47 protein-coding genes, 9 tRNA genes and 1 riboswitch (1 of these 57 running past the window's edge) are annotated in these 57671 nt (G+C 70.3%); of the genes, 26 read left to right on the top strand and 30 right to left on the bottom strand.

Annotated features, from left to right (window positions below; genetic code table 11):
• Positions 1–646: 646 nt before the first annotated feature.
• Entirely contained in the window at positions 647–2734 is a 2088-nt protein-coding gene (locus M2157_RS25135; RefSeq protein ID WP_280858597.1) for an asparagine synthase-related protein, read from the bottom strand.
• A 683-nt stretch (positions 2735–3417) separates the two neighbouring features.
• Here M2157_RS25135 and M2157_RS25130 point away from each other — a divergent pair.
• The 4 genes from M2157_RS25130 (at position 3418) to M2157_RS25115 (ending at position 8611) form a co-directional block, all read left to right on the top strand.
• The gene (locus M2157_RS25130; RefSeq protein WP_266517170.1) at positions 3418–4842 is read left to right on the top strand and encodes an MFS transporter; all 1425 of its coding nucleotides are present in this window, start codon (positions 3418–3420) and stop codon (positions 4840–4842) included.
• Between the two features lie 72 nt (positions 4843–4914).
• Entirely contained in the window at positions 4915–6135 is a 1221-nt protein-coding gene (gene lhgO, locus M2157_RS25125; RefSeq protein WP_280859062.1) for an L-2-hydroxyglutarate oxidase, read from the top strand.
• A gap of 185 nt (positions 6136–6320) precedes the next feature.
• Positions 6321–7199, top strand: coding sequence for a tRNA (guanosine(46)-N7)-methyltransferase TrmB (gene trmB / locus M2157_RS25120; protein WP_280858598.1), 879 nt, complete (start codon positions 6321–6323; stop codon positions 7197–7199).
• A gap of 50 nt (positions 7200–7249) precedes the next feature.
• On the top strand, positions 7250–8611 hold the full coding sequence (locus tag M2157_RS25115) for a PrsW family intramembrane metalloprotease (RefSeq protein WP_280866261.1): 1362 nt from the start codon (positions 7250–7252) through the stop codon (positions 8609–8611).
• 160 nt (positions 8612–8771) lie between these two features.
• Here the strand turns inward: M2157_RS25115 and M2157_RS25110 are convergent, their stop codons facing one another.
• The 4 genes from M2157_RS25110 to M2157_RS25095 form a co-directional block, all read right to left on the bottom strand.
• Complete coding sequence (locus tag M2157_RS25110; protein WP_280858600.1) at positions 8772–9725, bottom strand: aldo/keto reductase; 954 nt, start codon at positions 9723–9725, stop codon at positions 8772–8774.
• 64 nt (positions 9726–9789) lie between these two features.
• Complete coding sequence (locus tag M2157_RS25105; protein WP_280858601.1) at positions 9790–10824, bottom strand: M23 family metallopeptidase; 1035 nt, start codon at positions 10822–10824, stop codon at positions 9790–9792.
• An 11-nt stretch (positions 10825–10835) separates the two neighbouring features.
• Positions 10836–10993, bottom strand: a riboswitch (cyclic di-AMP (ydaO/yuaA leader).
• A gap of 224 nt (positions 10994–11217) precedes the next feature.
• Positions 11218–12303 (bottom strand): PP2C family protein-serine/threonine phosphatase, encoded by a 1086-nt coding sequence (locus M2157_RS25100; protein ID WP_280858602.1) that lies wholly within the window; start codon positions 12301–12303, stop codon positions 11218–11220.
• Positions 12304–12410: 107 nt separating this feature from the next.
• A tRNA-Met gene (locus M2157_RS25095) sits at positions 12411–12484 on the bottom strand.
• Positions 12485–12613: 129 nt separating this feature from the next.
• On the opposite strand from M2157_RS25095, the gene M2157_RS25090 reads away from it, so the two are divergent.
• The 3 genes from M2157_RS25090 to M2157_RS25080 all read left to right on the top strand — a co-directional run bounded on the left by M2157_RS25090 (position 12614) and on the right by M2157_RS25080 (position 14735).
• Positions 12614–12874, top strand: coding sequence for a hypothetical protein (locus M2157_RS25090; protein ID WP_280858603.1), 261 nt, complete (start codon positions 12614–12616; stop codon positions 12872–12874).
• A 71-nt stretch (positions 12875–12945) separates the two neighbouring features.
• Positions 12946–14097, top strand: coding sequence for a sensor histidine kinase (locus M2157_RS25085; RefSeq protein ID WP_280866260.1), 1152 nt, complete (start codon positions 12946–12948; stop codon positions 14095–14097).
• A complete protein-coding gene (locus M2157_RS25080; protein WP_280866259.1) occupies positions 14085–14735 on the top strand; it encodes a response regulator transcription factor in 651 nt (216 codons plus the stop codon). The genes M2157_RS25085 and M2157_RS25080 overlap by 13 nt, the downstream gene beginning before the upstream one ends.
• 3 nt (positions 14736–14738) lie before the next feature.
• On the opposite strand, the gene ribA is transcribed toward M2157_RS25080, so the two are convergent.
• Together ribA and M2157_RS25070 are read right to left on the bottom strand one after the other, a co-directional pair.
• Positions 14739–15374 (bottom strand): GTP cyclohydrolase II, encoded by a 636-nt coding sequence (ribA, locus tag M2157_RS25075; RefSeq protein WP_280866258.1) that lies wholly within the window; start codon positions 15372–15374, stop codon positions 14739–14741.
• A 124-nt stretch (positions 15375–15498) separates the two neighbouring features.
• The gene (locus tag M2157_RS25070) at positions 15499–16008 is read right to left on the bottom strand and encodes a MarR family transcriptional regulator (RefSeq protein WP_280858606.1); all 510 of its coding nucleotides are present in this window, start codon (positions 16006–16008) and stop codon (positions 15499–15501) included.
• A gap of 69 nt (positions 16009–16077) precedes the next feature.
• Between M2157_RS25070 and M2157_RS25065 the strand changes: the two genes are divergently transcribed.
• Together M2157_RS25065 and M2157_RS25060 are read left to right on the top strand one after the other, a co-directional pair.
• The gene (locus M2157_RS25065; RefSeq protein WP_280866257.1) at positions 16078–17205 is read left to right on the top strand and encodes a dihydrofolate reductase family protein; all 1128 of its coding nucleotides are present in this window, start codon (positions 16078–16080) and stop codon (positions 17203–17205) included.
• Positions 17206–17433: 228 nt separating this feature from the next.
• Positions 17434–17634, top strand: a complete 201-nt coding sequence (locus M2157_RS25060) for a hypothetical protein (RefSeq protein WP_280866256.1) — start codon at positions 17434–17436, stop codon at positions 17632–17634.
• Positions 17635–17984: 350 nt separating this feature from the next.
• Here M2157_RS25060 and M2157_RS25055 read toward each other — a convergent pair whose 3' ends face one another.
• The 12 genes from M2157_RS25055 to M2157_RS25000 all read right to left on the bottom strand — a co-directional run bounded on the left by M2157_RS25055 (position 17985) and on the right by M2157_RS25000 (position 31851).
• Entirely contained in the window at positions 17985–18188 is a 204-nt protein-coding gene (locus tag M2157_RS25055) for a cold-shock protein (RefSeq protein ID WP_057609368.1), read from the bottom strand.
• 216 nt (positions 18189–18404) lie between these two features.
• Positions 18405–18719 (bottom strand): SCO5918 family protein, encoded by a 315-nt coding sequence (locus M2157_RS25050; protein WP_280858609.1) that lies wholly within the window; start codon positions 18717–18719, stop codon positions 18405–18407.
• Between the two features lie 37 nt (positions 18720–18756).
• Positions 18757–19023 (bottom strand): CBS domain-containing protein, encoded by a 267-nt coding sequence (locus tag M2157_RS25045; RefSeq protein WP_280866255.1) that lies wholly within the window; start codon positions 19021–19023, stop codon positions 18757–18759.
• A gap of 76 nt (positions 19024–19099) precedes the next feature.
• On the bottom strand, positions 19100–20596 hold the full coding sequence (locus tag M2157_RS25040; protein ID WP_280866254.1) for a DEAD/DEAH box helicase: 1497 nt from the start codon (positions 20594–20596) through the stop codon (positions 19100–19102).
• Positions 20597–20813: 217 nt separating this feature from the next.
• Positions 20814–21017 (bottom strand): cold-shock protein, encoded by a 204-nt coding sequence (locus tag M2157_RS25035; RefSeq protein ID WP_023586116.1) that lies wholly within the window; start codon positions 21015–21017, stop codon positions 20814–20816.
• 297 nt (positions 21018–21314) lie between these two features.
• Positions 21315–21387, bottom strand: a tRNA-Lys gene (locus tag M2157_RS25030).
• A gap of 98 nt (positions 21388–21485) precedes the next feature.
• Positions 21486–23021 (bottom strand): amino acid permease, encoded by a 1536-nt coding sequence (locus tag M2157_RS25025; RefSeq protein ID WP_280858671.1) that lies wholly within the window; start codon positions 23019–23021, stop codon positions 21486–21488.
• Positions 23022–23069: 48 nt separating this feature from the next.
• Entirely contained in the window at positions 23070–26210 is a 3141-nt protein-coding gene (locus M2157_RS25020) for an FG-GAP-like repeat-containing protein (protein ID WP_280866253.1), read from the bottom strand.
• On the bottom strand, positions 26210–28324 hold the full coding sequence (locus M2157_RS25015; RefSeq protein ID WP_280866252.1) for a VCBS repeat-containing protein: 2115 nt from the start codon (positions 28322–28324) through the stop codon (positions 26210–26212). The genes M2157_RS25020 and M2157_RS25015 overlap by 1 nt, the downstream gene beginning before the upstream one ends.
• A gap of 183 nt (positions 28325–28507) precedes the next feature.
• Positions 28508–30658 carry a DEAD/DEAH box helicase gene (locus tag M2157_RS25010; protein WP_280866251.1) on the bottom strand — a complete coding sequence of 717 codons (2151 nt, stop codon included), beginning with the start codon at positions 30656–30658 and terminating at the stop codon, positions 28508–28510.
• Between the two features lie 239 nt (positions 30659–30897).
• Entirely contained in the window at positions 30898–31410 is a 513-nt protein-coding gene (locus M2157_RS25005) for a hypothetical protein (protein ID WP_280866250.1), read from the bottom strand.
• A gap of 90 nt (positions 31411–31500) precedes the next feature.
• Positions 31501–31851, bottom strand: coding sequence for a metallopeptidase family protein (locus M2157_RS25000; protein WP_280858677.1), 351 nt, complete (start codon positions 31849–31851; stop codon positions 31501–31503).
• Positions 31852–31936: 85 nt separating this feature from the next.
• Here M2157_RS25000 and M2157_RS24995 point away from each other — a divergent pair, with 85 nt between their 5' ends.
• From M2157_RS24995 to M2157_RS24965, 7 genes are all read left to right on the top strand, one after another.
• Entirely contained in the window at positions 31937–33520 is a 1584-nt protein-coding gene (locus M2157_RS24995; protein WP_280866249.1) for a metallophosphoesterase, read from the top strand.
• Between the two features lie 80 nt (positions 33521–33600).
• Positions 33601–33673: transfer RNA gene (locus M2157_RS24990), tRNA-Glu, on the top strand.
• Between the two features lie 38 nt (positions 33674–33711).
• A tRNA-Asp gene (locus M2157_RS24985) sits at positions 33712–33786 on the top strand.
• A gap of 24 nt (positions 33787–33810) precedes the next feature.
• Positions 33811–33884 (top strand) — tRNA-Phe (locus M2157_RS24980).
• 113 nt (positions 33885–33997) lie between these two features.
• On the top strand, positions 33998–37981 hold the full coding sequence (gene hrpA, locus M2157_RS24975) for an ATP-dependent RNA helicase HrpA (protein WP_280866248.1): 3984 nt from the start codon (positions 33998–34000) through the stop codon (positions 37979–37981).
• A gap of 94 nt (positions 37982–38075) precedes the next feature.
• A tRNA-Asp gene (locus tag M2157_RS24970) sits at positions 38076–38150 on the top strand.
• Positions 38151–38737: 587 nt separating this feature from the next.
• On the top strand, positions 38738–38935 hold the full coding sequence (locus M2157_RS24965) for a DUF6274 family protein (RefSeq protein WP_280858680.1): 198 nt from the start codon (positions 38738–38740) through the stop codon (positions 38933–38935).
• A gap of 440 nt (positions 38936–39375) precedes the next feature.
• Here M2157_RS24965 and bldC read toward each other — a convergent pair whose 3' ends face one another.
• Together bldC and M2157_RS24955 are read right to left on the bottom strand one after the other, a co-directional pair.
• Positions 39376–39582, bottom strand: coding sequence for a developmental transcriptional regulator BldC (gene bldC / locus M2157_RS24960; protein ID WP_003949541.1), 207 nt, complete (start codon positions 39580–39582; stop codon positions 39376–39378).
• Positions 39583–40095: 513 nt separating this feature from the next.
• On the bottom strand, positions 40096–40938 hold the full coding sequence (locus tag M2157_RS24955) for a hypothetical protein (RefSeq protein WP_280858681.1): 843 nt from the start codon (positions 40936–40938) through the stop codon (positions 40096–40098).
• Positions 40939–41160: 222 nt separating this feature from the next.
• Here M2157_RS24955 and M2157_RS24950 point away from each other — a divergent pair, with 222 nt between their 5' ends.
• Together M2157_RS24950 and M2157_RS24945 are read left to right on the top strand one after the other, a co-directional pair.
• Positions 41161–42261 (top strand): Glu/Leu/Phe/Val dehydrogenase dimerization domain-containing protein, encoded by a 1101-nt coding sequence (locus M2157_RS24950; RefSeq protein ID WP_280866247.1) that lies wholly within the window; start codon positions 41161–41163, stop codon positions 42259–42261.
• A gap of 281 nt (positions 42262–42542) precedes the next feature.
• Positions 42543–42791 carry a DUF3073 domain-containing protein gene (locus M2157_RS24945; RefSeq protein ID WP_053849467.1) on the top strand — a complete coding sequence of 83 codons (249 nt, stop codon included), beginning with the start codon at positions 42543–42545 and terminating at the stop codon, positions 42789–42791.
• 73 nt (positions 42792–42864) lie between these two features.
• Here the strand turns inward: M2157_RS24945 and purM are convergent, their stop codons facing one another.
• The 7 genes from purM to purS all read right to left on the bottom strand — a co-directional run bounded on the left by purM (position 42865) and on the right by purS (position 50543).
• Complete coding sequence (gene purM / locus M2157_RS24940) at positions 42865–43929, bottom strand: phosphoribosylformylglycinamidine cyclo-ligase (protein ID WP_280858683.1); 1065 nt, start codon at positions 43927–43929, stop codon at positions 42865–42867.
• Positions 43930–43974: 45 nt separating this feature from the next.
• On the bottom strand, positions 43975–45501 hold the full coding sequence (purF, locus tag M2157_RS24935) for an amidophosphoribosyltransferase (protein ID WP_280858684.1): 1527 nt from the start codon (positions 45499–45501) through the stop codon (positions 43975–43977).
• A 57-nt stretch (positions 45502–45558) separates the two neighbouring features.
• Entirely contained in the window at positions 45559–46353 is a 795-nt protein-coding gene (locus tag M2157_RS24930; protein ID WP_280866246.1) for an META domain-containing protein, read from the bottom strand.
• 91 nt (positions 46354–46444) lie between these two features.
• Positions 46445–47242: a maleylpyruvate isomerase family mycothiol-dependent enzyme gene (locus tag M2157_RS24925; RefSeq protein WP_280858686.1), complete on the bottom strand. Its 798-nt coding sequence runs from the start codon at positions 47240–47242 to the stop codon at positions 46445–46447.
• 105 nt (positions 47243–47347) lie between these two features.
• Entirely contained in the window at positions 47348–49606 is a 2259-nt protein-coding gene (purL, locus tag M2157_RS24920; RefSeq protein WP_280858687.1) for a phosphoribosylformylglycinamidine synthase subunit PurL, read from the bottom strand.
• Positions 49603–50283, bottom strand: a complete 681-nt coding sequence (gene purQ / locus M2157_RS24915) for a phosphoribosylformylglycinamidine synthase subunit PurQ (protein ID WP_057609335.1) — start codon at positions 50281–50283, stop codon at positions 49603–49605. Before purQ ends, purL begins: the two co-directional genes overlap by 4 nt.
• The gene (purS, locus tag M2157_RS24910) at positions 50280–50543 is read right to left on the bottom strand and encodes a phosphoribosylformylglycinamidine synthase subunit PurS (protein ID WP_007383088.1); all 264 of its coding nucleotides are present in this window, start codon (positions 50541–50543) and stop codon (positions 50280–50282) included. The genes purQ and purS overlap by 4 nt, the downstream gene beginning before the upstream one ends.
• Before the next feature lie 269 nt (positions 50544–50812).
• Between purS and M2157_RS24905 the strand changes: the two genes are divergently transcribed.
• The 8 genes from M2157_RS24905 to M2157_RS24870 all read left to right on the top strand — a co-directional run bounded on the left by M2157_RS24905 (position 50813) and on the right by M2157_RS24870 (position 55571).
• On the top strand, positions 50813–51130 hold the full coding sequence (locus M2157_RS24905; RefSeq protein WP_020124273.1) for an Lsr2 family protein: 318 nt from the start codon (positions 50813–50815) through the stop codon (positions 51128–51130).
• Between the two features lie 124 nt (positions 51131–51254).
• A tRNA-Gly gene (locus M2157_RS24900) sits at positions 51255–51326 on the top strand.
• A gap of 80 nt (positions 51327–51406) precedes the next feature.
• A tRNA-Gly gene (locus M2157_RS24895) sits at positions 51407–51482 on the top strand.
• 127 nt (positions 51483–51609) lie between these two features.
• Positions 51610–52548: an ABC transporter ATP-binding protein gene (locus tag M2157_RS24890; RefSeq protein ID WP_280858688.1), complete on the top strand. Its 939-nt coding sequence runs from the start codon at positions 51610–51612 to the stop codon at positions 52546–52548.
• Positions 52545–53318, top strand: coding sequence for an ABC transporter permease (locus M2157_RS24885; RefSeq protein WP_280866245.1), 774 nt, complete (start codon positions 52545–52547; stop codon positions 53316–53318). The genes M2157_RS24890 and M2157_RS24885 overlap by 4 nt, the downstream gene beginning before the upstream one ends.
• A 14-nt stretch (positions 53319–53332) precedes the next feature.
• A complete protein-coding gene (locus M2157_RS24880; protein ID WP_280858689.1) occupies positions 53333–54547 on the top strand; it encodes a histidine kinase in 1215 nt (404 codons plus the stop codon).
• A 320-nt stretch (positions 54548–54867) separates the two neighbouring features.
• Complete coding sequence (locus M2157_RS24875) at positions 54868–55476, top strand: response regulator transcription factor (protein WP_280866244.1); 609 nt, start codon at positions 54868–54870, stop codon at positions 55474–55476.
• A gap of 22 nt (positions 55477–55498) precedes the next feature.
• A tRNA-Gly gene (locus M2157_RS24870) sits at positions 55499–55571 on the top strand.
• 51 nt (positions 55572–55622) lie between these two features.
• On the opposite strand, the gene M2157_RS24865 is transcribed toward M2157_RS24870, so the two are convergent.
• Both M2157_RS24865 and M2157_RS24860 read right to left on the bottom strand, forming a co-directional pair.
• Positions 55623–56522, bottom strand: coding sequence for a phosphoribosylaminoimidazolesuccinocarboxamide synthase (locus M2157_RS24865; protein ID WP_280866243.1), 900 nt, complete (start codon positions 56520–56522; stop codon positions 55623–55625).
• Between the two features lie 105 nt (positions 56523–56627).
• Positions 56628–57671: the 3' portion of a N,N-dimethylformamidase beta subunit family domain-containing protein gene (locus M2157_RS24860; RefSeq protein ID WP_280866242.1), read on the bottom strand. The gene runs 465 nt beyond the window's last position; 1044 of the gene's 1509 nt are visible here — the last part of the coding sequence; its start codon lies beyond the right edge, outside the window; its stop codon occupies positions 56628–56630.

The raw sequence follows: 57671 nt of genomic DNA, 5'->3' as shown, positions 1-57671 counted from the left end.
GCCTTTCCGCCGGGTGGCGCCTGAGGATGTGCCGGGTCGGTTGTCGGGCGAGTGCGGCCCGGTGGGGGCTGGTCGCGCAGTTCCCGCGGGCAGCTGGGCTTGGGCGGGGCTCCTATGAGAGTGCCTCACCATGTCGTCGGGCGGCTGCGGGTGCGTCGTGGCTGGTCGCGCAGTTCCCCGCGCCCCTGGGGAGTTGCAGTCACCCGCGCCACGACGGACCGTTCGCCGCACCGCGCGCCACGACGGACCGTTCGTCGCACCGCGCACCCCGACGGACCGATCACCGCACCGCGCACCCCGACGGACCGATCACCGCACCGCGCACCCCGACGGACCGATCACCGCACCGCGCACCCCGACGGACCGTTCGCCGCGTACGGCGCGCAGGGGACGGGGTGGGGGGTGTCCGCCCGCAGCGGCCGGCGTCCGTCACCGAGCCCTGCTCAAGGGACCGAGCCGCCGGACCGAGGACGGACACCCCCCACCCCGGCCCCGACCCACCCACCGAACCCCACGCGCTACACCCGCCCCCACCGAAGCCGAAACGGGCCGCCGCAGGCACCCAGGGGCGCGGGGAACTGCGCAAAACGCCCGCCCCCACCGAACCCGCACCCGAAACCGAACCCGCACCCGCACCCGCACCCGCTCAACCGCCGGAGGCCCCCGCTCCCAACGCCCCCCGCTGCGGCCGAATCCCCGCCGGTACCGCACGCGCGCGTGCCGGCGTTCCGGTCCAGCAGGTGCCTCGGCGGGCCAGCAGGCGGCCCAGCCACAGTTCCAGTGAGACCAGGTCCGCCAGGCCGTCCAGCGGCAGGGGTTCACCCTCCGCCGCCGCCCGGAGCGCCTTGCGGACCACCCGGGCCTCCACCAGGCCCGCCTGTGCCAGCAACGGTGTGCCGAACAGGGACATCAAGGAGTCCGCCGCCACCCGCAGCCCCGTACGGGTCGCCGCGGCCGAGGACGCGTGGGACGGGGCACCCCAGCCGGGCGGGAGGTCGGAGACACCGGCGCCCTCCAGGACCGTACGGAGGATTTCCGCACGGGCCCCCGGCCGGACCCGCAGCGCCTCGGGAAGGGCACGGCAGGCACGCACCACCTGGTTGTCCAGGAACGGCGCGTGCAGCCGCTGGGAGCGGATCTCCACGGCCTGCTCCAGGACGCGAAGGTCCGACGCGTGACGAGCGAGTGCCGCACGCGCGCGGAAATCGCCGGGATGCTGCCCGGGGCCCACCCCGGACCGATGCGTGGCCCCCTGCAGGCGAACCGATACTTCAGCCAGCGCCTCCCCCGTCAGCCACCGCGCCGCAGGCCCCGGTCTGGCCCAGGTGAGCGCGGCGAGCGACGCCCCCACCGCACCCCCGGGCTCGTCGAAACGCTGGTGCATGAGCCGGTCGGCCAACATCTCCAGACCGACCCGGTACGGCGTACGGGCCAGCCGCCGCGCGGCGCCGTACACACGCGCGGGGACGAACACGGAACCGTCCGCCTTGGCCAGGGCGGCCACCGGCCTGACCAGATGGCGCCGCTTGCGGTCCATCAGCAGGTCCGCGAGGCGCGCCGGATGGGCGTCCAGCACCTGCCGGGCCCCGTAGCCCGTGAAGTGGTCGGCGCTGCCCGCGGCCAGCCGCGCACGGTGCCGCGCGGCCGTCACCAGACACGGCCCGGGTTCGTCCGTCAGCGGCCCGTCCAGTTCGGCGTAGGGAAGCGTTTCCTCGCCGCCGGTCACCACCACATGGTGCAGCCGGGGATTCGCCGCGAGCGTCCCCGCCCGTTCCAGCTCGGCCTCCCGACCGCCCACGGCGAGGTCGTTGAAGGTGACCGCGAGCAGCCGCTCGCCGGCCCCGGTGCCGTGCCCCAGGACCGTCCCCGGCATCCCGGGCAGCCCGGCGGCCAGCAGGGCGAGCGTCCCCGACGCGGGCCCCCCGGACAGGTCGGCCCCGATCCCGGGCACCGGCATCCCGCGCGCGGCACGGCGTTCGGCGGGCCCCATGCCGGGCACGGGACCGGGGTCGATGTCGGGCACGTGCCGGGGCGCGGAGAGCCGGGCGCGCACCGCCTCGACAAGAGCGTCCCGGACACCGTCGACCGCGCTGTCCGGGTCGGCGGAGGGCGCGGCGACCGCGAGGGAGGCGACCGGCTCGTAGCCGGCGATCTCGCGCGCGCCGTTGCGCAGGATCAGCGCGTGACCCGGCGGGATGCGCCGAACACCCTCATAGGGCGTGGAGTCGTGGAGCGCGCCCGGTACGTCGGGGGCGGCGAGCAGCGCGGCGAGGTGCCCGAAGTCGAGGTTGGCCTCGATGAGGTCGGCCAGCGGCAGGGCCGCGGTCGCGTAGGCCGTACCACCGGCCCACGGCGTGTAGAACACCGGCCGCGCGCCCGCCAGATCGCCGCCCACGGTGATCCGGCGGCCCACCTGGACCACCGCCGTGTACGCCCCCGACCAGGCCGTCAGATGCCGAAGTGCCCCTCCGCGCGCGGCGAGCAGTCCGACCCGCAGCTGTTCGTCGGAGGCCCCGCAGGTACCCAGGACCGCGATCCGGGTCTGCGCGTCGACCGTGACCACGCGCACCTCGTCGGGGCGCCAGTCACCGACCGCCCACAGCGGGTCGGGGTCACCCCACAGCAGGTGGGAACCCACCGGGTGCACGGTCTCGCCGTCGCCTCCGGTCGCCCCCGCCGTCCCGATTCCGGAGACGCCCGCGGCGGTGCTGCTCCATCCCACCAACCACCGCATCGACGCCTCCACAGGCTGTGGACAACCAGTGCACCGTACGAACCGGTCACCATGCTGCCATGAAGGAAGCGTGCCGGAGGGCCGGTGGAGTCGCTTGAGATGCGGGGAACGCGCCCCTGTGAACACCCGCGTACGCCTGCGAACACCCACGCGAGGCAAGGGGCGTGCGACGCGAATGCGCCCCCGATACGCTCCCCCAAAACGCCTAACGCGCCCTCAACTGCCATGGTAGGAGGGCTGTTCGCCCGCGAAGACGAGGGTCGGTTTTCGGCCAAATCGGCGTCATGGGGACACGCTCGCGCACGCTCCGTACACAGTCCGCGCGCCGCACAACAGGCGCGCAGCCCGGGAGACGCCACTTCGCCCCCCGGGCCCGTCCGCCGCCCGCGGGGATGGAGGCGGCGGTGTCCCCCAGCCCACTGGATCCAGTACAGCGGGCCGACCCACGCATCATCCATGGAAGCGCTCCCCCGTTGGCTGGAGAAGAGCGCACGGACAGGCGCACGGCCACACAGCGGGAGCACGACACAACTGCGCGTATCGGACCCGTACTTCAGTACGGACCACAATCCCGCCATCCGGAACAATGCCTCTTAACGCTTGGGATGCGGCGAACTACGCTGGGTTTACGAATGCCGCGTGGTTATGCCAGCGCGGCAGCCGTCTGTGTCGAGGGGTGGCGCATGTCCAGGGAGCAACGCGGGCCGAACGAAAAACTCGGCACCGTTCTCGCCCTCGCGGGAATCAGCAACGCAGGACTCGCGCGTCGCGTCAACGATCTTGGCGCTCAACGCGGGTTGACTCTTCGCTACGACAAGACGTCGGTGGCGCGCTGGGTGTCGAAGGGAATGGTGCCGCAAGGTGCGGCGCCGCACCTCATCGCCGCCGCCATCGGCCAGAAGCTCGGCCGCCCGGTGCCGCTCCACGAGATCGGCCTGGCGGACGCGGATCCCGCGCCGGAGGTGGGCCTCGCCTTCCCCAGGGACGTCGGACAGGCCGTCAGGTCGGCCACGGAGCTCTACCGTCTCGACCTCGCCGGCCGCCGATCGGGCGCGGGCGGCATCTGGCAGTCCCTCGCCGGTTCGTTCGCAGTGAGCGCATACGCAACGCCCGCCTCACGGTGGCTGATAACCCCGGCCGACAGCTCGGTAGCGCGCGAGGTGAACCACTCCGAGGGCTCCGGCGCACCGCTCAAAGTCGGCCACAGCGATGTGCAGAAGCTGCGGGAGGCCGCCGAGGACGCCAGGCGCTGGGACTCCAAGTACGGAGGCGGCGACTGGCGTTCGTCCATGGTGCCGGAGTGTTTAAGGGTGGAGGCGGCACCGCTGCTGCTCGGCTCGTACTCCGACGAGGTGGGCCGGGCACTGTTCGGGGCTTCCGCCGAACTCACCCGTCTCGCGGGCTGGATGGCCTTCGACACGGGCCAGCAGGAGGCGGCGCAGCGGTACTACATCCAGGCACTGCGGCTGGCCCGGGCCGCGGCGGACGTACCGCTCGGCGGGTATGTGCTGGCGTCGATGTCGTTGCAGGCGACCTACCGAGGCTTCGGCGACGAGGGCGTCGATCTCGCGCAGGCCGCGCTGGAGCGCAACCGGGGGCTGGCGACGGCCCGCACCATGAGTTTCTTCCGGCTCGTCGAGGCGCGGGCACACGCGCGTGCGGGTGACGCCGCCGCGGCCGGAGCGGCGCTCAAGGCTGCCGAGGGGTGGCTGGAGCGGTCCCGGGACGGGGACAACGACCCGTCGTGGCTCGGCTTCTACTCGTACGACCGGTTCGCCGCCGACGCGGCCGAGTGCTACCGGGATCTGAAGGCACCGCGTCAGGTGCGACGGTTCACGGAGCAGGCGCTGTCGAAGCCGACGGAGGAGTTCGTACGGTCGCACGGGCTGCGCCTCGTCGTCTCGGCGGTCGCCGAGCTCGAGTCGGGCAATCTCGACGCGGCGTGCGAGCAGGGCGTGCGGGCGGTGGAGGTCGCGGGGCGGATCTCCTCGGCGCGTACCACCGAGTACGTGAAGGATCTGCTCCATCGGCTGGAGCCGTACGGTGATGAGCCGCGGGTGGTGGAGCTCCGGGAGCGGGCCCGGCCGCTGCTGATGGCTCCGGCCTGAGCCCCGGAGGCCGTCACCGCCCCCGCGTTTGAAGTGACTGTCAGTGGTGCAGTGCACTATCGGGTGTGGGAGGTGGTGCAGGTGTCGACGGGGATCGCTTACGACTGTGACGTGCTCGTGGTCGGTGGGGGCATTGTCGGGTTGTCCACGGCGTATGCGATCACACGCAGCGCGCCCGGTACCCGGGTCGTGGTGCTGGAGAAGGAGGCGGGGCCCGCTCGGCATCAGACCGGGCGCAACAGCGGGGTGATCCACAGCGGGATCTACTACCGGCCCGGGTCGCTCAAGGCGCGGTACGCGGCGCGGGGCGCCGCCGAGATGGTCAAGTTCTGCGCGGAGTACGGCATCGCTCACGCCGTCACCGGCAAGCTGATCGTCGCCACCGAGCGCAGCGAGCTGCCCCGGCTGCACGGCCTGGTGCAGCGCGGACGGGAGAACGGCATTCCGGTGCGCGAGCTGGGGGCCGCCCAGATCGCCGAGTACGAGCCCGAGGTCGAGGGGCTCGCCGCCATACACGTCGGGACGACCGGGGTGTGCGACTTCGTCGGGGTCGCGCGGCAGCTGGCCGAGGCGTCGGGCGCGGAGATCCGGTACGGCGCCGAGGTGCGGCGGATCGACCGGCGGCCGGAGCTCGGGGTCGCCGTGCTGACGGGCGCCGGCGACGTCGTACGGGCGCGGGTGCTGGTGAACTGCGCCGGGCTGCACTGCGACGAGGTGGCCCGGCTGACCGGGGACGAGCCGGGGATGCGGATCGTGCCGTTCCGGGGTGAGTACTACTCGCTGGCGCGGCCCGAGCTGGTGCGGGGACTGGTGTATCCGGTGCCGGATCCGGCGTTTCCGTTCCTCGGGGTGCATCTCACGCGCGGGATCGACGGGGGCGTGCACATCGGGCCCAACGCGGTCCCGGCGCTGGCCCGGGAAGGGTACGACTGGGGGACCGTACGGCCTTCGGAGCTGGCGGCGACGCTGGCCTGGCCGGGGTCGTGGCAGATAGCCCGGCGGCACTGGCGGTACGGCACGGGGGAGCTGCGGCGCTCGGTGTCCCGGAGGGCCTTCACCACGGCTGTGCGCAGGCTGCTGCCTGCCGTCACGGCGGATGATCTGGTGCCTTCGGCGGCCGGGGTGCGGGCCCAGGCGGTGCTGCGGGACGGCACGCTGGTGGACGACTTCCTGATCCGCGAGGGGGCTCGGGCGGTACACGTGCTGAACGCGCCCTCGCCCGCGGCGACGGCTTCCCTGCCGATCGGGCGGGAGGTGGCCCGCCGGGCGCTGGAGGCGCTGCGCTCGGTGTGACGGTGCGGGTGCCGCCACCCGTCCGTGACGCCCCGAACGCAGACACCCGGACGGGATGGGCCCGGACGCGACGACTCAGACGCCCCGCCCCGGACGCGACAGCCCAGAAGCCCCACCCGGACGTAACGGCCGGAGCATCCCTGCGCGGCGTTCGTCCCCGAGGTCACCGTAAAATCGACCCCACTGTGTCTGACTCCCTCAACGCCCCCGAAGCCCCCCGGTCCCGGCCCGCCGCCGGCGAGTCCGCTCCGCACGCCCCCGGTGCCCCCGTTCGGCACACCCGGGCCAAAGGGGAGCCGCGGTTTCCCGACGGGCCCAGTGCCGATCCCGCGGGATCGCACTTCGAGCGGCGGATCCGGAGTTTTCAGCCGCGCCGCAGTCGGGTGACGGCGGGGCAGGCGGACGCGTTGCAGCGGCTGTGGCCCACATGGGGCCTCGACATCGACGGGCAGCGCACGATCGACCTCGCCGAGATGTTCGGCAACGACCACCCGGTCGTGCTGGAGATCGGCTTCGGGATGGGTGAGGCCACCGCGCAGATGGCCGCCGCGGAGCCGGGGATCAACATCCTCGCCGTCGATGTGCACACCCCTGGGCAGGGGAACCTGCTCAACCTCGCCGAGCAGCAGAAACTGTCCAACGTCCGGGTCGGCAACGGCGACGCCATCATCCTGCTGCGCGAGATGCTCACCGAGGACTCGCTCGACGGGCTGCGCGTCTACTTCCCCGACCCCTGGCCCAAGAAGCGGCACCACAAGCGGCGGCTGATCCAGCCGGAGTTCCTGGACCTGGCCGCGACGCGGCTGCGGCCGGGGGCGCTGGTGCACTGCGCGACCGACTGGGAACCGTACGCCGAGCAGATGCTCGACGTGCTCACGGCGCATCCCGATTTCGAGAACACACAGGCCGACGGCGGTTTTGCGTCGCGTCCCGACTTCCGGCCGCTGACTCGTTTCGAGGGGCAGGGACTGGACAAAGGACATGTCGTGAACGACCTGCTGTTCCGCCGCGTACAGCACGGCGACCGACCCGACCGATCCGACCAGTCCCCCACCGGCGTCTGATCACCCGCCCCGCCTGCGGACGGCGCCTCCGTCTCGTTAAGGTCGATGCTGTGGCCACCTGTCCCCCGTATCCGACGCACCCCGGTGACCCCACCGGTGGCGCCGCGCTGCGGCATGCGCACTGGTGGCAGCGGAAGTGGGTGCGCTACGGCGCCCTGATCACCCTCCTCGCGCTGTCCGGGCTCGTCATCCTCGCCCTGGTCCGTCAACAGACCGGCACCGAGGGGTTCCTGGTCGGGCTGGGCCTCGCCGTCCTGCCCGTACCGCTGCTCATGGCCGCGTTCCGCTGGCTCGACCGGGTCGAACCGGGCCCCTGGCGCAATCTGCTGTTCGCTTTCGCCTGGGGCGCCTGCGCGGCGGCGCTGATAGCGATCATCGCCAACAGCTTCGCGACGAAATGGATAGCGACGGCGACCGCAGACCCGACCAGCGCCGACACCCTCGGCGCGACCGTGATAGCGCCGGTCGTCGAGGAGTCGGCCAAGGCCGCCGCCGTTCTGCTGGTCTTCCTGTTCCGCAGACGGGACTTCACCGGGATCGTCGACGGGGTGGTGATAGCGGGGGTCACCGCCACCGGCTTCGCCTTCACCGAGAACATCCTCTACCTCGGCACCGCCTTCGGCACCGACCAGCTCAACGGCCACGGCGGCATCGCCTCCGTCACCGCCGCGACCTTCTTCGTGCGCGTCGTGATGTCACCGTTCGCGCACCCCCTGTTCACCGTCCTCACCGGCATCGGCTTCGGCATCTCCGCGCTCTCGGCGGAACGCCAGCACGTACGGCGGGTGCTCGTCCCGCTGTCCGGTCTGCTGCTCGCGATGGGCATGCACGCGATGTGGAACGGCTCCTCGACGCTCGGGGAGTACGGGTTCTTCGCGGTGTACGCGATGTTCATGGTGCCGGCGTTCGCGCTGCTGACCTGGCTGGTCATCTGGACGCGGCAGCGGGAGCTCAAGACCGTGCGCGAGGAACTGCCCGCGTACGCCGTCGCAGGGTGGCTGGCGCCGACCGAGCCGTATGTACTGGGCTCGATGCGGGCGCGGCGGCTGGCGCGGGAGTACGCGCGGCGGCAGTTCGGCGGGCGGGCCGCGGCACGGGCGGTCTCGCAGTACGAGGCGTACGCGACGTCCTTGGCGTTCCTACGGCGCCGGGGGCGGCTCGGGCGGGCGAACGCCGACTTCGTCGTACGGGAGCGGGAGTTGCTGCACGAGCTGTGGCGGCGGCGGGACGTGGCGCGGCCCGCGCTGGACCATGCGGCCCGGATGACGGCGCCGCCGGTACCGGTGGCCGCGCCGCCCTGGCCGGTGTACGGGGTGTACGGCTATCCGCCGCACCCGGTCCAGTCGGCCCAACCGGCCCAACCGGCCCAACCGGCGGTGCCGTACCCCGCGTACAACCCGTACCGGACGTAGCTCGACCACCACAGCAAGAACCGTGGGCGCCCTGCTCGGCGCGGCCGCCCTGGCGGCGTCCGGTGCGCTGCCCGCCACGGCCACTCCGCCGCGCGGACCGCGACGCCGGCTGCTCAGAGCCCGGCAAGCCCGGCACCGCCGGTCGGCACCCGCGCCCGAGTCAGGCCGAGGCCTCCGTCAGGCGAGCCGTCTCCTCCTCCGTCAGCACCAGCTCCGCCACCCCCAGCAGCGCCGGCAGCTGTGCCACCGTACGCGCGGAAGCGATCGGGGCCGCGACCGTCGGCCGGGACGCGAGCCAGGCCAGGGCGACCGTGGCGACCGGGACGGTGTGGGCCTCGGCGATGTCGTCCAGGGCCGCGAGCACCTTCTGCCCGCGTTCGGTGTCCAGGTGCTTGCCGGCGCCCGCCGCGGCCCGCGGGCTGTCGACGGTCGCGCCGGGACGGTACTTGCCGGTGAGGAACCCGGAGGCGAGGGCGTAGTACGGGACGGCGGCGAGGCCCTCGCGCGCGGCCACCGCCTGCAGCTCACCCTCGTAGGTGTCACGGGAGACGAGGTTGTACTGGGGCTGCAGGGCGACATAGCGCGCCAGGCCCTCGCGGTCCGAGAAAGCCAGGGACTCCGCGAGGCGCGCGGCGGAGATGTTGGAGGCTCCGATCGCCCGCACCTTGCCCGCCTTCACCAGCTCGTCCAGCGCGCCGATGATCTCCTCGACCGGCACCTCGGTCTTGTCGAAGTGGGTGTAGTAGAGGTCGATGTGGTCGGTGCCCAGGCGCCGCAGCGAGGCGTCGGCGGCGGCCTTGATGTTGGTGGCGGTCAGGCCGGGGAAGTCGGGGTGCTGGCTGACCTTCGTGGCGATGACGACGTCGTCGCGGTTGCCCCGCGCCGCCACCCACTTGCCGATCACGGTCTCGGACTCACCGCCGGAGTTGCCGTCGACCCAGGCCGAGTAGGAGTCGGCCGTGTCGAGGAAGTTGCCGCCCGCGGCGGCGTACGCGTCGAGGACGGCGAAGGACTGGGACTCGTCGGCCGTCCAGCCGAACACGTTGCCGCCGAGGGAGAGCGGGAAGACCTCGAGGTCGGAGGAGCCGAGCTTGCGAAGCGGAGAGACAGTCATGTCCTACGTCAACGCACGCACCGGACGCCCGCCTTCCGGCCCGCCCGCAAAATCACCGTAAACCTCAGGGGTTGAGACCCTTGCCGCGCAGCCACGCCATCGGGTCGATCCCGTCGGCCGAGCCGCCCGGGTGGACCTCGAGGTGCAGGTGCGCACCCGTCACGTTGCCCGTGGCGCCCACGCGGCCGATGACGTCACCGGTGCTGACCTTCTGTCCGACGCTGACGCTGATCGAGGACTGGTGGCAGAACCACAGCTCGGTGCCGTCGTCGAGGGTCAGGATCGTGCGGTAGCCGTAGGAACCGGCCCAGCCGGCCTCGGTGATGGTGCCGCTGTGGATGGCCTTGATGAGCGTGCCCGTGGGGGCGGCGAAGTCGAGGCCCGTGTGGTAGCCGGAGGACCACAGCGAACCGGCCTGACCGAAGGTCGAGGTGATGGTGTACGACGAGGTCGGCAGCGTGAACTGCTTGGCGAGCTCGGCCAGGCGCTCGGCCTCGGCCTTCTTCGCGGCCTCCTCCTCCGCCTGCTTCTTCGCGGCGGCGGCCTTCTCCTGAGCGTCCTTCTCCGCCTGGGCGGCGGCCGCGTCGGCCTCCTTCTCGGCGGCGGCCGCGACGGCCTGGGCGGCCTTGGTGTCGATCTGGTCCTGCTGCCGCTCGGCCTGGGCCAGGATGCGCGAGCGCAGCGCCTCACCGGCGTCCGAGGTGCCCTTGGCGGTGTCGGCGGTGGTGGCGCCGACGCTGCTGAAGGCGCTCGTGTCGTCCGCGGGGGAGTCGGAGTCGTCCGAGATGAGCGAACCCACGGAGGGCAGGTCGGGCATGGAGATGGAGACCGGCGGCTTGCCGGTGTTGGCGCTGGCCATCCCGCCCGCGCTGACGGCGGCTATGACACCGACGCCCAGAACGGTGGAGCTGCGGGCGAATCCTCCGCCACGCTGCTTGGCGACGCGATGCCGGCCACGTACGGCGGGGAGGGTCTCCTCGGTGGGGTTCCACTCCCCCAGCGGGGCCTCGTCGTCGGCGCGGTAGCCGCCGTACACAAGTGTGTCGGTACTGCGCTGACCGGGTTCGAACGGGGCCTCAGGGGCAGGCGGGTTCGCCACGTGGGCGCACTCCTTTCCTTCCTTCTCGCCTACCGGGTTAGCTGACGGGTTCGGAGCAGGAAGGTCTCCTACGCGCGTATACCCGCCGTGCTGCCACGGCGGTGTACGCGCGATTCACCCCAAGTTGGTGGTTCCCCGGTTTCCTAGCGGAATTCGGCGCGTGAGCACGGAGCCGTCTCTTGTGACGGCTGGGACGACCGCGCTGCGTTATCGAACGTTAATAGACCCGGGGGCCCGATTCCAAGCTGTTCCGCTTGATCATTAACGAAATCCCGCTGGACTTACGGCCCATGAACGGTGAAAAACGGGCGAGTTGACCTCGCCTCAGGCAACTCACAGGTTTTGACTGCGCGTCAGTGGTTATGCGGAGGGCGCTCACCCGCTCACCCCACGTCACAAAGGCCGTCGTACGGCGAGCAGCGCCAGGTCGTCGGCGAGGAAGCCACCGGAATGCCGGCGCGCCTCGCCCACGAGGGCGGCGAGCAGTGCGCCGGGTTCCCGGAAGGCGCGGCCGGCCAGCCGCGCCTCGGGGTCGTAGAACCGCCCCTGCCGGTCCCGCGCCTCGGACAGTCCGTCCGTATACAGCAGCAGTGTGGCCCCGCCGGGGAAGCCGTACTCCTCGCCCCGGTCGGGCCAGGTGCCGAGGTCGCCCATGCCGAGCGGCAGCGCGGGGTCCTGGGCGGGCAGCGCGCGCACCGTGCCGTCCGCGTGCAGCAACAGGGGCGGGGGGTGCCCGCGGTTGACGATCCGCACGACCCCGTCGCCGTGCGGGAGTTCGGCGAGGACGGCCGTGATGAACCCCTCGAAGACCTCGACGCTGTCCCGCCGCGTCCCCTCCCGAGTCAGCGCCCGCTCCAGCCGCTGGGCGACGGCCTCCAGCGTGGTCTCCTGCTCGACGGCCTCCCGGAACGCCCCGATGACGATCGCGACGGCCGCCACCGCCCCCATCCCCTTGCCGCGCACGTCCCCGACGATCATCCGTACGCCGTGCGGGCTGTCCTGCACGGCGTACAGGTCGCCGCCGATGAAGGCGTCCGCCTGGGCCGCCTCGTAGCGCACCGCGATGTCGAACCCTCCGATCCGCCCGGCGGGCCCGGGCAGCACCGCCCGCTGGGCGGCCTCGGCGATCTCGCGCTGGGAGGCGAGCCGTTCGCTGCTGCGGCGGACGAGGAGATTGATGAGAACCGCGAGGACGGAGACCGTCATCACGGTGACAGTCTCGGTGACGGCGTCGACTTCGAGGACGATGCCGAGCCGCAGGTGGACCGCGAGGACGACGAGGACGGTCGCGACGCCGGTGAGGACGGTGCCGCGCCGGGAGTAGAGCGGGGCCGCGACCAGAGGCGCGGCGGTGAAGAGGGGCGCGGCGGAGAACTGGGACGGGGTGAGGTAGTCGTAGCACGCCCCGGCGACGAGCAGCAGCGCCGGGAGCAGGCGGACGAAGGTGCGCGCGTACGAGATCGGCCCCTCCTGCTCCACGCCTCCAGGTTTCCCCGAGCGGGAGCGGGGGGCGAGCCGGGTGGCCCGACCGGGGGAAACACTCAGGGCCGGAGTCCAGTAACTGGACTCCGGCCCTGAGCCGTGAGTAGCGGGGACAGGATTTGAACCTGCGACCTCTGGGTTATGAGCCCAGCGAGCTACCGAGCTGCTCCACCCCGCGTCGTTGTGTAACCAGCATACGTCATCCGCGGGGTGGTTCGCGCCAGGGTTGTTTCGGAGGCCGGGAGTGACGGTCGGTCCGGCGAGGACGGCGTACCGTGGCGCCCCTCACGGAGACGAGGAGGGGCTCATGGCGGCAGCCGACGAGCGACCGGTGGAGATCGACAAGCGGGACATCCCGCTCTCCGGCGGCCGGACCCTGCGGGTGACGGAGTTCGGCAATGGCAGCATCCGGCTGGCGGTGCGGGCGGGTTCTCCCTATGTGGTGACGAGCCTGGAGCAGATCGACGACGGAGCCGTACTGAAGCTCTCTCCCGGCCGCGAGGGATCGAACGCCCACCGGAACTGGGTCCGCGACCACGGCGACGGTGAGGACGGCCGACCGGAGTGAGCCTCGCCCGGGTCCCGATGGTGTAGCGGGCTACACCGTGCGCCCGGGCCCGATCATCTAGCGTGAGCCGCATGTGGAAGTCGGTGCAGCGTGCGGCGATGGCGACCGTGCACCTCGTGGTGGCCGCGGCGATGTGTTTCGGCGTGTACATCTTCATCACCGTGCTGCTGATCGCCGCCATCGGTACGGTCGCCGTGGTCGGCTGCTGGCTGCTCCCCGAGGCCGTGCTGCTGATACGTCGGATCGCGAGCGCCAAGCGCAACCTGACCGCCCTGTGGACGGGCCGGGAGATCCCCGAGGCGTACCCGCCGATGACCGGCACGCTCCGCGAGCGGCTGAGGATTTCCGTGCAGGATCCCGGCACGCTCAGGGACCTCCGCTGGATGGTCTCCTATTACCTCTACGGCGCCCTCCTCGCCCTCGCCCTCCCACTGTGGCCCCTCGGCCTGGTCGTCGACGGTGTGTGGGCCGGCGTCCTGCGCCGCAGCCCGGTCGTCCTGCCGCTGATCGTGAAGCTCGCGGACACCGAGGCCCGTTGGTCGACCGTGCTGCTCATGCCCTCCCCGAAGGCCAGGCTGGCCCGGCGGGTCGAGGAGCTGAAGGAGACCCGGGCCGACGCCATCGCCGCACACGAGGCCGAACTGCGCCGCATCGAGCGGGACCTGCACGACGGCGCCCAGGCCAACCTCGTGGCGCTCTCGATGCGGATCGGACTCGCCAAGCGGGCCTACGACCGTGACCCCGACGCCGCCCGCAGACTGCTGGACGACGCCCAGGACCAGGCCGAACAGGCACTGACGGAGCTGCGGCAGGTGGTGCGCGGCATCCACCCGCCGATCCTCACCGACCGGGGTCTCGTCGGCGCGGTCCGGGCGCTGGCGTCGAGCAGCGGGCTCGCGGTCGGCGTCGAGGACGGCGGTCTGGACGCGGGCACCCGGGCGCCCGCGGCGGTGGAGGCCGCGGCCTACTTCGTGGTCGCCGAGTCCCTCACCAATGTGGCCAAGTACAGCGGGGCGGACCGTGCCGAGGTCCGGCTATCCCGTACCCGGCGCGGCCTGACCGTGCGGGTGCGGGACGAGGGCCGGGGCGGCGCCGACGAGTCCGCGGGTTCAGGGCTGCTCGGGATGCGGCGCAGGGTCGCCGCGCTCGACGGGACCTTCGAAGTGACCAGCCCCGCCGGGGGCCCGACCGTGATCGATGTGGAGCTGCCGTGCGTGTGGTGATCGCCGAGGACAACGCCCTCCTGAGAGAGGGGCTCGTCCTCCTGCTGACGTCCTCCGGGCACGAGGTGGTGGCCGTCGTGGGCACCGGTCCGGACATCCTGCCCGCCGTGCTGGAGCACCGTCCGGACGTGGCGGTGCTCGACGTACGCATGCCGCCCGGCTTCCGCGACGAGGGGCTGCGGGCCGCCCTCGAGGCGCGCGAGCGGATCCCCGGGCTCCCTGTGCTGGTGCTCTCGCAGTACGTCGAGGAGTCGTACGCCGCCGAACTGCTCGGCGGTGGCAGCAGCGGGGTCGGCTACCTCCTGAAGGACCGGGTCGGCCGGGTCGACGAGTTCCTCGACGCGCTGGAGCGGGTCGCGGCCGGCGGCACCGCGCTCGACCCCGAGGTCGTCACCGAACTCCTCACCCGCCGCCGCGACACCCCCCTCGACTCCCTCACCCCGCGCGAGCGCGAGGTGCTGAAGCTGATGGCCGAGGGCCACGACAACACCACCATCGCGAAGACCCTCGTCGTCACCGAGCGCGCGGTCAGCAAGCACATCGGCAACGTCTTCCTCAAGCTGGGCCTGCCGCCGAGCGACAGCGGCCACCGGAGGGTGCTGGCGGTACTGGCCTATCTGGCGCACACGCCCAGGTGACGCTCATCCGACGCCGAGCTCGGTCAACTCCCCCAGCGGCAGCGTGTGCTGGGTCTGCAGGACCTTCGCGCGCAGGTACCGGACGTTGTGGGCGGTGGTGAAGACACCGGTGGGAACACGGTCGCGGACGTCGATGCCGAGGTCGCGCAACTGCCTCGCCTTGTCGGGGTTGTTGGAGAGCAGGTCGAGCTCTCCGATCCCCAGGGCCCGGAGCATCTGCGCGGCCGCCGTGTAGTCGCGGGCGTCCTCGGGCAGGCCCAGCGCGGTGTTCGCGGCGTAGGTGTCGAGGCCCTGGTCCTGAAGGGCGTACGCGTCGAGCTTGTTGTAGAGGCCGATGCCGCGGCCCTCCTGGCGGAGGTAGAGCAGGACGCCGCCGCGCTCGGCGATGCGCTCGACCGCCTCGCGCAGCTGCGGGCCGCAGTCGCAGCGGGCGGAGCCGAAGACGTCGCCGGTGAGGCACTCGGAGTGCAGGCGCACCAGGGGGGCGGGTCCCGGGTCGCCGAGGACGACGGCGAGGTGTTCCTGGCCGTCGGTCAGGCCGTGGAAGGTGACGAGCTCGGCGTCTACGCGGTAGCCGTCCCCGAAGCGCAGCGGGACACGGACGCGGGAGCGCTGGGTGGCGGCGGGCAGGTCGGGCATGCGGGTACTCCGGTTCGTAGGCATACCTGCTTCAGATTTGAAGCAGTTCTACTGATCCGAGACCCTACCCCATGCTTTAAATTTGAAGCAATGGATTTATGGCGCTCGTCACGCGGGCCGTTCCCTACGAGCAGGACGGGGACGAGCGCCGGCGCCAGGGGACCCCCTCGGAGCCGCCGCCTTCACCCAGGAGCCCTTCGGTGACGCTCGTGAAGATCTCCTCCAGCTGCCCCACCTGCTCGGGGGTGAGCCGGTCGAAGAGCGCGGCACGGACCGTCTCCACATGCCCGGGCGCCGCCCGCTCCAGCACCGTCATACCCTCGTCCGTGAGGACCGCGACACTGCCGCGCTTGTCCCACTGGCAGCTCTCGCGCCGCACCAGCCCGTCCTTCTCCAGCCGGGCGACGGCGTACGTCAGCCGGGGCCGGGTGATCTTCAGCCCCTCGGCGAGCTCGGTCATCCGCAGCCGTCGCTCCGGTACCTCGGAGAGGGTGGCCAGAATGGAGTAGTACACGTGCGGCATGCCGGCCTCCTGTTGGAGCTGCCGGTCGATGGTGTCCTCCAGGAGGAACGCTGCCGCGATGTACGCGCGCCAGGCGCGTTGCTCGTCGGGGCTGAGCCAGCGGGTCGTCATGTCCCCAGTGTAGGTTTGCTTCAAACTTTAACCAAGCCCCGCCATCCGTATGCGAGAGGGACAGCCCCGATGCCCCACCCCTACGTCCTCCTCTCCGCCGCGGTATCCCTCGACGGATACCTCGACGACACCGGCCCCGACCGCCTCCTGCTGTCCAGCCCGACCGACTTCGACCGCGTCGACGAGGTCCGCGCCTCCGTGGACGCCATCCTCATCGGCGCGGGCACGATCCGCGCCGACAACCCCCGCCTGCTGGTGAACTCCGAGGCGCGCCGCGCGGCCCGGGTCGCCGCCGGGAAGCCGCCGTACCCCCTGAAGGTCACGGTCAGCGGCTCGGGAGACCTGGACCCGTCCGCGAACTTCTGGCACACGGGCGGCGAGAAGCTCGTCTGTACGACGGACAAGGGCGCGGAGCGGGCCGGCGCCCTCGGTCTCGCGGCCGACGTGGTCTCGCTCGGTCCCGAACTGGACTGGCACCGCCTGCTGGAACACCTGCACGAGGAGCGTGGCGTGGACCGCCTGATGGTGGAGGGCGGCGGCCGGGTCCACACCCAGCTCCTCCAGCAGGGCCTGGCGGACGAACTGCAGCTGGTCCTCGCCCCCCTCTTCGTGGGCACGCCGGACGCCCCCCGCCTCTTCGGCCCGGGCACCTACCAGGCGGGCCGCCTCCGTCTCGTGGAGTCCCGCCGGATCGAGGACGTGGTCCTCATGCGCTACGAACCCACCGCCCCCGGTACGGGCCTGGACCCGTCCCCCGCGGACCGCCACTGGCTCTCCCTGGCCTGCGAGCTGGCGGAGCTGTGCCCGTCCTCACGGACGGCGTTCAGCGTGGGCGCGGTCGTGGTGGCCGCCGACGGCACGGAGCTGGCCCGCGGCCACTCCAGGGAGGCCGGCGATCCGGTGGTCCACGCCGAGGAGGCGGCCCTGGCGAAGATCGGTCCGGCCGACCCCCGCCTGGCCACGGCCACGGTGTACACGAGCCTGGAACCCTGCACCCGGCGGGCTTCCCGGCCCTTCCCCTGCGCCCGGCTGATCCTGGACGCGGGGGTACGCCGGGTGGTGACGGCGTGGCGGGAGCCGGACACGTTCGTGGCGGGTGCCGACGGGACGGGGTTGCTCACGGGGGCGGGCGTGGACGTGGTGGTGCTGGACGAGTACGAGGGCCGCGCGAAGGCACCCAACCGCCACCTGCTGTGAACCCGCACCCCGCCGGCCTCAGCCGCCATGCAGAGCCGGAGTGCTTGACGGTTGCCGCCTTCCAGGTCTTGCCGCCGTCGGCGGACGACCAGACCCGCACGGACTTGGCGGTCACCGCGCTGAACTTCAGGTCCGGGTCCTGGGATCCGCGCCAAGTGCGGGATGGCGTAGAGGGATCCCTGGTAGTTCCAGCCGCCCGAACTGAAGGCGGGGGGCGGGTTGCTGACGGTGGCTGCGCACACCTGCGAGCTGATCCGCGGCGGACCGGTCATGTCGGCGGGCGTGTCGAGGGACACCTTGACGGCCTTGCCCTTGCGCGCGTCGAGCGTCACCGAGGTGCTGCCCGACACCTGGACGACCTGCGCGCCGATGGTGTCGGTGCCCAGCCCGTCCGTGGCCTGCTCCCAGATGTCGGTCATCGCGAGGTAGCGCCCCGCCGGCAGGCTGATCCGCTTGCCCTAGGTGACGCGGTACGTCTGTCCGGACGGCACGGCGACGACGGTGACCGTCGTCGAGACCTTGGCGCCGTGCCGCCCCAGCGTGGTGACGGCCAGTGAGCCCGACGCCGCCTGTGCGGAAACGGCGGAAGCGACCAGCGGTACCAGCGCGGCCGGCCACCCCGACGAAAGCGAGCGATCTCCGTCGCACCATCCTCAACTCCCCCTCCGGACCCCAAAGCGGGGAGATACGTCTGATCAAGCTGTGGCCAAGAAACGGCACGCGAAAAACGTCGGGGCCGCGCGGCGTGCGCCGCGCGGCCCCGAACGTCACGGGAAAGGTCAGGCAGGGGTGATGTTCTCCGCCTGCGGGCCCTTCTGACCCTGGACGACGTCGAACGTCACGGTCTGGCCCTCCTGGAGCTCACGGAAGCCCGAGGAGTTGATCGCGGAGTAGTGCGCGAAGACGTCCGGACCGCCGCCGTCCTGGGCGATGAAGCCGAAGCCCTTCTCCGCGTTGAACCACTTCACAGTTCCCGAAGCCATAGTCATGCCTTCCAGTCGATGAACGCCCTCCCCCTGTGGGGAAGACGGAGGTGATCGCCCTGGTCCCTGCGGCACAGCACAGCAAAGCGCCCACACCAAAGGCGTGGGCAAGGGGAACTCCGAACCACGACAGCTGGCACAGACGCTACCGGTCCGCACCCGCCGCCACCATAGAAAACTGCCGCGTCGTATGAAGGGTCGCGCCCCTCCCGTCCGTCAGACGGACAAGGGGGTGGCGGTGCCGAGCAGTGCGGAAGCCCGCTGCAACGGGCTTTCGATGCTCGCCGGTGCGGCCTCGGGAAGGGTGCGGCAGGTGAACCCGAGCTGGGACATGGCCCGCAGGACTTCGCCGGCACTGAAATCGCGGCGGTCCTGACGGGTGATGACCTGGCCGACCTGCTTGAGCGGATAGTGACGTCGTCCGATGATCACGGACTCGCCGGTGACGGGTTCGGGTTTGACACCCTTCATCGATTCCAGCACGCCGCTCTTGGTCAGGTCGAACGGGAAGCGGGCGATGACACAGCGCATGATGCCTCACAGGGAGAAGGGGAGACGGGGAAGCGGTTCAGCTGAAGAGGGCGAGGAGACCGTTGCCGTCGGTGACGTCACGCAGGCGGATTCGGTCCGTGTAGCCGAGGCTGTCGCGAACGGCGGTGAGCCGGGCCCGGGTGACGAGGCCGACGCGCTGGCCGTCCTCGTCACAGACGACCAGACGGCCGGTACGGGCGGCCGCCATCACGGACAGCGCCACCTCGACGGTCATGTCCCCCCAGACCCGTGGCCCGGCCACGTCCCTGGTGCCGGCCGTGCCGTGCCCGGGTTGGGCGCTCACGGGACGGGTCTGCGTCTGAGCCAGCGTCAAAGGGTGCCTCCTGCGAAGTGGGACCGGCTTCCTGATCACGAAGGTGCTATGCCGCCGCACCGACGGCGGACTGCCGTCCGGACGCGCGGCGGGCCGCCGAGGCGGGACGGCGTCGACCGCGTGAGGTGGCGCCGCGCTTCTTGGGGCGTTCGGCCACCGGTGCGGTGATGACGACCGGGACGCCGGACGGGGCCTGGGCGCCGGTGATGCGGTGCAGGGCCTCGTCACCGACGCGGACCTGGGTGGTCAGCGGGACGATGCCGGCGGCCACCATGAGGCGGGTCATGTCGCGGCGCTGGTTCGGGGTGACCAGGGTGACGACGCTGCCGGACTCACCGGCGCGGGCCGTACGGCCGCCGCGGTGCAGGTAGTCCTTGTGGTCGGTCGGCGGATCGACGTTGACGACCAGGTCGAGGTTGTCGACGTGGATGCCCCGCGCCGCGACGTTGGTCGCCACCAGCACGTTGACGTGCCCGGACTTGAACTGCGTCAGCGTGCGGGTGCGCTGCGGCTGCGACTTGCCGCCGTGCAGGGCGGCGGCCCGTACCCCGCTGTTCAGGAGGTGCTCGGTGAGGCGGTCCACGGCGTGCTTGGTGTCGAGGAACATGATCACGCGGCCGTCGCGGGCGGCGATCTCGGTGGTGGCCGTGTGCTTGTCGGCGCCGTGAACATGCAGCACGTGGTGCTCCATCGTCGTGACCGCGCCCGCCGAGGGATCGACGGAGTGCACGACGGGGTCGCTGAGGTAACGGCGCACGAGCAGGTCGACGTTGCGGTCGAGGGTGGCGGAGAAGAGCATGCGCTGGCCCTCGGGGCGTACCTGGTCGAGCAGCGCGGTGACCTGGGGCATGAAGCCCATGTCGGCCATCTGGTCGGCCTCGTCCAGGACGGTGATGGTGACCTGGTTCAGCCGGCAGTCGCCGCGGTCGATGAGGTCCTTGAGGCGTCCCGGGGTGGCCACGACGACCTCGGCGCCCCCGCGCAGCGCGCTCGCCTGCCGGCTGATCGACATCCCGCCCACGACCGTGGCGAGCCGCAGCTTCACGGAGCGGGCGTACGGGGTGAGTGCGTCGGTGACCTGCTGGGCCAGCTCACGCGTCGGTACGAGGATCAGCCCCAGCGGCTGCCTGGCCTCGGCGCGCCGACCGGCCGTCCGGGCCAGCAGCGCCAGCCCGAAGGCGAGCGTCTTGCCGGAGCCGGTGCGTCCCCGGCCGAGGACGTCCCGGCCGGCCAGGGAGTTGGGCAGGGTCGCCGCCTGGATCGGGAACGGTACGGTCACGCCCTCCGAGCCGAGCGCGGCCAGCAGTTCCCCGGGCATGTCGAGATCGGCGAAGCCCTCCACGGCGGGAAGCGCGGGGGTGACGGACTTGGGAAGGGCGAACTCCCCCTGTACCGCGGCGGGTCGGCGGCCCTGACCACCGGAACGGCTCGGCCCACCGGACCGGCGCGGGGCCGGCGAACCGAACCGGCCGCCACCCCTTCCGGAGTCGGCACTGCCGTTACGGGTGCGGGAGAAGCGGTCGTTCGTGCGTGTGCGGTTCATGCGGAACCTTCCTCGATGCGGCACATATCAAGGAATTCCCGCAGCGATGAGCAGCACGGTGAATTGCAAGAAAAGGCCGGTGGAATGCGACTGCCAATCTGGCCGACGGTAAATTCGTACAGGCGCGGGAAAACACTGCGGGAGACGCCGAAAAATGCGAGCAGCTGGGGCCCGCACCCCGAAGGATGCGGGCCCCAGCTGCAAGTGCGCGTGAGCGTCAGGCGGGAACGATGTTCTCGGCGGTCGGGCCCTTCTGGCCCTGTGCGATGTCGAAGGTCACCTTCTGGCCTTCGAGCAGCTCCCGGAAGCCTTGGGCGGCGATGTTCGAGTAGTGGGCGAACACGTCAGCGCCGCCACCGTCCTGCTCGATGAAGCCGAAGCCCTTTTCCGCGTTGAACCATTTCACAGTACCGGCAGCCATTTTTATCTCCTTTGGGGAATCGCGGTGATCAACCCGTCGGAAAAATGAACCTACCGGCAACCACACCTGCAACTGAGATCGACAGTAGCACGCCGCAGCGGTCTGTGTGCGGTAAGAAGTCGCGCTCTGCTTTTTACGTCAGAGAACCTGTCCGCGCGTTCGGTTGAAATCTCACCTCGCGGGCACAGCTATTGAATAATTCGGAGCGCCCCGCGAACGCCGCAGCGCCCGACCCGACCGAAGCCGAACCGAGCGCTGCACAGCGGGCTGGAGGGGGGCACCCCCGCCCACCACCGGTAGGCCCTGTGGGACTCGAACCCACAACCAATGGATTAAAAGTCCACTGCTCTGCCAATTGAGCTAAGGGCCCAGGCGATGTTGCCTCCCCGAGCATAGCGGGACGTGGCCGTGTCTCCGATCGGGTATCGGGGACACGGCCACGTCGGGGTGGCGAAACGGGGTGGAAGGTCAGGGATCGACCGGTTCGGGGGCGTTCACGCGGGCCGCCTCGCGGGCCCTGGTGCGCGCGTGGTCGGGATTCAGGAACCAGTGCCGGGCCGAGGCCACCCACCAGGTCCAGGCGAAGCCGAGGACGGCCAGGACGGCGACCGGGGCGTAGTTGAAGGTCTCCCAGGTGACCGGGGAGACCTGCGGAAGCATGAACAGCACCGTGATGACGGCGACCCACGCCACCGAGACCACGCCGATCGCACGCGACCAGCGGCCCAGGTGCCACGGTCCGCGGTCGAAGGCGTCACCCCTGCGCAGCCGCAGCAACGTCGGGATGACGTAGGCGATGTAGAGGCCGATGACGGCGATGGACGTCACCGCCGCGTACGCGGTCACATTGATCAGGTACGGCAGGCCCAGCAGCAGCGCTCCGCCCGCCGCCAGCCACACCGCCGCCACCGGGGTCCGGGTGCGGGGGCTCACCGTGTGCCACACGTGCGAGAACGGCAGCGCGCCGTCGCGCGAGAAGGCGTAGATCATGCGGCTGTTGGCGGTCACCGAGGCCATCCCGCAGAACAACTGGGCGCCGATGACGACCAGCAGCAGGAGTTTGCCGGCGGTGGCGCCGAGCGCGTCGAGGAGGATCTGGGCCGGCGGAGCGCCCGTCGGTGACGACAGCGCCCCGTCGTACGACTGGATCGCGAACGTGAAGCCCAGCAACAGGACGAAGCCGGCTATCCACGACGTCCAGATCGACTGGACGATGCCCTTCGGGCCGGCCGTCGACGCGTCGTGGGTCTCCTCGGTCATGTGGGCCGAGGCGTCGTAGCCGGTGAAGGTGTACTGGGCCATCAGGAGGCCGAGCAGGACCACGTAGAAGCTGCTGCCCCAGCCCGTGTTGTTCACGAACTCGCCGAAGACGAAGGACGCCGACTGGTGGTGGTCCGGGGCGAAGGTGAGCGCTCCGACGATCACGGCCACGCCGACCACGTGCCACCACACGCTCACGCTGTTCAGCAGGGCCACGATCCGTACGCCGAAGGTGTTCAGCAGGCCGTGCAGGATCAGGATCGCGGCGAACAGCAGCACGGTCCGGCCGGGCGTCACCTCGAAGTCGAACTGCAGGTTCAGATAGGCCCCGAGGAAGGACGCGGCGCCGAAGTCGATGCCCGCCGTCACCGCCACCTGGCCGAGCACGTTGAACCAGCCCGTGAACCACGCCCAGGCGGCCGCGGTCCGGGGCGGCGCCAGGCGGTGGGCCCAGAAGTACAGGCCCGCGGACGTCGGGTACGCCGAACAGATCTCGGCCATCGACAGGCCGACGAACAGTGTCATCAGGCCTACGGCGACCCAGCCCCAGGTGATCACGGCCGGACCGCCCGTGTTCATGCCGAAGAGGTAGAGGGTCAGGCAGCCCGACAGGACCGAGATGATCGTGAAGGAGACCGCGTAGTTGGAGAACGCCGACATGCGGCGGGCCAGGACCTGCGTGTAGCCGAGCTGGGCAAGCCGCTCTTCGTCGGACAGCCCACTCGCTATGTCGTCATCTGTCATGCCCCCAGCGATTCCCACACCGGGGGCGTGACACACGTCACAACTTGGCTAGAAGACGCCCTTGTAACCGCCCCAGCCGCCCGCGATCTTCGTACGACCGCCGAACGACCCCTTGCCGTCACCGTTGTTGCGGTAGAGGTTGCCGCCGCTGTCCCGGGAGACCAGGTCGGCCTTCCCGTCCCCGGTGATGTCCCCGACCCCGACCACGGCGTTGTACGACCCGCCCCAGTTCGCGAACACCCTGGTCCGCGCCGAGAACGTGCCATTGCCCTTGCCGTAGTACCGGTACAGCGTGTTGGCCTTGTCCTGCGCCAACAGGTCACCGATACCGTCGCCGTTGAGGTCCCCGGCGCCCACGACCTTCTTGTACGTCTTCCAGTTGTCGTAGAGCTTCACGCGCGCGGAGAGCTTGCCGGTGCTGGTGCCCTTGTACAGGTACACCGCCCCGGTGGAGGAGTTCCGCGCGATCAGGTCCGGACGGCCGTCCTTGGTGACGTCACCAGCCGAGGTCAGCACGTCGTACTGGTTCCAGCCGCTGGTCCCCAGCGAGGTGTACGACATCGACGGCTTCACCGCGGCGCCGCAGCCGGGCTTGTACAGGCGCAGGGCGCCACTGCTCAGCCGCACGAGGACGTCGTTGCAGCGGTCGCCGCTCAGGTCACCGAAGGGGACCGCCTTGATGGTGGTGGGCCAGCCGCTCGCGCTCACCTTCCCCGAGAACGTGCCCTTGCCCGTGCCCTTCTGGAAGGCCAGGGCGCCGGAGGAGTCAAGGGTGAGCAGGTCACCCACGCCGTCGTCGCCGACGTGGTCGTGGCGCACGGCCGCGCCGCCCGTAAGGGCCGTCCTGCCGGTCGCGGTCAGGGGTGTGCCCTGGCCGTCGGCGGGCTGGACGGTGAGCGTCCAGGTGTACGTCCCGTTGGGGGCGTACACGCCCGTGCTGGTTCTGCCGTCCCACGCGGCGGTGACGGAGCTGCGGGACTCGCCTCCGCCGAGGGTGCGGACCACCGTGCCGTCCGCCGCCCTCAGCGTCAGCTTCCACGAGGCGGCGGGCTTGGACAGCTGCCAGGACGCCTTCCAGGTGTCCGCCGCCTTGAACGCGGTCGGCGTGACGGCCTGGGTCGCGGTCAGGGGTGAGGCGGGCACGCCGCTCGGCACGACGTGGACGAGGTTTTCCTTGTCCACGTAGGCGATGCCGCCGCCGAAGCGGTCCACGGCCCAGGTGCGGCGGCGGGTCTCGCTGCCGTCGGTCGACATCGGGATGCCGAGGTCACGCGTGACGGCGGTACCGCCGCTCTGGAACTCGGTCAGGCGCAGGTTCGAGCCGGTGTAGCGCTGGTTGACGAAGTAGCCGTCGCCGAGCAGGCCGCCCCGGCCGGCGGGCAGCGCGATCTTCTCGCCGGTGTCCACATTGATGACGCCGTGCTGCCGGAACTGCTCACAGGTCCAGTAGAGCCATGGCCCGGCGCTCTGCAGTTCGACCGGCACACAGGGCGCGCCCGTGTCGAGGGTTCCGGCGTCCTTGCCGGTGGGGAGGTCCTTGCGGGCGACCGTACCGGCCGTGGCCGTGGCCGCGTACAGCGTGCCGCCCCACACGGTCGCGCCGGTCTCCGGCCGCTGGTCCACGACCGAGCCGGTGTCGAGGTCGACGACGATCGTCGTCCCGTCCGGTACCGGGTACCCGGGGACCGTCGGCCGGCCGCTCTGGTAGACGGCGTACCGGCCGGTGGCCTCGGTGAGCCGCCCGTCAAAGTTCCCCGTCAGGGCACGGTCCGCCCGGTCGGGTCCGCGGCGGCCGACGATCTCGACCTGGGCGGGGCTCGACTGGTAGTTGCGGACCTGGTAGACCGTGCGTCCGTCACCGCTGTTGAGGAGCTGGGTGCAGGCCATCTGCCCGCAGACCGTGTAGTCGTACGACCGTCCGCTCTCCCGTCCGACGTACACCGGGTCGGACGCGGACGTGGGCGCCTGGGCGGGGCTGAGGGTGCGGTTGTAGAACCCGGCCCCTTGCGGCCCCTCCTTCTCCACGGTGGACAGGGTGCCCGCGCTCAGCGCGATCGCGTCCACGCCCGCCGCGACCGGGGCCAGCCGCTGCACTTTCTCCAGCCGCGGCAGGCCGTCCCCGCCGACGGTGACCTTCTGCACGTACCAGTCCGCCGACGAGGTCCCGCCGATCACCGCGACACCGCCGCCCGCGATCTGTACGGCCTCCTTGTCGGCCTTCTCCAGCAGGGTCCGGCGCTGCCCGTCGAACGAGAGCGCGACCAGGCTCCGCCTGAGTGCCGCGTCGGTGCCGTCGGCCTGGGTGAAGGCCAGCAACTGCCCGTCGAGCAGCCCGATCTTCGAGATGTCCAGGTCGGATGGGACCGGGAAGGTCCGCTCGGGAGCGTCCAGGTCGGTGCGGGAACGCAGGTGCGCCACGCGGTCGGAGTCGATCCAGAGCACGTCGTCCCCGGCGAGTGCCACATACGGGGACCAGCCGGTGTTCGCCGCGAGCGTGCGCAGCCGACCGGTCTCCAGGTCGATCAGACCGAGCCGGTCGTAGCGGCCGTTCTCCGCGTCGGCGGCCGAGGTGGCGAAGCGTACGACGGCCTCCCGGGCGTCGCCCGCGACCAGCCGCACCTGTTTGAGGTCCGTGCCCTCGGGCCAGCCGGTGACGGTGAGCTTGGCGTCGACGACCGGGTTGTCGGCGGGCAGCAGGTACCAGCTGTCCACCGTCTGGAGGTCGTTGTCCGTGTAGTCCTGGACCACGACGGTGGAGCCGAGCAGGCCCCGGAAGAGGTCGCCCGAGCCATAGGGCACGGTGAACCGGTGCGTGGTGCCGTCCGCCATGTTCTGGATGTCGATGGAGCCCAGGTCGTGGTGGGCCACGTAGTCCGACTCGGCGCCGAACTCTGCGAAACCGGCGTCCTCGTTGTTTCCGTAGCCGAGCAGGGTCGTGGTCTGGCCGGTGTCCAGCCGCGTCCACTGGAACTCCTGCCCGAAGCTCGGGTCGGCGTCCTCGGGCGAGTGCACGAACCCGGTCGCGCCGAAGGAGCCCAGCGAGTCCTCGCGGGGCACGGCACGCCAGTTGGGCGTGATGTCGAGCTGTCCCGGGGTGTCCGCGACGGCCGGTGCGGCGAGGGCCGGGACGAGGCCGATGCCCAGCGCCAGGATGCCGGCCGTGGCCGCCGTTCTGATCAGATGCCGCATCAGAAGATCCCCTTGTAGGCCTGCCAGCCGGTGGCGATCTTCGTGCGCGCCCCGAAGGACCCCTTGCCGTTGCCGTTGTTGCGGTACAGGTTGCCGGCGGTGTCCCGGGAGACCAGGTCGTTCTTGCCGTCGCCGGTGATGTCCCCGACGCCGACGACCACGTTGTACGAGGTCCCCCAGTTGGAGAAGACCTTCACCCGCTCCTTGACCTGGCCGGTGCCGGTGCCGTCATAACGCCACAGCGTCCCGGCCTTGTCCTGCACCAGGACGTCACCGAAACCGTCGCCGTTCAGGTCACCGGCGCCGACGATCTTCCTGTACGTCGCCCAGCTGCGGATCTTCACACCCGGCTTGAGCTTGCTCGCCCCGTCGTTGGCGAAGAGATAGACGTCCCCGGTCGAGGCCTTGCGGGCCAGCAGGTCGGTACGGCCGTCACCGGTCAGATCGCCGGGGGCGGTGAGGACGTTGTAGGCGTTCCAGCCGGTGCCGAGAGAGGTGTGGCTGCTCGACGGGCCGTACGACCCCCCGCACTTGCCCGCGTAGCGGCGCAGCTCGCCGTTCGGCATCCGGACCAGCATCTCGGCGCAGCGGTCCTTGCCCATGTCGCCGAAGGGGACGGCGACGGTGCCGGCGGGCCAGCCGGACGCGCTGTCCTTGAAGTCGAAGGTGCCCTTGCCCTTGGTGTACTGGAGCGTCAGGGCACCCGAGGAGTTGAGGGTGACGAGCTCGCCGTAGCTGTAGCCGCCCTGGTCGTGATGGCCCTGGCGGCCGCCGGTGAGCCCGAACTTGCCGGTCGTCGTGTACGTGCCCCCGCCGTCGGCCGCGGTGGCGGTCAGCGTCCAGGTCTTCGGGCCGTTGTACGCGTACGCGCCCGACTCCGTCTTTCCGTCCCAGGCCAGGTCGATCGCCGTACCGCTGCCCCTGAGGGTGCGGTCGGTGCGGCCCTGGGCGTCCTTCACCGTGAAGTTCCAGTCGGCGGGCTTGTTCAGCTGCCAGACGCTGTTCCAGGTCATGTTGCCGCTGTAGCGGCCGGCGGCGTCGAAGTCGCTGTCGTCCAGGTCCGCCTCGATCTTCGCGAGCGGCTGCGCGGGCACCCCGCTCGGCACTACCCGGATCGAGCGGTCCGTACCGACGTAGGCGACGCCCCCGCCGAACTTGTCCACGGTCCAGGTCAGCCGCCGCTGGTCGGCGGTGTTCCCGGCCGGCAGGTCGGCGATCCCGCGCGCGGCGGCGGCCGTACCGGAGTGGAAGTCGGTGAGCATGAGCTTCCCGGCGCTCCGGTCGTGCTGGACCAGGTAGCCGTCACCGACGAGGGCGGGGCCGGAGGGCACGGTGATGTTCTTCTTCGCCGTACGGTCGTACACGCCCGCGGCACCCGTGGGACCGCAGTTCCAGTAGATCCAGCGGCCGATGACCTGGAGCTCCTTGACCGTGCAGGGGGCTCCGGTGGAGACGGTCGTGACGGTCTTCTTCGACTCCAGGTCGTACTGGGTGACGACGCCATTGCCCGAGCCCGGCGTCCACAGCGCCGAGCCCCAGACGGAGGCGGCGGTGACGGGGCGGGTCAGACGGACGTCCTCGTCGCGGTACCGGTTGACGGCGTCGACGTACTGCTTGCCGGTGGAAGCCGCGTTGTAGACGAAGTAGCGGCCGGTGGCGTCCACGAACCGGCCGCCGGTGACGGCCGGTTCCGTCCCGTGGTAGTTGTTCGGCGTCATCCAGACCTGGGCGCGCTCCTTCCCGTACTCGTCGACCTGGAAGTAGCCGACGCTCTGGTTACCGGTGGAGCGCAGTGGCACGCAGTCGCCCGCGTCGCACGGCACCCGCTGGAGGTGGGTGCCGTCGGCGAAGTCGCCGGCGTATCCGCGGGTGGCCTCTTCCAGCACGGTGGAGCCGTCGGGTGAGAGCTGCCGGCCGACCACGTACTGCAGGCCGCTCGGCCGGTACTCGACGCTCGCCAGATAGCCGGCGGCGTAGTCGATGCCCCACACGCCGTCCGTGGCGATCGGCGTCGGGGCGGTGTCCGCGGCCGCCGGGCCCGCGGACGTCAGGGTGCCGGCGCTCAGAGCGGCCAGCGAGGCAAGAGTGAGTGCGATCCGGGCACGCCGGGTCAAGGGTCCCTCCCCAGGGAAGTCAGAAAAGGCGCGGCGGCAGGCCTTGTCTTCCCCCTCGGCCACACTCCGCCACGCAATCCAACGGATGTTAACAACTGCCCCACAGAGTTCGGTAGTCGAATACAGATACGAAAAGGGCCCGCACGACCGAAGTCGTACGGGCCCTGCTCAGCTCACGCTGTGTCAGCCGTTGCGCTTCCAACGCGGCTTGTCGTCACGGCGGCCGAAGGAACCGGTGCCGGTGCCGGTGCCGCGGTGGTCGTCACGACGGCCGGAGGGGCGGTCGTGGCCGCCGGAGCGGAACCCGCCGCCGGTGGGGCGGTCGCCCTGACGGTCACGGTTGAAGGGACGGTCGCTGCCCCGGTGGGTGGACGGACGCTCGTCGCGGCGGTCGCGGTTGAAGCCACCGCCGGTGGGGCGGTCGTCACGGCGGAAGCCGCCCGAGGGACGCTCGTCACGACGGTCACGGTTGAAGCCGCCGCTGGGGCGGTCGTCACGGCGGTCGCGGTTGAAGCCACCCGAGGGGCGGTCGTCACGACGGAAGCCGCCCGAGGGACGCTCGTCACGACGGTCACGGTTGAAACCACCGCCGGTGGGGCGGTCGTCACGGCGGTCGCGGTTGAAGCCGCCACCCGAGGGACGGTCGTCACGGCGCTCGAAGGAACGGCCACCACGGTCGTCACGGCGGAACCCGCCCCGCTCGCCGTCCCGGCGGTCGCGGTTGAAGCCGCCACGGTCGTCACGACGCTCGAAGGAACGGCCACCACGGTCGTCCCGACGGTCGTCACGACGCTCGTAGTTGCCCCGCTCGTCACGGCGCTGACGCGGCTGCTCGTACGCGGGACGCTCGGCGGGCTGCTCGGCGACCACGGCCTCAGCCGCCTCCGCGGCCTCGGCCACCACGGCCTGCGCCTCGGCGACCGCCGTCTCCGGGTCCTCACCGCGCTCGCGGGCGGCCCGGGCGACCAGGCGGTCGGCCTCCTCGCGCAGCTCGGTCGCGCGCCGCTGCGCCCGCTCGAGCTCCTTGGTGAGCTGGGTGACCTCGCGCTCGGCCTGCTGAGCCGCGTTGGCCGCGGACTCGGACTGGACCTCGGTCATCGAACGGGCGCCGGTGATCTCGGCGACCTCGGGCTCGAAGGCAGTACCGGAGTTGATGATGTGACGCCCGGCGTCGACGCCCGCGTCCTCCATCAGCCGGAAGATCTGCCGGCGCTGATGCGGCAGGGACAGGGAGACGACCGTGCCGGTGCGGCCCGCGCGAGCGGTACGGCCGGCGCGGTGCAGGTAGTCCTTGTGGTCACCGGCGGGGTCGACGTTCAGGACGAGGTCGATGCCGTCGACGTGGATGCCACGGGCGGCGACGTCGGTCGCGACGAGCGCGTTGACGTAGCCCTTCTTGAAGTCCTCCAGCACACGGGTGCGCGCGCCCTGCGTCATACCGCCGTGCAGCGCGTCGGCCTTCACACCGGAGTCGCACAGCTGCTCGGCGATGCGGTCGGCGCCCAGCTGGGTGCGGACGAAGATGATGGTGCGGCCCTTGCGGGAGGCGATGGCCGCGGTGACCGGCGCCTTGTCCTTGGGCTTCACGATCAGGATGTGGTGCGACATGGTCGTGACGTTGCCCTGGGCGCTGTCGACCTCGTGCGTGACCGGGTTGCTCAGGTAGCGCTTGACCAGCGTGGAGATCTCGTTCTCCATCGTGGCCGAGAACAGCATCCGCTGGCCGCCGGCCGGGACCTGGTCGAGCAGCTCGGTGACCTCGGGCAGGAAGCCCAGGTCGGACATCTGGTCGGCCTCGTCGATGACGGCGACTTCGATGTCCTGCAGGGAGCAGGCGCCGCGGTTGATGAGGTCACGCAGCCGGCCCGGAGTGGCGACGAGCACGTCGACACCGCGCTCCAGGGCGTAGATCTGGTTGCTCATGGACGTACCGCCGCAGACGACCTTCATCTTCAGGCCGAGGACGTCGCCATAGGGCTGCAGCGCGTCCGCGACCTGCATCGCGAGCTCACGGGTCGGGGTGAGGATGACGGCGCGCGGCTTGTGCTTCTCGGTGCGGCCGCCGGAGAGGCGGGCCAGGGTCGGCAGACCGAAGGAGAGGGTCTTGCCGGAGCCGGTGCGGCCACGGCCGAGGATGTCCTTGCCGGCCAGGGCGTCCGGGATGGTCGCGGCCTGGATCGGGAAGGGGGTGGTCACGCCGTTCTGGGCGAGCTTGCGCACGACGCCCTCGGGGAGACCGAGGCTCGCGAAGGTGACTTCGGCGGTGGCCTCGGTGACGCCCTCGGTGCCCTCGTTCTCGGGCACGACGACGTGATCAGTACTGGAAATGGACATGCGTATGCGAAACCTTCCGGAGTCTCGTCGGCACGCGCCCGTCAACTCCGTGATTCGCAATACGACCGCCTCTATGCGGTCAGCCACGGCAAGGGAGAGAACGCGCCACACGGCGCTCTTCTGCTTTGGCGCCGGGCAAATGATCAAACGATCTATAACCATACGCACCCATCGCCCCCGAAGGCAAACCGATCCCCTCGTATGTATCCGAGGTCACTCGGGGCCTTTCACGGGGTCCGTCACGCAGGCGACCCCGCGGTGGGCGCCGGCTCCCGCTGGCTCAGCTGCGGGCCCGTCTCCGGCTGCGCCGACGACGACGGTTCGGCGGGCGGCGGCGACGGTGTGGGCGACGCGGGCGGCTCGCTGGACGCCGGCGGCTCCGGATCGGGCGTACGGGTGGGTGCCGGGTCGCTCCTCGGCGCCGACGGCACCGGCCGGGCCGACTTCCCCGGCTTCGCCCCCGCGGAGGCCGACGCACTCGCCGAGGCCGACGCCGACGGGGACGCCGACTCCTCGCCGCCCTTCCCCTTGTGCTTGCCGCGCTTGCCGTCCGGGCCCGCCCCGCCCAGTCCCACGGAACCGCCCGAGCCCGCGGATCCCCCGTCCGGCGCCTCACCGCCCCGCTCACCGGCGGAGTGCGACGGCTTCGCGCTGCCGTCTCCGCCGTCCCCGCCCACGCTCATGCAGCCCGCGGCGGCGGCGACGGCCATGACCGTGGCGGCCAGACGGACGGGTACGTACAAGGGGCGCACGAGCAGCCACCTCCGAGGGCGGTCGTCAAAAAGTCAACCTGCCCAACTCCCGCCGCCCACAAGAGGACACGCGCCCCGTTCGAAACGGACTCAGCCGTATCCGAGTGCGTGCAGCCGCGCGTCGTCGATCCCGAAGTGATGGGCGATCTCGTGCACGACCGTCACCTCGGTCTCCGCGACGACGTCCTCCCGGGAATCACACATCCGCAGCGTCGGCCCCCGGTAGATCGTGATGCGGTCCGGCAGCACCCCGGCGTACCACTCGCCCCGGTCGGTCAGTGGAGTGCCCTCGTACAGCCCGAGCAGCTCGGGATCGTCCGTCGGCGGTTCGTCCTCGACGAACACCGCGACGTTGTCCATCAGCCGCGTCAACTCCGGCGGAATCCGGTCCAGGGCCTCGGCGACCAGTTCCTCGAACTCCTCGCGCGTCATCTCCAGCACAAGCCCATTCTCCGGTACGACCCATCCGTACGAGTGTCATGAGTACGCCCGCATATCCACGAGCGGACTTGGGCATACGGGACCAATGGCCCGCGTCCCCGCCGCAGTCCTGACCGCCCGGAGCATCCTGAACGTCCTACGCAAGCCCCCGCGAGCCCTCGCCCGCCAGTACGGCAGGCGCCGGTCCCACCCGTCCGTCGAACTCGTCCACCAGCCGCACCCCTGGACCCGCGCACTCGGCCTGGTCGCCGTCGTCCTTCTGGGCGCATGGCTCGGTCTGCTGATCGTGGGCAATGTCCGGGTCCCGGTCGGCCCCATGAACACGACGATGACCCTGCGCCCGTCCCTCTCCGGCGGCACGAAGATCAACGTGTCCCCGCTCGGCGCGCTCCAGCTGGACAGCCACCAGGCGCCGGTCCGCCTCGACGTCAACGTCGACCAGCTCGACCCGGAACGCTCCCAGGCCCTCGTCGACCACCCCGAGCGCCTCTCCGGCCTCCAGGACGAGGTCGCCACCGACGTCGAGCACGGCACCCTCGACCTGGCCGTCCGCTCCGTCGTCGCCGTGGTGTCGGGCGCCACGGCCCTCGGCCTCGCGGTCTACCGCCGCCCGCGCCGGGCCCTCGCGGCCGGCGGCCTCGCCCTGAGCCTCCTGGCGGCCTGCGGTGGCACGGCGTACGCCACCTGGAACCCGGAATCCGTCCTGGAGCCGAAGTTCTCGGGACTGCTCTCCTCCGCCCCGTCGCTGGTCGGCAACGCGCGCAGCATCGTCACCGAATTCGACGTCTACCAGAAGGAGTTGGCCCGCCTGGTGACGAACGTCACGAAGCTCTACGACGTCACGTCCACCCTCCCGGCCTACCAGCCGGACCCCACCACCATCCGGGTCCTGCACGTCTCCGACATCCATCTGAACCCCGCGAGCTGGAAGATCATCGCCTCGCTGGTGGAGCAGTACAAGGTCAACGTGATCGTCGACTCCGGCGACACCATGGACCACGGCACGGCGGCGGAGAACGGCTTCCTGGACCCGATCCCCGACCTCGGCGCGCCGTACGTCTGGGTCCGCGGCAACCACGACTCCCTCACCACCCAGCGCTACATGGAGGGCCTGAAGCGGGTCCACGTCCTGGACAACGGCAAGGCGGAGACGATCGCCGGACTGCGGTTCGCGGGCATGGGCGACCCCCAGTTCACCCCCGACCGCTCCACGAACCCGGGTGCCGACGAGTCCCAGGAGGCGGCGGGCGACCGCCTGGCCGCGGCCCTGCGCGAGCAGCGGGCCGCCGGCACCCCGGTCGACCTCGCGATCGCCCACGAGCCCTCGGCCGCCCGCGAGGTCGACGGCGAGGTCCCGATGATCCTCTCGGGCCACCTCCACCACCAGGAGATGGAGGTCATGAAGAAGGGCACCCGGCTGCGGGTGGAGGGCTCCACCGGCGGCAGCGGGCTACGGGCCGTCGAGGGCAAGTATCCCGACCCCATCGAGGCCTCGATCCTCTACATGGACCGCGACACCCGCCGTCTGCAGGCCTGGGACGAGATCAAACTCGGCGGCCTGGGCCTCACGACGGCGGAGGTCAGCCGCCACCTCCCGGAGGACAACCAGCCGGGAGCGACCCCCTCGCCCACGGGTTCGCCCACCACCTCACCCACGGGCAGCCCCTAAACCGTTTTGGCGATACCTCCCGGCATCCCATATGCTTCTCACGTCCCCGACGCGCTGCGAAGCGCCCAGGCGGGCCGATAGCCCTCATCGTCTAGCGGCCTAGGACGCCGCCCTTTCAAGGCGGTAGCACGGGTTCGAATCCCGTTGGGGGCACGCATCACCGTGTGCGACACTGTTCGTGCACAACGCTTGGTCCTGTGGAGCAGTTTGGAGTGCTCGCCACCCTGTCAAGGTGGAGGCCGCGGGTTCAAATCCCGTCAGGACCGCTGAGGTTTCCTCGGAAACCTCGCGGCTGGGTAGCTCAGTTGGTACGAGCGACCGCCTGAAAAGCGGTAGGTCGCCGGTTCGACCCCGGCCCCAGCCACAGCACAGACCCCGATCCCCGGATCGGGGTCTTGTTGTATGTGTCGTGACAGGCCGGCCGCGGGACAAAACCGTTCGCCAGTAATTTCCCGGGGATGAGATCCTGGATCGCGTATGTCTACGCACCCTGCCCCCGCCCCCGGTCCCCCCGCCTTCGGGGATCTCGCCGCCCGCCTGACCGAGCTGTCCCTGCGCGACGCGCACCGGCTCGGGCGCAGGCTCGAAGGCGCGCGCAGGATCCGCAAGCCGGAGGCGCGGGCCGCCGTGCTGTCCGAGATCGAGGCGGAGGTCGGCAAGGGCGAGGAGCGCGTGAGTGCGCGCCGTGCGCGCGTGCCCGCCGTGTCGTATCCCGAGCAGCTCCCGGTCAGCCAGAAGAAGGACGACATCGCGGCCGCCATCCGTGATCACCAGGTCGTGATCGTCGCCGGTGAGACGGGCTCCGGCAAGACGACCCAGATCCCGAAGATCTGCCTGGAGCTCGGCCGGGGCGTGAAGGGCATGATCGGGCACACCCAGCCCCGTCGTATCGCCGCCCGCACGGTCGCCGAGCGGGTCGCCGAGGAGCTGGACACCCCGCTCGGCGAGGCCGTCGGCTGGAAGGTGCGGTTCACCGACCAGGTGAACCAGGACGCGACCTTCGTGAAGCTGATGACGGACGGCATCCTGCTCGCCGAGATCCAGACCGACCGCGAGCTGCGCGCCTACGACACGATCATCATCGACGAGGCCCACGAGCGGTCCCTCAACATCGACTTCCTCCTCGGGTATCTGGCCCAGCTGCTGCCGAAGCGCCCCGACCTCAAGGTCGTCATCACCTCGGCGACCATCGACCCCGAGCGGTTCTCCCGGCACTTCGGTGACGCCCCGATCGTCGAGGTCAGCGGCCGGACGTATCCGGTGGAGGTGCGGTACCGCCCGCTCCTGGAAGAGGACTCGGACGACTCCGACCGCGACCAGATCACCGCGATCTGCGACGCTGTCGAGGAACTCCAGGGCGAGGGCAAGGGCGACATCCTCGTCTTCCTCTCCGGCGAGCGGGAGATCCGCGACACCGCGGACGCGCTGGTGAAGAAGAACTACCCCCGCGCCGGAGGCGCTAATGGGCAGGGCACCGAGGTCCTGCCCCTGTACGCCCGCCTCTCGCACGCCGAGCAGCACCGCGTCTTCCAGCAGCACACCGGGCGCAGGATCGTTCTGGCGACGAACGTCGCCGAGACCTCCCTCACCGTCCCGGGCATCAAGTACGTGATCGACCCCGGCTTCGCCCGGATCAGCCGCTACAGCCACCGCACCAAGGTCCAGCGGCTGCCCATCGAGCCGGTCTCGCAGGCCAGCGCCAACCAGCGCAAGGGCCGCTGCGGCCGTACGTCGGACGGCGTCTGCATCCGGCTGTACAGCGAAGAGGACTTCAACGGCAGGCCGGAGTTCACGGACGCCGAGATCCTGCGGACGAACCTCGCCTCCGTCATCCTCCAGATGACCGCGGCCGGCCTCGGCGACATCGAGAAGTTCCCGTTCATCGACCCGCCGGACCACCGCAATATCCGCGACGGCGTCCAACTCCTCCAGGAACTGGGCGCGTTGGACCCGGCGCAGAAGGACGTGCGCAAGCGGCTGACCGACACCGGCCGCAAGCTCGCCCAGCTGCCCGTCGATCCCCGCCTGGCCCGTATGGTCCTGGAGGCCGACAAGAACGGCTGTGTCCGCGAGGTCATGGTCATAGCCGCCGCGCTCTCCATCCAGGACCCGCGCGAACGCCCGGCCGACAAGCAGACCCAGGCCGACCAGCAGCACGCCCGCTTCAAGGACGAGACCAGCGACTTCCTCGCCTACCTCAACCTGTGGCGCTATGTCCGCGAGCAGCAGAAGGAGCGCGGCTCGTCGTCCTTCCGCCGGATGTGCAAGCAGGAGTACCTGAACTTCCTGCGCATCCGCGAGTGGCAGGACATCTACTCCCAACTGCGCACGGTCGCCAAGCAGATGGGCATCCATCTCAACGAGGACGACGCGCCCGACCAGAGCGTCCACGTCTCCCTCCTCGCCGGTCTGCTCTCGCACATCGGCATGAAGGACGTGAAGGACGGCAACAAGAACGAGTATCTCGGTGCCCGGAGCGCCAAGTTCGCGATCTTCCCGGGCTCGGCGCTCTTCAAGAAGCAGCCGCGGTTCGTCATGTCGGCGGAGCTGGTGGAGACCTCACGTCTCTGGGCGCGCGTCAACGCGAAGATCGAGCCGGAGTGGGTCGAGCCGCTCGCCGAGCACCTGCTGAAGCGGACGTACTCCGAACCGCACTGGGAGAAGGACCAGGCCGCGGTGATGGCGTACGAGAAGGTCACGCTGTACGGCGTGCCGATCGTCGCCCAGCGGAAGGTGAACTACGGCCGTATCGACCCGGAGTCGAGCCGTGAGCTCTTCATCCGCAACGCCCTGGTCGAGGGCGACTGGCGCACCCACCACAAGTTCTTCGCCGACAACCGCAAACTCCTCAGTGAGGTCGAGGAGTTGGAGCACCGGGCGCGGCGCCGGGACATCGTGGTCGACGACGACACGCTGTTCGACTTCTACGACCAGCGGGTGCCCGAACACGTGGTGTCCGGGGCGCACTTCGACTCGTGGTGGAAGCGCAAGCGCCACGAGCAGGAGGACTACCTCGACTTCGAGCGCGCGATGCTCATCCGGGAGTCGGCGGAGGCGGTCACGAAGGCCGACTACCCCGACTCGTGGCGGCAGGGGCCCTTGAAGTTCCGGGTGACGTACCAGTTCGAGCCGGGCGCGGACGCGGACGGTGTCACGGTCCACATCCCGCTCCAGGTCCTGAACCAGGTGACGGACGAGGGCTTCGACTGGCAGATCCCGGGTCTGCGGGAGGAGCTGGTGACGGAGCTGATCCGTTCCCTGCCCAAGCCGATCCGCCGCAACTACGTGCCGGCGCCGAACTTCGCGCGGCGGTTCCTGGATACGGCCGTCCCCCTCCAGGAGCCTTTGACGGTCACGATGGCCCGCGAGCTGAAGCGCATGGTCGGCGTGCCCTTCGACGCGGAGGACTTCGACTGGACGCGGGTCCCGGAGCATCTGCGGATCACCTTCCGGATCGTCGACGAGCGGCGCCGGAATCTGGCCGAGGACAAGGACCTGGAGGCGTTGCGGCTGAAGCTCAGGCCGAAGGCGCGCCAGGCCCTGTCCCAGGCGGCGGCCGCGACCGCGTCCCGCGAGGGCGGCGAGTCCTTGGAGCGCAAGGGCCTGACGGACTGGACGATCGGCACGCTCACGCGCGTCTTCGAGACCCGTCGCGCGGGCCAGCCGGTGAAGGCGTACCCGGCGCTGGTGGACGACGGCGACACCGTCTCGGTCCGGCTCTTCGACACGGAGGCGGAGCAGGCCGAGGCGATGTGGAAGGGCACGCGGCGGCTGATCGTGCGCAACATCCCGGTGAGTCCGGCGAAGTTCGCGTCCGAGAAGCTGACGAACCCCCAGAAGCTCGCCCTGTCGTCGAATCCGCACGGCTCGATCCAGGCGCTGTTCGACGACTGCGCCACCGCTGCGGCGGACAAGCTGATCGGGGACTTCGGGGGCCCGGCGTGGGACGAGGAGTCGTACCGGAAGCTGTACGACAAGGTGCGCGCCGAGATCGTCGACACCACGGTCCGTACGGTCGGGCAGGTGCAGCAGGTGCTCGCCGCCTGGCAGGCCTGTGAGCGGCGCCTGAAGGGCGTACGGAGCCCGGCGCTGCTGGCGAACCTGGCGGACGTGCGGGCGCAGCTGGACGCGTTGGTGAAGCCGGGGTTCGTGACGGCGACGGGATTGCGCCGGCTGCCCGACCTGATGCGTTACCTGGTCGCGGCGGACCGCCGTCTCCAGCAGATGCCGACGAACGTCCAGCGGGACACGACCCGTATGGAGAAGGTCCACGAGATGCAGGACGAGTACGCCTGGCTCCTGGAGCAGCTTCCGCAGGGCAGGCCCGTGCCTCAGCAGGTTCTGGACGTCCGCTGGATGATCGAGGAGCTGCGGGTCAGCTATTTCGCCCACGCGCTCGGCACGGCGTACCCGATCTCCGACAAGCGGATCGTGAAGACGATCGACACGCTCGCGCCGTGACGGCCCCCGCACACAGGGTGAGTTCGACCAGGACGTCCCTGCTCCTGTACAGTCCTTCTCGCAGCGCAACGCAGCAGTAAGCGCCGCGAAACCTGGTCCTGTGGAGCAGTTTGGAGTGCTCGCCACCCTGTCAAGGTGGAGGCCGCGGGTTCAAATCCCGTCAGGACCGCAATTGGAAGTCAGGCCCGCAACCCGGGAACGGGGAGCGGGCCTTCTTCATACCCACGGCACCCACACCGCGCCACCCTGTCAAGGTGGAGGCCGTGCCCGCGGCGCAGCCGCAATCAGCCACAGCAAATCCCGTCAGGACCGCAGTTGGAAGTCAGGCCCGCAACCCGGGAACGGGGAGCGGGCCTTCTTCATACCCACGGCACCCACACCGCGCCACCCTGTCAAGGCGGAGGCCGCGCCCGCGGCGCAGCCGCAATCAGACACAGCAAATCCCGTCAGGACCGCAGTTGGAAGTCAGGCCCGCAACCCGAGAACGGGGAGCGGGCCTTATTCGTGTGTGTACGGCCGGTCCAGGCCATCCCAGACCGTCCGGCGAAGTACGGGCGCGTTCAGGCAGTCTCAGCCCGTCCGGCGTTTGAGGACGAGACCGTTCAGGTCGAAGCGGGGCTGGGGGCGGCAGCCCCCAGGGTTGTCACTGCCGCGCGCCGTGAGGGGCTGGCGGCGTCCACGCCATCTTGACGGCGTCGCGTCGCACCGGTACCCAGAAACCAGGCCCCTGTCCCCAGCGGAGCCCGGAGGTGGCGTATGGCGGCAACGGCCAGGCACGAGACGCGGGCACTGCTGCGCGCACACCTGGCGGCCGCGTCGTCGTACCGGCATCTGACCCGCCACTGCCCGATCTGCCACCGCCTGTTGCGGCTGGCGATGGACTCCGCTCCACCGACCGTCACGGCCCCGGCCCCGGACGAGGCCGTGGAGGACGAAAGCCCCTCCCCGGCGTGATCGTCGACGGATCCCAACCCCCGCCCCACCGACGGGAGTCCGGGACGCGTGCCTCCTTTAGCGCACAGGAGCCAGAGGCAACAAGGACTCTGGCATGTGACGGGAGTCACCGCATGAGTTTTCAAAACTGTGGAACTTACCCCTCCCCTACAACAGGTCAATTTAATATGTGCAATTGCACTCCTGTTCGCACGCCCGCCAGGGGCCCCTCACAGGAGATCCGACACCCCTCCCCAGACTCCGACAAGGCCGCTCACAGGGCTGCCGGTCGCCCACCCTCCGCACACAAAAAAGATCGCGCTGGACTCGGCGGAGTCCAGCGCGATCGACGACGAGGTTGAGAATGGGCCCTGTTGGGGCAGGACCCGCGTCGCTTGGAGCCAGGGTTCGGGCGGCGCGGCCAACTGGGGGGCCAGCCGGTTTGCCCGTTATTCAGTTGTTCAGGCCTCGCTGCGCTGCTGCGGGATGCCCGCGAGCAGAGCGCGGACCTCGGCCTCGCGGTAACGGCGGTGCCCGCCGAGCGTACGGATCGACGTGAGCTTGCCGGCCTTCGCCCACCGCGTGACCGTCTTCGGGTCCACGCGGAACATCGTGGCGACCTCAGCCGGGGTCAGCAGCGGCTCGGCATCAGGGGTGCGAGCGGTCATGAGCGGCCTCCTCGGGAGAACCGATCGTTCTCGGTTCTTTCCTCTAAATTCTGCACCTTGACCCGCGTTGCCCGAAATGGCGGATGCGGGTCGAGTCGGTTATAGGACGAACGGCTTGTCCTCGGCACTACAACTACACCATCCGTCCAGCCGCGTCGGCCAAACCGATGGAATTGCCCCCCAGGTGTTCATCGGCGACGGAAGCCGATGGACCATGCCATAGCGGACAGTCACGCCACTGTGACGATCAGTCACAGAGCGATCAGGAGTCACCAGACCCCCCAAAGCGGAACCTCCCCCGGGCCCCTTGTCCTATTTTGGCATGAGGAGGGGCAAGAGATGCAAGAGCCGGGTACGTGCGGTCCGTCACGCTTGACACTCCGTGAGGTGTACGCCCGGATCGGGACCTACGTCCCTTGTCGGTGAGACTTCAGGGGAAGCTGACACCTTGAGCGAGGACGAAACCCCAAAACGGGCGTCAGGTCAAACGCCTGTTCGTGACATGGCGCACATTCAGTTCGCCGAGCGCCGGTCCCTGATGCCCCGCCAGCGCTCCACGAGCCGCCCGTAGGCCTCGCCCGCCGCGGCCCCGTCGCCGTGCCTGAGGGCCTCGATGCCCTCGGCCACGTCCGCCGCCGAGTGGTCGTCCTCCAGCTCGCCCGGCGGCAGCACATGCACCAGACCGCCGTAGTCGAGCTCGACCAGCGAGCGCGGGTGGAACTCCTCCAGCCAGCGCCCCACGTCGATCAGACCGTCGATGAGCGGTCCTTCGTCGATAGCGTCCTTGAGGGCCCTCAGAGCCCGCGCCACGCGCCGCCGGGCCTGCACCATGGGCGTCCGGTAGCGCAGCATCGGCGGGATCTCGCCGGAACCCTTGTCGAAGCGCCGCTCCTCGTCGGAGACGAGCACGAACCAGTTCAGCGGCACCTGCCAGGTCGCGGTCCGGATCCAGGGCCGGGCGTCCGGGTTCCGGGCGAGCCAGCGCTCGTAGTCCTGGGCCGTCTGGCGGCGTACGACCTCGGGCAGCACGGCGTCCAGGACCGGCCCCGGCAGCTCCTCCCCGAGCTCCTCCAGGGCCAGCCAGCCGCGCAGCCGCGTGCGCCACGGGCACACGCACACCACGCCGTCCACGTCGAGCACGAAGGCGTCGCTGCTCTCGTGCACCGGCACCGGGACCGGCGGGGTGGGCAGCAAGTCGGCCAGGGAGCGACGCAGTTCGTCCTGGTACGACGGACGGTCCGGGCGGCGGGCGTATCGGGCCCAGTGACTGCGCTCGGGCTCGGGGAAGGCGGCCAGCGGTTCGTACACGCGCAGATAGGTCGCGTACGGGACGATCACCGAGGACACCTTGGGCACGCCTGCTCTCTCCCCCGACGCCTGCCGGGAAAACCTGCGAAACCCGCACACAAACGCGCGGGAAAACTATGCAAATCGTCGCACGCCCGTCCCCCGGGAGAAGGTGATCCTGAGCACTGCACGGTCATGGGCCGTCACAAGCCCTAATCTCGTGCTCACAGGCCCCGCCACCCCTATGGGCGCCTGCGTCCCATCGCCGCAATTTACCCAGGAGTCACCACAGTGACCGACGTAACCGGCGCCGCTGCCGACGTGCTGCACACCCTGTTCCACTCGGACCAGGGCGGTCATGAGCAGGTCGTGCTCTGCCAGGACCGCAAGAGCGGCCTCAAGGCCGTCATCGCCCTCCACTCCACCGCGCTCGGCCCCGCCCTCGGCGGGACGCGCTTCTACCCGTACGCGAGCGAGCAGGAGGCCGTCGCCGACGCGCTGAACCTCGCGCGCGGAATGTCGTACAAGAACGCCATGGCCGGGCTCGACCACGGCGGCGGCAAGGCCGTGATCATCGGCGACCCTGAGCGCGACAAGAGCGAGGAACTGCTTCTCGCCTACGGCCGCTTCGTGGCCTCGCTCGGCGGCCGCTACGTCACCGCGTGCGACGTCGGCACCTACGTCGCCGACATGGACGTCGTCGCACGCGAGTGCCGCTGGACCACCGGCCGCTCCCCCGAGAGCGGCGGTGCCGGCGACTCCTCCGTCCTCACCGCCTTCGGCGTCTACCAGGGCATGCGGGCCAGCGCACAGCACCTGTGGGGCGATCCCTCGCTGCGCGACCGCAGGATCGGCGTCGCGGGCGTCGGCAAGGTCGGGCACCACCTGGTGGAGCACCTCCTCGAGGAGGGCGCCGAGGTCCTGATCACGGACGTACGCCAGGAGGCCGTGGAGCGGATCGCCGGCCGGCACCCCTCCGTCTGCCCCGTGGCCGACACCGACACGCTGATCCGCACCGAGGGTCTCGACATCTACGCCCCCTGCGCGCTCGGCGGAGCCCTGAACGACGTCTCCGTGCCGGCGCTGACCGCGAGGATCGTCTGCGGCGCCGCCAACAACCAGCTCGAGCACCCGGGCGTGGAGAAGGACCTCGCCGACCGCGGGATCCTCTACGCGCCGGATTACGTGGTGAACGCCGGCGGGGTCATCCAGGTCGCCGACGAACTGCACGGGTTCGACTTCGACCGGTGCCGGGCGAAGGCCGCGAAGATCTTCGACACCACTCTGGCGATCTTCGCACGTGCGAAGGAGGACGGGATTCCGCCGGCCGCGGCGGCCGACCGGATCGCCGAGCAGCGGATGCACGAGGCGGCCAGGAAACCGGTGCGCTGACGTTTGACCGGTACCCGTCGGCGCACACTTAGAGAGAACTCTCACGTTCGTCGGCGGGTCGGCCGCGAAGAAGTGGTTAAAATCGCGGTTGACCAGCGGGGACGGGGCTCCCCGAGGGTTCTGGGCAAGGCCACGTGCTGCGGGCGACGTACCGTATGGGCGTGGGCTCAGGTACCGTGGAAGCCCTACGGACCGGTCTCTCTGCGGAGAGCCCGTTCTAGATCATGAACGCGTGTCAAGACTCTGGGGCCACCGAGCCCCGTATTCGAGGGGGTCGAGCCATGGGGCGCGGCCGGGCAAAGGCCAAGCAGACGAAGGTCGCCCGCCAGCTGAAGTACAGCAGCGGCGGGACTGACCTCTCGCGTCTGGCCAATGAGCTGGGCGCTTCGACTTCGAGTCAGCCGCCGAATGGCGAGCCGTTCGAGGACGACGAGGAAGACGACCCGTACGCCCAGTACGCGGATCTCTACAACGATGACGAGGACGAGGACGACGAGTCCGGTCCTGCGTCTCAACGCCGCGGAGCTTGACGACCCAGCTGTGCGTAACCCGGTCCGGGGTGGTCCACACCACCGGACCGGGTTTTGCGCTGCCTGTCAGTTCCTAGGCGTAGTCACCGACGAGTTCGGCGCCCGTGGTGTGGTCACCGCGGTCCGTGATCTCGCCCGCGACCCATGACTCGACCCCGCGGTCGGCCAGGGTGGCCAGGGCGACGTCCGCCGACTCCTCGGGCACGATCGCGATCATGCCGACGCCCATGTTCAGGGTCTTCTCCAGCTCCAGGCGCTCGACCTGACCCGTCCTGCCGACGAGGTCGAAGATCGGGCCCGGTGTCCAGCTGGTGCGGTCCACGACGGCGTGCAGGCCGTCGGGGATCACACGGGCCAGGTTGGCCGCCAGACCGCCGCCGGTGACGTGCGAGAAGGCGTGCACCTCGGCCGTGCGGATCAGGGCCAGGCAGTCCAGGGAGTAGATCTTGGTGGGCTCCAGGAGTTCCTCACCGAGCGTGCGGCCGAGCTCGTCGATCCGGGCGTCCAGGGCGAGGCCCGCCTGGTTCAGGAGCACATGCCGCACGAGCGAGTACCCGTTCGAGTGAAGACCCGAGGCCGCCATGGCGATGACCGCGTCACCCTTACGGATGCGATCCGCGCCGAGCAGCCGGTCGGCCTCCACGACGCCCGTACCGGCGCCGGCGACGTCGAAGTCGTCCGGGCCGAGCAGACCCGGGTGCTCGGCCGTCTCGCCGCCCACCAGGGCGCAGCCGGCGAGCACACAGCCCTCGGCGATGCCCTTGACGATCGCGGCGACGCGCTCGGGGTGGACCTTGCCGACACAGATGTAGTCGGTCATGAACAGCGGCTCGGCACCGCACACCACGATGTCGTCCATGACCATCGCGACCAGGTCGTGGCCGATGGTGTCGTAGACGCCCAGCTGGCGCGCGATGTCGACCTTGGTGCCGACGCCGTCGGTGGCGGAGGCGAGCAGGGGACGCTCGAAGCGCTTGAGGGCGGAGGCGTCGAAGAGTCCGGCGAAACCGCCGAGGCCGCCGAGGACCTCGGGTCGCTGGGTCTTCTTCACCCACTCCTTCATCAGTTCTACGGCGCGGTCGCCCGCCTCGATGTCGACGCCCGCGGCTGCGTAGCTGGCACCAGTTGTCTCAGACATGGCTAGTGAGAACTTTCGTGTCGTACGGCAGGTATGACGGGCTGCCTACGGGCGACGGATCGCGTCGGCCGCGGCCGTGGCGGCGGGCCCTGCGGCCAGCTCGGTCTCCAGGAGCTGCTTGCCGAGCAGCTCGGGGTCCGGGAGCTCCATCGGGTACTCGCCGTCGAAGCAGGCGCGGCAGAGGTTCGGCTTGGCGATGGTGGTCGCCTCGATCATGCCGTCGATGGAGATGTACGCCAGGGAGTCGGCGCCGAGTGAGGTGCCGATCTCGTCGATGGTCATGCCGTTGGCGATGAGCTCGGCGCGGGTGGCGAAGTCGATGCCGAAGAAGCAGGGCCACTTCACGGGGGGCGAGGAGATCCGGATGTGGACCTCGGCGGCGCCCGCCTCGCGGAGCATGCGGACCAGGGCGCGCTGGGTGTTGCCGCGGACGATCGAGTCGTCGACGACGACCAGACGCTTGCCCTTGATGACTTCCTTGAGCGGGTTCAGCTTCAGGCGGATGCCGAGCTGGCGAATGGTCTGGGAGGGCTGGATGAACGTACGGCCGACGTAGGCGTTCTTCACCAGGCCCGCACCGAAGGGGATGCCGGAGGCTTCCGCGTAGCCGATGGCCGCCGGGGTGCCGGATTCCGGGGTCGCTATGACCAGGTCGGCCTCGACGGGCGCTTCCTTGGCGAGCTTGCGGCCCATCTCCACGCGGGAGAGGTACACGTTCCGGCCCGCGATGTCGGTGTCGGGGCGCGCCAGATAGACGTACTCGAAGACACAGCCCTTGGGCTTCGCTTCCGCGAATCGGGAGGTGCGCAGGCCGTTCTCGTCGATGGCGACGAACTCGCCCGGCTCGATCTCGCGGACGTAGCTCGCGCCGCAGATGTCGAGGGCGGCGGACTCGGAGGCGACGACCCAGCCGCGCTCCAGGCGGCCGAGGACCAGCGGGCGGATGCCCTGCGGGTCGCGGGCGGCGTAGAGGGTGTGCTCGTTCATGAAGACGAGCGAGAAGGCGCCCTGGACCTGGGGGAGGACCACGGGAGCGGCCTCCTCGATGGTCAGCGGCTTGCCGTCCGCGTCGACCTGGGCCGCGAGGAGCGCGGTGAGCAGGTCGGTGTCGTTGGTGGCGGCCACACGCGGGCTGCGGCCCTCCTGCTTGGGCAGGTCGGCGACCATCTCGGCGAGCTGCGCCGTGTTGACCAGGTTGCCGTTGTGGCCGAGCGCGATGGAGCCGTGCGCGGTGGCACGGAACGTCGGCTGGGCGTTCTCCCACACGGAGGCACCGGTGGTCGAGTAGCGGGCGTGACCGACCGCGATATGACCCTGGAGCGAACCGAGCGAGGTCTCGTCGAAGACCTGGGAAACGAGGCCCATGTCCTTGAAGACGAGGATCTGGGAGCCGTTACTGACCGCGATTCCCGCGGATTCCTGGCCCCGATGCTGGAGGGCGTAGAGCCCGAAGTAGGAGAGCTTGGCGACCTCTTCGCCCGGAGCCCAGACACCGAAGACGCCGCAAGCGTCCTGGGGGCCCTTCTCACCGGGGAGCAGGTCGTGGTTGAGTCGTCCGTCACCACGTGGCACGGCTCCGAGTGTAGGCGAGATCGACCACTGGTCCGAATTCGCGGAGAGTGGGCTTTCTTACTCCGCGTGGGCCGTAACGCTCTCGCCGGAGGCGCCCGTGATCTTCAGGGAATCAAGTTCCTGCTGGTAGGAGACCTTGCCGGAGAGGATTTCGGCGAGTTCGCGCTCGGCCTTCATCACCGGGCCCGAGCACATCATGCGTGTGGTCGCGAGGCGCCCGAACGCGATGGTGCCGTCCTTGACGGTGGCCCTGCCGTTGAAGGTGTTGCAGCCGAGGCTGCCGGTGACGGTGTTGTTCTTGGTGAGGGTGAGGTAGGCGTTCTCGCCGAGGGACCAGCGAGTGCCCTTGAGGGCGGGGGCCTTCTTCTCGCGCAGGGTGATGGTGTCGTTCTGCGGGCTGGTCAGCGTGAGGGTCCTGGCACCTGACCGCCCCTCCAGCTCGGCCTTGAGGTCGTTGTCGAAGACGCCGACGAACTTCTCCTCGAAAGTCCCCACCGCTCCTTGGCAGCCCATGAGTGTCCTGACGAGGTCGGAGACCTTCACGGTGTCGCCCTGGATGTCCACATCGGCGCCGATGCTGTTGCAGCCCACGGAACCCCCGGACTTGCCGCCGTCGACCTCCGGTTCGGCGGCGCCGGGCTTGAACGTGATGTGAGCGTTCCTGGGAGCACCCTTCTCGGGCAGGACGTAGTCCTTGCCGTCGACGGTGACCTTCTGGGGCACCCAGGAGGTGTCCGCGATCGTGGAGACGTCGTCGGTCCTGGTCCCCACGGTCTCCGTGCCACAGGCGGCCAGGACGGTGGTCCCGGCCAGGGCTGCGGCCGCGTACTTGGCGTATGTCGTCCGCTTCATGACTCTTTGACGCATGAGGCGGGCGGTGGGTTCGGTGCCGTTATCAGTCTGTTGTCATGTTCGCCGACAGTATGTCGGCGCGTCCGTGCGCTCAGCTCATGACCGGCAGCAGTCCGCCCAGGTCCGCCCGTTCCCCGCTCGCGCTTACCTGGGCCGCGTCGAGTGCGTCCTTCCAGGTCAGCCGCCCGGTGGCGAGCCGGATCCAGGTCAGCGGGTCGGTCTCGACGACGTTCGGCGGGGTGCCGCGGGTGTGCTTCGGCCCCTCGACGCATTGCACGACGGCGTACGGCGGCACCCGCACCTCGGTCGAACCGCCGGGCGCCTTCGCGGCGAGGGCGTCGGCGAGGAGGCGCGTGCAGGCGGCGAGGGCCTGACGGTCGTAGGGGATGTCGAGGCCGGCGACGGCGGCGCTCAGGTCGTCGGTGTGGACGACGAGTTCGACGGTGCGGGTGACCAGGTAGTCGGCGAGGGGCAGCGCGCCGGCGTTGGTCTCCAGGAGCCGGGTGCCCGGGTGGGTGTCCAGCAGCTCGGTCAGGGTCCGGTCGACGTCGGTGAGGTAGGCGTCGAGGTCGGGGTGCTGCTCGGCCAGGCCCCGGGTGAAGTCGGCGATGGCGGCGGAGCTGGCGGAGGTGGCGAACGGCCAGTCGAGCAGCACGGCGTCCTGACGCGCGGGCGCGGGCCGGTCCAGGGCCCGGTGGACGGCCGTGACCGCCATCCCGATGTGCGCGACCAGCTCCCGTACGGTCCACTCACCCAGCCGCGTCCGCAGCGCCAGTTGCTCGGGGGTCAGGGTCCGTACGGCCTCCCGTACGTTCCCGAGCTGGGCCTGAACGGCCGTGCGGATCTTGGCGGGGTCGTAGGCGCGGGCGCGCTTCCTGGCCGTGGGCATGGCGGTGAGCCTAGTCGGCGCGGGAGTCGGACAAGGAGGGAAGCCCCGCGAAGGCCCCGTCCGTCACAACGACGGGCGGGGCCTTCGGGGGCGTACGGCCTCGGCCTACTTGAGCAGGGCCGGGATCGTGTCCTCGTGCGCCCGGCGCAGCTCCTCCAGGGTCAGTTCGAACTCGCCCTGGAGCTCGACGGTGTCCCCGTCCACGACACCGATACGCGTGACCGGCAGGCCCCGCGCACCACACATGTCGTTGAAGCGGAGTTCCTCCGAGCGCGGTACGGCGACGACCGCGCGGCCCGCGGACTCGGAGAAGAGGAGGGTGAAGGCGTCCAGCCCGTCCGGTACGACCAGACGCGCGCCCTTGCCGCCGAGCAGCGCCGACTCCACGACCGCCTGGATCAGGCCGCCGTCGGAGAGGTCGTGCGCGGAGTCGATCATGCCGTCGCGGGAGGCGGAGATCAGGATCTCGGCGAGCAGCCGCTCGCGCTCCAGGTCCACCTGCGGGGGCAGCCCGCCCAGGTGGTCGTGGACGACCTGCGACCAGGCCGAGCCGCCGAACTCCTCACGCGTGTCGCCGAGGAGGTAGATCAGCTGGCCCTCCTCCTGGAAGGCGACCGGCGTACGGCGGGCGACGTCGTCGATGACACCCAGGACCGCGACCACGGGGGTCGGGTGGATGGCGACCTCGCCCGTCTGGTTGTAGAGGGAGACGTTGCCGCCGGTCACCGGGGTGCCCAACTGCTGGCAGGCGTCGGCCAGTCCACGGATGGCCTCTGCGAACTGCCACATCACCGCCGGGTCTTCGGGCGAGCCGAAGTTCAGGCAGTCCGACACCGCGAGCGGCTTGGCTCCCGTCGTGGCGACATTGCGGTACGCCTCCGACAGAGCCAGCTGGGCGCCCGCGTAGGGATCCAGCTTCGCGTAGCGGCCGTTGCCGTCCGTCGCGATGGCGACGCCGAGGCCGGTCTCCTCGTCGATGCGGATCATGCCCGAGTCCTCCGGCTGGGCCAGCACCGTGTTGCCCTGCACGAAGTGGTCGTACTGCGAGGTGATCCACTTCTTGGAGGCCTGGTTCGGAGAGGACACCAGCTTCAGGACCTGGTCCTTCAGTTCCTCACTCGAAGCCGGCCGCGGCAGCTTGTTCGCGTCGTCCGCCTGGAGCTCGTCCTGCCAGGACGGGCGGGCGTACGGGCGCTCGTAGACCGGGCCGTCGTGCGCGACCGTGCGCGGGTCGACGTCGACGATCTTGCCGCCGTGCCAGTAGATCTCCAGGCGGTCGCCGTCGGTGACCTCACCGATGACGGTGGCGATGACGTCCCACTTGTCGCAGATCTCCAGGAACCGGTCGACCTTCTCCGGCTCGACGACCGCGCACATGCGTTCCTGCGACTCGCTCATGAGGATTTCCTCGGGCGAGAGCGTCGAATCGCGCAGGGGTACGTCGTCCAGGGTGACGCGCATGCCGCCCGAGCCGTTGGAGGCGAGCTCGGAGGTGGCACAGGACAGACCGGCCGCGCCGAGGTCCTGGATGCCGACGACCAGCTTCTCCTGGAACGCCTCCAGGGTGCACTCGATGAGGAGCTTCTCCTGGAAGGGGTCGCCGACCTGCACGGCCGGACGCTTCGACGGCTTGGCGTCGTCGAAGGTCTCCGAGGCCAGGATCGACGCGCCGCCGATACCGTCACCGCCCGTGCGGGCCCCGTACAGGATGACCTTGTTGCCCGCGCCGGAGGCCTTCGCGAGGTGGATGTCCTCGTGCCGCATCACGCCGATGGCACCGGCGTTGACCAGCGGGTTGCCCTGATAGCAGGCGTCGAAGACGACCTCGCCGCCGATGTTCGGCAGGCCCAGGCAGTTGCCGTAGCCGCCGATGCCGGCGACGACACCGGGGAGCACGCGCTTGGTGTCCGGGTGGTCGGCAGCGCCGAAGCGCAGGGGGTCGACCACGGCCACCGGCCGCGCACCCATCGCGATGATGTCGCGGACGATGCCGCCGACACCCGTGGCCGCGCCCTGGTAGGGCTCGACGTACGAGGGGTGGTTGTGCGACTCGACCTTGAAGGTGACCGCGTAACCCTGGCCGACGTCCACGACGCCCGCGTTCTCACCGATGCCGACGAGCAGCGCATCGCTCTGCGGGGCCTTCTCGCCGAACTGGCGGAGGTGGACCTTGGAGGACTTGTAGCTGCAGTGCTCGGACCACATGACCGAGTACATGGCGAGCTCGGCGCCGGTGGGCCGACGGCCGAGGATCTCCACGACCCGCTCGTACTCGTCCTTCTTCAGGCCGAGTTCGGCCCAGGGCAGCTCGACGTCGGGGGTCGCGGCCGCGTGCTCGACCGTGTCCAGAGGCGTCCGGCTCATGCGTTGACCAGCTTCTTGAGGATCGAGGTGAAGAAGGGGAGGCCGTCGGTGCGGCCGGTGCCGATGAGCGGCTCCACGGCGTGCTCCGGGTGCGGCATCAGACCTACGACATTGCCCGCCTCGTTGGTGATGCCGGCGATGTCCCGCAGCGAGCCGTTCGGGTTGAAGTCGAGGTAGCGGAACGCGACCCGGCCCTCGGCCTCCAGCTTGTCGAGCGTGTACTCGTCGGCGACGTACCGGCCGTCCATGTTCTTCAGCGGGATGTTGATCTCCTGGCCGGCCGAGTAGTCGGTCGTCCAGGCGGTGTCCGCGTTCTCCACCCGCAGTTTCTGGTCGCGGCAGATGAAGTGGAGGTGGTCGTTGCCGAGCATCCCGCCCGGGAGGAGGTGGGCCTCGGTGAGGATCTGGAAGCCGTTGCAGATGCCGAGGACCGGGAGGCCGGCCTTCGCCTGCTCGATGAGGGGCTCCATCACCGGCGAGAAGCGCGCGATGGCACCCGCGCGCAGATAGTCGCCGTAGGAGAAACCGCCGCACAGCACCACGGCGTCGACCTGGTGGAGGTCCTTGTCCTTGTGCCAGAGCGCGACCGGTTCGGCGCCCGCGAGGCGGATCGCGCGCTGGGTGTCCCGGTCGTCGAGGCTGCCGGGGAAAGTGACGACGCCAATACGAGCGGTCACTTCGCGGCCTCCGCGACTTCCTCCACCTTGACGGTGAAGTCCTCGATCACGGTGTTGGCGAGGAAGGATTCCGCAAGATCGTGGATGCGGGCGAGCGCGGCCTCGTCGACCGGTCCGTCAACTTCCAGTTCGAATCGCTTTCCCTGACGTACGTCCGAGATGCCGTCGAAACCCAGTCGCGGCAGTGCACGCTGCACCGCCTGGCCCTGGGGGTCGAGGATCTCCGGCTTGAGCATGACGTCGACTACGACGCGTGCCACTGGCACTCCCGGTGGTGTGGTGCTGAGCAGGTTCCTTCAGACTACCCGCACAAAATTTCTACGCGCGTTGAGTTGTAGGAAACTACGTGACGGCCATCACGGCCCAGCACCGGGGCGGACGTCCGTGAAAATTTCCCGGAAAGATCTCAGATCGACACCCGATACCTATTGCGCTCGGACACGCGGAAGGATTTAGTCGAGCTTCACAATGCATTGTCGGGCACTGTACAAATGAATTGACAACGTGCCGCACGAAGGGACCGATATTCGTGGCGCAGAAGGTCGTGGTCACTCTCTTTGACGACATCGACGGCTCGGAAGCGGCGGAAACGATCGCCTTCGGACTCGACGGCAAGTCGTACGAGATCGACCTGAATCAAGCCAATGCCAAGAAACTGCGTAAGGCACTCGAGCCCTACGTGGAGGCCGGCCGCAAGCGGTCCAGGTCCGGCAAGGCGTACCGGCAGACCGAGGTCGCTCCCGACCCGGCGGCCGTCCGGGCCTGGGCCCAGGCCAACAAGATGGACGTCCCCGCCCGCGGACGGATCCCCAAGAAGGTCTACGAGGCGTTCGCCGAGGCGCGGTAGCGCCCGTCGACGCCGGGTCACCCGCCCCTCGGGCCAACCGACTTGCGTTGCACCCCACCTGGTCAGCTAGAGTCTGGAGCACGCCGAGGGGCGAGGCCGAAAAGGCCCAGCTCACGGAGTACACGCGGGTGTAGTTCAGTAGTAGAACATCCCCCTTCCAGGGGGAAGGCGCAGTGTGCAATTCCTGTCACCCGCTCTGCATCGCCGTCCGGACCACTCTGGTGGATCGGGTAGGATGGTGCCCGCGCCGATCGGTGAGAGCCGGTCGGAGGCAATGCGGACGTAGCTCAGTTGGTAGAGCGCAACCTTGCCAAGGTTGAGGTCGCCAGTTCGAACCTGGTCGTCCGCTCCACGAAGAAGACCCCGGTCATCGCGACCGGGGTCTTTTTTCATGGCCCGGTGCACCGTCTGACATTTGTCATACGGAGTGGTGACAGCCCGCACTGCTGTCGCATCCGGTCCGCCGGGACGCTGGCTTCATGAACACCGACGAACACGAACACGTGATTGAGGTCACCGGCCTACGGCGTGTGTACGGGGGCGGGTTCGAGGCCGTGCGGGGAATCAGCTTCACCGTGGACCGCGGAGAGGTCTTCGCCCTGCTCGGCACCAACGGCGCCGGCAAGACGTCCACCGTCGAACTCCTCGAGGGGCTCGCCCCGCCGACCGACGGGCGGATCCGCGTCCTGGGCCATGATCCGTACGCCGAGCGGGCCGCCGTGCGCCCGCGTACCGGGGTGATGCTCCAGGAGGGCGGCTTCCCGTCCGAGCTGACCGTCGACGAGACCGCGCGGATGTGGGCGGGCTGCGTCAGCGGGGCCCGGCCGCCGCTCGAGGTGCTGGAACTCGTCGGGCTCGCGCGGCGGACCGGCGTACGGGTCAAGCAGTTGTCCGGAGGCGAGCGGCGGCGCCTCGACCTGGCGCTCGCGCTGCTCGGCGACCCCGAGGTGCTGTTCCTCGACGAGCCGACGACCGGACTCGACGCCGAAGGGCGCCGGGACACCTGGGAGTTGGTGCGGGCGCTGCGGGACCGTGGCACGACCGTGCTGCTCACCACGCACTACCTGGAGGAGGCCGAGGATCTCGCCGACCGGCTGGCCATCCTCCACGAGGGGCGGATCGCGGCCACGGGGACACCTGCCGAGGTGACCGCCGCGCAGCCGGCGCGGATCTCGTTCGAGTTGCCGGAGGGGTACTTCGTGGGAGACCTGCCACCGCTCGGGGAGCTGGGGGTGTGCGGACACGAGATCGACGGCGGGCTCGTACGGCTTCGGACGCGGGAGCTGCAGCGGACGGCCACCGAACTGCTGGTGTGGGCCGGAAGGGCCGGGGTCGAACTGCGGCGGCTCGATGTGCGGTCGGCCTCGCTGGAGGAGGCGTTCCTGGGGATCGCGGCGCGTGAGGAGGTGTCGGTATGAGCACGGTCACCACTCCCACCAGCAGGCTGGGCGCCCTCGCCCGCGCCGAGTTCACGCTGCTCGGACGCAGCAAGGCCACGCTCGTCGCGGCCGTGCTGGTGCCGCTCGCGCTACCGTTCAGCCTGCGGTCCGTCGTGGACGACATGGACGTCGAGGAGGCCGGGCTGAGCGTCGGCCTGGTCCTGCTGCCGGCCGCGGTCGGCTTCGCCCTGTTGTTCGGTGTGTACGGCGCCCTCGTCGCGATCTACACCTCCCGGCGCGAGGAACTGGTGCTGAAGCGGCTGCGCACCGGGGAGCTGCGGGACGTCGAGATCCTCTGCGGCACCGCGCTGCCGATCGGCGCGACCGGGCTCACGCAGTCCCTGGTGCTGGTGGCCGCGAGCACGGCCCTGCTCGACGTGCCCGCTCCGCACGCGCCCCATCTCGCCGCCCTGGGACTGCTGCTGGGTCTGGTGATGTGCGCCGCGCTCGCGGCCGTGACGGCGGCCGTGACCCGGACCGTGGAGAGCGCGCAGGTCACCACGCTGCCGTTCGTGATCATCTCGATGGTCCTCTCGGGCGTCACCGTACCCCTGGAAATGCTGCCCGACAGGTTCGCGTCGGTGTGCGAACTGCTGCCGCTGTCGCCCGTGATCACCCTGGTCCGCGGCGGCTGGGCGGGCACGCTCTCGGCGTACGAGGCCCTGGGCGCCATCGGGACCGCGGTGGCCTGGACCGTGCTGGCCGTGTTTGCTGTACAGCGGTGGTTCCGGTGGGAGCCGAGGCGCTGACGTACGGGGAGAGCATGCGCGAGGCAGGGGGCTGGTGGCGGCGCAAGAGCACGCCGGCGAAGGTGGAGACGTACACGCGCTGGTCGTTCCACTTCTTCGCGCTGATCTACGTCGCCTCGGTCGGACTGCCGGTCTTCGGGAAGGTGACGGGGCAGCTCGCGGTCTGGCTGGTGCTGCTGGTGTGCGCGCATGCCGTGGTGTGTGCGGTGACCGCGTCGCGGGCGCTGGACTGGACGCGTGGGCGGCGCGAGCAGCCGGTGCGGATGCTGTGGGTGCTCGGGGCGGTCACCGTGGTCATCTCCGTCGCGGTGATCGGCATCGCCGAGCGGGGTCCGGACGACGACGGTCTCGACAGGGCGGCGGTCTCGGTCTTCGTGGGCGTGCTGACCTTCGCGGCCGGGATCGGCGCGCTCGGCGTCCGCAGGCGACGGCGGGTGCTCGCGCTCGTGGGCGGCATCGCCGCGGGCGCCGCGCTCGGTGGCTTTCCCCTGGGTTACGGCGTCCCGGAGTCACTGGTCACCGGGATGGTGGTGCTGGTTGCCGCCGGCTTCCTCGCCTTCACCTCCGTCTTCTCCGTCTGGCTCCTGAACGCCGTCTACGAACTCGACACGGCCCGGGAGACCCGCGCGCGGCTCGCCGTCGCCGAGGAACGGCTGCGGTTCGGGCGGGACCTGCACGACGTGATGGGGCGGAACCTGGCCGTGATCGCGTTGAAGAGCGAACTGGCCGTGCAGCTGGCGCGCCGGGGGCGGGACGAGGCCGTGGACCAGATGACCGAGGTGCAGCGGATCGCACACGAGACGCAGCGCGAGGTGCGGGATGTCGTACGGGGCTACCGGGAGGCCGATCTCGGGATCGAACTCACGGGAGCGCAAGGGGTGCTGACCGCCGCGGGCATCACCTGCACGGTCACCGGGGAGCCGAACGGGCTGCCCGCCGAGGTGCAGTCGGCGCTCGGCTGGGTGGTACGGGAGGCCACCACGAACGTCCTGCGGCACGGGGACGCCAAGCTGTGCGTGGTGGCTCTGCGGAGCGAGGGGGAGCGGGTGGTGCTGACCGTGGAGAACGACGGGGCGTCGCGCTCACCGGGCACCGGCGGGTCCGGGCTCGCCGGACTGCGTGAGCGACTCGCGGCCGTGGCGGGGACGCTGGAGGCGGGACCTGTCCGCGGGGGCGTGTTCCGGCTGGTGGCGGAGGTGCCGCTGGGGGCGATGGAGGGGGGCTTGTGATGGGGCGCGTGGCGTCGGAGGGATGGGTTCTTGATCGCGCGGGTGGTGTGGGAGGGGGTGGTCCGTGACCGTGCACGTGGTGTTCCGGAGGTCGTCTCGTGACCGTGCGTGTGGTGTCGGCGGGGGTGGGCGCGTGTTCGAGGGGGTGGGCGCGCTCGTGACCGTGCGCGTGCTGTTCGAGGGGATGGCCTCGTGACCGTGCAGGTGGTGTCGGGGGGATGGGTTCGTGACCGTACGTGTGGTGTCGGCGGGGGTGGGCGCGTGTTCGACGGGGTGGGCGCGCTCGTGACCGTGCGCGTGCTGTTCGAGGGGATGGGCTCGTGAGCGTGCGGGTGTTGCTCGCTGATGACGAGCATTTGATTCGGGGCGCGCTTGCCGCGCTGCTGTCCCTGGAGGACGACCTCGCGATCGTCGCGGAGGCGGCGACCGGTCCCGAAGCGCTGGCGATGGCGCGGGCGCACGAGCCCGACGTGGCCGTACTCGATCTCCAGATGCCCGGCGCGGACGGTGTGAAGGTCGCCACATCCCTGCGGACCGAGCTGCCCTCGTGCAAGGTGCTGATCGTCACCAGTCACGGGCGGCCCGGGCATCTCAAGCGGGCGCTGGAGGCCGGTGTGCGGGGGTTCGTTCCCAAGACCGTGAGCGCGCAGCGGCTCGCGGAGATCATCCGCACGGTGCACGAGGGAAACCGTTACGTCGACCCCGAATTGGCCGCCGACGCGATCTCCGCCGGGGACTCCCCCCTCACCGCGCGGGAGGCCGAGGTACTGGAACTCGCCGCCGACGGGGCGCCCGTCGCGGAGATCGCCGAACGGGCCGCGCTGTCGCAGGGGACCGTACGGAACTATCTGTCGTCGGCCGTCTCCAAGCTGGGGGCCGAGAACCGTCACACGGCCGTGCGCCTCGCACGCGAGCGAGGTTGGGTATAGTGGTTCTCGCGCCACGGCGCATGCGAACGTAGCTCAGTTGGTAGAGCGCAACCTTGCCAAGGTTGAGGTCGCGAGTTCGAACCTCGTCGTTCGCTCTGTTGGCGAAAGCCCCCCGGTATTCACCGGGGGGCTTTTCCGTTACGACGTTACGACCAGCTCATGCCCGTCAGACGCTCGTACGCCTCGATGTACTTGGCGCGGGTACGGTCCACGACCTCCTGCGGCAGCGGCGGCGGGGGCCGCTCGCTCTTCCTGTCCCAGCCGGACTCCGCCGAGGTCAGCCAGTCGCGCACGAACTGCTTGTCGTACGACGGCTGCGCGTGCCCCGGCTCCCACTGATCGGCCGGCCAGAAGCGGGAGGAGTCCGGCGTGAGGACCTCGTCCGCGACGACCAGGGTCTCCCCGTCGAAGCCGAACTCGAACTTGGTGTCCGCGAGGATGATCCCGCGGTCGCGGGCGATGTCCCGGCCCCGTGAGTACACCCCGAGGGTCGCCTGGCGCAGCTGGGCCGCGGTGTCGGCGCCGACCTGGCGGGCGACCTCCTCGTAGGAGACGTTCTCGTCGTGCTCGCCGACGGCGGCCTTGGTGGCCGGGGTGAAGATCGGGGCGGGGAGCTCGCTGCCGTCGACCAGGCCCTCGGGGAGGGCGAGGCCGCAGACCGTCCGGGACTCGTTGTACTCCAGCAGTCCGGAGCCGGTGAGATAGCCGCGGGCGACGGCTTCCACGGGGACCATCTGGAGCGACTTGCAGACCATGGTGCGGCCCGCCCAGTCGGCGGGGGCGCCTTCCGGTACGGCCGTACTCAGGACGTGGTTCGGCAGCAGGTCGGCGATCTGGTCGAACCACCACAGAGACAGCTGGGTGAGGACGCGGCCCTTGTCGGGGATCTCGGTCGGCAGCACCCAGTCGAAGGCGGAGATGCGGTCACTGGCGACCATCACGAGGTCGCCCGCCTCGTTCTGGTACAGCTCGCGCACCTTGCCGGTGTGCAGGTGCACCAGGCCCGGAACCTGGAGCGGCTCGGGCTTTTCTACGAATCCGGACACGGTTCCTCCCCGTGAGTATGTCCAACGGGTCGATTGTCCCGTACGGGGCGCTGACCTTGGACTTGGGGTGCGCTGAGGGAGCGGTGGGTGTGCTGCTGGGTGAACTCAGTCACGCTTGCAGATGCGGTCCAGGAGGTTGGCGGTGGCGCGCTGGACGCGGGTGTCGACGTGGCCCGGGCGGTCCAGTGCCGGGGACCAGGCGAAGGTGCCGGCGGCGAAGACCAGGGCGCCGGAGGGGGCGCGGTAGAGGGACGTCTCCTGGTGGCGGAGGGCGCCCTCGCTGTCGGCGTACGGCGAGTGGGCGAGCAGGATGCGGTCGTCGTGCTCCGGCAGCGGGGTGCGCGGGAAGTAGCGGTCGGCCTCGCCCGCGACCATGCCGGGGAGTTCGTCGCCCTCCTGCGCACCGGTCGCCTCCCACAGCCAGTGCTCGGCGTTGCGGACGATCAGGGGGTGGGGCTCGGGCACCCTTCCCGCGTACTGGATGCCGACCAACTGCTGTTCGGGGCGGTCGACTTCGCGCCAGAGCGCCGGTTTGCCCGGGCCCCTGCGTTTGCGGCAGGTCAGCAGACGGTCCGGGACACCGGACGGCGAGGGGCCCAACTCGACCTGCCAGTACATGGTGTTGGCGGACAGGAAGACGAGAGAGGTGCCGCTGTCGCGGGCTCGCTCGACCGTGCGGCGCATGGCCGTCGACCAGTACTCGTCGTGGCCGGGGAAGACCAGGCCCCGGTACCGGGTGGGGTCGAGCCGGCCGGCGTGCAGGTCGCGGGCGTCTGCGTAGGCGAGGTCGTAGCCGTAGCGCTCGGCGAAGCGGATGAAGTCGTAGGCGTGGCCGACGTGCATCGGCAGGCCCGCGCCCGCGTACGGCCGGTCGAAGGAGACCGTGGTCGCTGCGTCGGCCTCGCCGAGGAGCCGGCCCTGTTCGTCCCAGGCGTGGTAGAGGCTGGCGCCGGTGCGGCCGTCCTCGGGATAGAGGTTGTACGCCTGCCAGGTGACGTCGGGCAGGAGGAGCAGTAAGTCCGCGGGATGGTTCTCGCGGACCGTGAAGGGGATGTGGGAGCGGTAGCCGTCGGCGGTCGTGAGGACGGCGACATACGCGCCGACGCTCCAGTAGGACGGGATCTGCAGCCGCCAGGACAGCCACCAGTG

This window comes from Streptomyces sp. SAI-127 (assembly GCF_029894425.1).
In the GTDB taxonomy this organism is placed as follows: domain Bacteria; phylum Actinomycetota; class Actinomycetes; order Streptomycetales; family Streptomycetaceae; genus Streptomyces.
The sequence above is the reverse complement of the archived record's forward strand: the minus strand, read 5'-3'. Positions and strand labels throughout refer to the sequence as shown.

Bases quoted from the DNA above. Each gene is read 5' to 3' on its own strand.
- M2157_RS25090 (WP_280858603.1), top strand. From the start codon at position 12,614: ATGGCGGCAGCCGACGAGCGACCGGTGGAGATCGACAAGCGGGACATC.
- purL (WP_280858687.1), bottom strand. From the start codon at position 49,606: ATGAGCCGGACGCCTCTGGACACGGTCGAGCACGCGGCCGCGACCCCC.
- M2157_RS25025 (WP_280858671.1), bottom strand. From the start codon at position 23,021: ATGACAGATGACGACATAGCGAGTGGGCTGTCCGACGAAGAGCGGCTT.
- M2157_RS25130 (WP_266517170.1), top strand. From the start codon at position 3,418: ATGTCCAGGGAGCAACGCGGGCCGAACGAAAAACTCGGCACCGTTCTC.
- M2157_RS25065 (WP_280866257.1), top strand. From the start codon at position 16,078: ATGCCCCACCCCTACGTCCTCCTCTCCGCCGCGGTATCCCTCGACGGA.
- bldC (WP_003949541.1), bottom strand. From the start codon at position 39,582: ATGACCGCTCGCACCCCTGATGCCGAGCCGCTGCTGACCCCGGCTGAG.
- M2157_RS25070 (WP_280858606.1), bottom strand. From the start codon at position 16,008: ATGACGACCCGCTGGCTCAGCCCCGACGAGCAACGCGCCTGGCGCGCG.
- M2157_RS25085 (WP_280866260.1), top strand. From the start codon at position 12,946: ATGTGGAAGTCGGTGCAGCGTGCGGCGATGGCGACCGTGCACCTCGTG.
- M2157_RS25135 (WP_280858597.1), bottom strand. From the start codon at position 2,734: ATGCGGTGGTTGGTGGGATGGAGCAGCACCGCCGCGGGCGTCTCCGGA.
- M2157_RS25040 (WP_280866254.1), bottom strand. From the start codon at position 20,596: ATGAACCGCACACGCACGAACGACCGCTTCTCCCGCACCCGTAACGGC.
- M2157_RS24890 (WP_280858688.1), top strand. From the start codon at position 51,610: ATGAACACCGACGAACACGAACACGTGATTGAGGTCACCGGCCTACGG.
- M2157_RS25010 (WP_280866251.1), bottom strand. From the start codon at position 30,658: ATGTCCATTTCCAGTACTGATCACGTCGTCGTGCCCGAGAACGAGGGC.
- M2157_RS24995 (WP_280866249.1), top strand. From the start codon at position 31,937: ATGGCCCGCGTCCCCGCCGCAGTCCTGACCGCCCGGAGCATCCTGAAC.
- M2157_RS25110 (WP_280858600.1), bottom strand. From the start codon at position 9,725: ATGACTGTCTCTCCGCTTCGCAAGCTCGGCTCCTCCGACCTCGAGGTC.
- M2157_RS25020 (WP_280866253.1), bottom strand. From the start codon at position 26,210: ATGCGGCATCTGATCAGAACGGCGGCCACGGCCGGCATCCTGGCGCTG.
- M2157_RS24945 (WP_053849467.1), top strand. From the start codon at position 42,543: ATGGGGCGCGGCCGGGCAAAGGCCAAGCAGACGAAGGTCGCCCGCCAG.
- M2157_RS25050 (WP_280858609.1), bottom strand. From the start codon at position 18,719: ATGCGCTGTGTCATCGCCCGCTTCCCGTTCGACCTGACCAAGAGCGGC.
- M2157_RS24965 (WP_280858680.1), top strand. From the start codon at position 38,738: ATGGCGGCAACGGCCAGGCACGAGACGCGGGCACTGCTGCGCGCACAC.
- M2157_RS24880 (WP_280858689.1), top strand. From the start codon at position 53,333: ATGCGCGAGGCAGGGGGCTGGTGGCGGCGCAAGAGCACGCCGGCGAAG.
- M2157_RS25035 (WP_023586116.1), bottom strand. From the start codon at position 21,017: ATGGCTGCCGGTACTGTGAAATGGTTCAACGCGGAAAAGGGCTTCGGC.
- M2157_RS24885 (WP_280866245.1), top strand. From the start codon at position 52,545: ATGAGCACGGTCACCACTCCCACCAGCAGGCTGGGCGCCCTCGCCCGC.
- M2157_RS24925 (WP_280858686.1), bottom strand. From the start codon at position 47,242: ATGCCCACGGCCAGGAAGCGCGCCCGCGCCTACGACCCCGCCAAGATC.
- purM (WP_280858683.1), bottom strand. From the start codon at position 43,929: ATGTCTGAGACAACTGGTGCCAGCTACGCAGCCGCGGGCGTCGACATC.
- M2157_RS25055 (WP_057609368.1), bottom strand. From the start codon at position 18,188: ATGGCTTCGGGAACTGTGAAGTGGTTCAACGCGGAGAAGGGCTTCGGC.
- ribA (WP_280866258.1), bottom strand. From the start codon at position 15,374: ATGCCCGACCTGCCCGCCGCCACCCAGCGCTCCCGCGTCCGTGTCCCG.
- M2157_RS24930 (WP_280866246.1), bottom strand. From the start codon at position 46,353: ATGAAGCGGACGACATACGCCAAGTACGCGGCCGCAGCCCTGGCCGGG.
- hrpA (WP_280866248.1), top strand. From the start codon at position 33,998: ATGTCTACGCACCCTGCCCCCGCCCCCGGTCCCCCCGCCTTCGGGGAT.